Source organism: Alteromonas sp. 4NH20-0104 (assembly GCF_057547795.1).
In genome coordinates, this window is sequence record NZ_BAAJLP010000009.1 from 1 (window position 1) to 57,671 (window position 57,671).

The 57,671-nt window shown below is 51.5% G+C and carries 52 protein-coding genes (1 of these 52 running past the window's edge); 24 read left to right on the top strand and 28 right to left on the bottom strand.

Annotated features, from left to right (window positions below; all coding sequences use genetic code 11):
- The 3 genes from AC27IB_RS08210 to AC27IB_RS08220 all read left to right on the top strand — a co-directional run.
- On the top strand, positions 1–1,318 hold a 1,318-nt coding region (locus tag AC27IB_RS08210), incomplete at its 5' end, for a BNR repeat-containing protein (protein ID WP_487120180.1).
- Between the two features lie 13 nt (positions 1,319–1,331).
- Positions 1,332–2,441: a glycoside hydrolase family 88/105 protein gene (locus AC27IB_RS08215; RefSeq protein WP_487120182.1), complete on the top strand. Its 1,110-nt coding sequence runs from the start codon at positions 1,332–1,334 to the stop codon at positions 2,439–2,441.
- Between the two features lie 145 nt (positions 2,442–2,586).
- Complete coding sequence (locus AC27IB_RS08220) at positions 2,587–3,108, top strand: DUF3237 domain-containing protein (RefSeq protein WP_296049404.1); 522 nt, start codon at positions 2,587–2,589, stop codon at positions 3,106–3,108.
- 44 nt (positions 3,109–3,152) lie between these two features.
- Here the strand turns inward: AC27IB_RS08220 and AC27IB_RS08225 are convergent, their stop codons facing one another.
- Both AC27IB_RS08225 and AC27IB_RS08230 read right to left on the bottom strand, forming a co-directional pair.
- Positions 3,153–3,632, bottom strand: a complete 480-nt coding sequence (locus tag AC27IB_RS08225; protein WP_487120184.1) for a DUF6491 family protein — start codon at positions 3,630–3,632, stop codon at positions 3,153–3,155.
- Between the two features lie 94 nt (positions 3,633–3,726).
- The gene (locus tag AC27IB_RS08230) at positions 3,727–4,203 is read right to left on the bottom strand and encodes a DUF6491 family protein (protein ID WP_487120186.1); all 477 of its coding nucleotides are present in this window, start codon (positions 4,201–4,203) and stop codon (positions 3,727–3,729) included.
- A 239-nt stretch (positions 4,204–4,442) separates the two neighbouring features.
- Here AC27IB_RS08230 and AC27IB_RS08235 point away from each other — a divergent pair, with 239 nt between their 5' ends.
- A complete protein-coding gene (locus AC27IB_RS08235) occupies positions 4,443–5,669 on the top strand; it encodes a threonine/serine exporter family protein (protein ID WP_296049399.1) in 1,227 nt (408 codons plus the stop codon).
- Here AC27IB_RS08235 and AC27IB_RS08240 read toward each other — a convergent pair whose 3' ends face one another.
- Both AC27IB_RS08240 and AC27IB_RS08245 read right to left on the bottom strand, forming a co-directional pair.
- Positions 5,670–6,320, bottom strand: coding sequence for a response regulator (locus tag AC27IB_RS08240; RefSeq protein WP_487120188.1), 651 nt, complete (start codon positions 6,318–6,320; stop codon positions 5,670–5,672).
- Complete coding sequence (locus AC27IB_RS08245; RefSeq protein WP_487120190.1) at positions 6,317–7,453, bottom strand: sensor histidine kinase; 1,137 nt, start codon at positions 7,451–7,453, stop codon at positions 6,317–6,319. The genes AC27IB_RS08240 and AC27IB_RS08245 overlap by 4 nt, the downstream gene beginning before the upstream one ends.
- A 133-nt stretch (positions 7,454–7,586) precedes the next feature.
- Between AC27IB_RS08245 and AC27IB_RS08250 the strand changes: the two genes are divergently transcribed.
- A complete protein-coding gene (locus AC27IB_RS08250) occupies positions 7,587–8,348 on the top strand; it encodes a hypothetical protein (RefSeq protein ID WP_487120192.1) in 762 nt (253 codons plus the stop codon).
- Here AC27IB_RS08250 and eutC read toward each other — a convergent pair.
- Positions 8,331–9,158 carry an ethanolamine ammonia-lyase subunit EutC gene (eutC, locus tag AC27IB_RS08255; RefSeq protein WP_487120194.1) on the bottom strand — a complete coding sequence of 276 codons (828 nt, stop codon included), beginning with the start codon at positions 9,156–9,158 and terminating at the stop codon, positions 8,331–8,333. The genes AC27IB_RS08250 and eutC overlap by 18 nt on opposite strands.
- Positions 9,155–10,555 carry an ethanolamine ammonia-lyase subunit EutB gene (locus tag AC27IB_RS08260; RefSeq protein ID WP_487120196.1) on the bottom strand — a complete coding sequence of 467 codons (1,401 nt, stop codon included), beginning with the start codon at positions 10,553–10,555 and terminating at the stop codon, positions 9,155–9,157. Before AC27IB_RS08260 ends, eutC begins: the two co-directional genes overlap by 4 nt.
- Before the next feature lie 160 nt (positions 10,556–10,715).
- Between AC27IB_RS08260 and AC27IB_RS08265 the strand changes: the two genes are divergently transcribed.
- Positions 10,716–11,138 carry a copper resistance protein NlpE N-terminal domain-containing protein gene (locus AC27IB_RS08265; RefSeq protein ID WP_487120198.1) on the top strand — a complete coding sequence of 141 codons (423 nt, stop codon included), beginning with the start codon at positions 10,716–10,718 and terminating at the stop codon, positions 11,136–11,138.
- 259 nt (positions 11,139–11,397) lie between these two features.
- On the opposite strand, the gene AC27IB_RS08270 is transcribed toward AC27IB_RS08265, so the two are convergent.
- The 6 genes from AC27IB_RS08270 to AC27IB_RS08295 all read right to left on the bottom strand — a co-directional run bounded on the left by AC27IB_RS08270 (position 11,398) and on the right by AC27IB_RS08295 (position 16,791).
- The gene (locus AC27IB_RS08270) at positions 11,398–12,342 is read right to left on the bottom strand and encodes a transposase (RefSeq protein ID WP_487120200.1); all 945 of its coding nucleotides are present in this window, start codon (positions 12,340–12,342) and stop codon (positions 11,398–11,400) included.
- 136 nt (positions 12,343–12,478) lie between these two features.
- Entirely contained in the window at positions 12,479–13,669 is a 1,191-nt protein-coding gene (locus AC27IB_RS08275) for an amino acid aminotransferase (protein WP_487120202.1), read from the bottom strand.
- Positions 13,670–13,728: 59 nt separating this feature from the next.
- Entirely contained in the window at positions 13,729–14,349 is a 621-nt protein-coding gene (locus AC27IB_RS08280; protein ID WP_296048996.1) for a YitT family protein, read from the bottom strand.
- Between the two features lie 122 nt (positions 14,350–14,471).
- On the bottom strand, positions 14,472–14,927 hold the full coding sequence (locus AC27IB_RS08285; RefSeq protein WP_296048994.1) for an Lrp/AsnC family transcriptional regulator: 456 nt from the start codon (positions 14,925–14,927) through the stop codon (positions 14,472–14,474).
- A 43-nt stretch (positions 14,928–14,970) separates the two neighbouring features.
- A complete protein-coding gene (locus tag AC27IB_RS08290) occupies positions 14,971–16,086 on the bottom strand; it encodes a hypothetical protein (RefSeq protein ID WP_296048992.1) in 1,116 nt (371 codons plus the stop codon).
- A gap of 60 nt (positions 16,087–16,146) precedes the next feature.
- The gene (locus AC27IB_RS08295; protein ID WP_487120205.1) at positions 16,147–16,791 is read right to left on the bottom strand and encodes a hypothetical protein; all 645 of its coding nucleotides are present in this window, start codon (positions 16,789–16,791) and stop codon (positions 16,147–16,149) included.
- 89 nt (positions 16,792–16,880) lie between these two features.
- Here AC27IB_RS08295 and AC27IB_RS08300 point away from each other — a divergent pair, with 89 nt between their 5' ends.
- The gene (locus AC27IB_RS08300) at positions 16,881–17,528 is read left to right on the top strand and encodes a sulfotransferase family 2 domain-containing protein (RefSeq protein ID WP_487120398.1); all 648 of its coding nucleotides are present in this window, start codon (positions 16,881–16,883) and stop codon (positions 17,526–17,528) included.
- On the opposite strand, the gene AC27IB_RS08305 is transcribed toward AC27IB_RS08300, so the two are convergent.
- From AC27IB_RS08305 to AC27IB_RS08320, 4 genes are all read right to left on the bottom strand, one after another.
- A complete protein-coding gene (locus AC27IB_RS08305) occupies positions 17,525–20,230 on the bottom strand; it encodes a cation-translocating P-type ATPase (RefSeq protein WP_487120207.1) in 2,706 nt (901 codons plus the stop codon). The two genes, AC27IB_RS08300 and AC27IB_RS08305, sit on opposite strands and share 4 nt — an antisense overlap.
- A 190-nt stretch (positions 20,231–20,420) precedes the next feature.
- Positions 20,421–20,867 carry a cupin domain-containing protein gene (locus tag AC27IB_RS08310; protein WP_296048983.1) on the bottom strand — a complete coding sequence of 149 codons (447 nt, stop codon included), beginning with the start codon at positions 20,865–20,867 and terminating at the stop codon, positions 20,421–20,423.
- Positions 20,868–20,971: 104 nt separating this feature from the next.
- Positions 20,972–21,658: a hypothetical protein gene (locus AC27IB_RS08315; RefSeq protein ID WP_487120209.1), complete on the bottom strand. Its 687-nt coding sequence runs from the start codon at positions 21,656–21,658 to the stop codon at positions 20,972–20,974.
- A gap of 174 nt (positions 21,659–21,832) precedes the next feature.
- Entirely contained in the window at positions 21,833–22,387 is a 555-nt protein-coding gene (locus AC27IB_RS08320; RefSeq protein ID WP_487120211.1) for a recombinase family protein, read from the bottom strand.
- A gap of 170 nt (positions 22,388–22,557) precedes the next feature.
- On the opposite strand from AC27IB_RS08320, the gene AC27IB_RS08325 reads away from it, so the two are divergent.
- Positions 22,558–23,256: a response regulator transcription factor gene (locus AC27IB_RS08325; RefSeq protein WP_296048979.1), complete on the top strand. Its 699-nt coding sequence runs from the start codon at positions 22,558–22,560 to the stop codon at positions 23,254–23,256.
- The gene (locus tag AC27IB_RS08330; RefSeq protein ID WP_487120214.1) at positions 23,246–24,445 is read left to right on the top strand and encodes a histidine kinase dimerization/phospho-acceptor domain-containing protein; all 1,200 of its coding nucleotides are present in this window, start codon (positions 23,246–23,248) and stop codon (positions 24,443–24,445) included. The genes AC27IB_RS08325 and AC27IB_RS08330 overlap by 11 nt, the downstream gene beginning before the upstream one ends.
- On the opposite strand, the gene AC27IB_RS08335 is transcribed toward AC27IB_RS08330, so the two are convergent.
- The 6 genes from AC27IB_RS08335 to AC27IB_RS08360 all read right to left on the bottom strand — a co-directional run bounded on the left by AC27IB_RS08335 (position 24,434) and on the right by AC27IB_RS08360 (position 32,569).
- Positions 24,434–25,081: a hypothetical protein gene (locus tag AC27IB_RS08335; protein ID WP_487120216.1), complete on the bottom strand. Its 648-nt coding sequence runs from the start codon at positions 25,079–25,081 to the stop codon at positions 24,434–24,436. The two genes, AC27IB_RS08330 and AC27IB_RS08335, sit on opposite strands and share 12 nt — an antisense overlap.
- Before the next feature lie 102 nt (positions 25,082–25,183).
- A complete protein-coding gene (locus AC27IB_RS08340; protein ID WP_296048974.1) occupies positions 25,184–26,329 on the bottom strand; it encodes an alpha-hydroxy acid oxidase in 1,146 nt (381 codons plus the stop codon).
- A gap of 202 nt (positions 26,330–26,531) precedes the next feature.
- A complete protein-coding gene (rhaI, locus tag AC27IB_RS08345) occupies positions 26,532–27,827 on the bottom strand; it encodes an L-rhamnose catabolism isomerase (RefSeq protein WP_487120218.1) in 1,296 nt (431 codons plus the stop codon).
- 12 nt (positions 27,828–27,839) lie between these two features.
- The gene (locus AC27IB_RS08350; protein WP_296048971.1) at positions 27,840–30,032 is read right to left on the bottom strand and encodes a bifunctional rhamnulose-1-phosphate aldolase/short-chain dehydrogenase; all 2,193 of its coding nucleotides are present in this window, start codon (positions 30,030–30,032) and stop codon (positions 27,840–27,842) included.
- Between the two features lie 239 nt (positions 30,033–30,271).
- On the bottom strand, positions 30,272–31,057 hold the full coding sequence (locus tag AC27IB_RS08355) for a DeoR/GlpR family DNA-binding transcription regulator (RefSeq protein WP_296048969.1): 786 nt from the start codon (positions 31,055–31,057) through the stop codon (positions 30,272–30,274).
- 108 nt (positions 31,058–31,165) lie between these two features.
- Positions 31,166–32,569, bottom strand: coding sequence for an FGGY-family carbohydrate kinase (locus tag AC27IB_RS08360; protein ID WP_487120221.1), 1,404 nt, complete (start codon positions 32,567–32,569; stop codon positions 31,166–31,168).
- A 312-nt stretch (positions 32,570–32,881) separates the two neighbouring features.
- Here AC27IB_RS08360 and AC27IB_RS08365 point away from each other — a divergent pair, with 312 nt between their 5' ends.
- Positions 32,882–33,637: an NYN domain-containing protein gene (locus AC27IB_RS08365; protein WP_487120223.1), complete on the top strand. Its 756-nt coding sequence runs from the start codon at positions 32,882–32,884 to the stop codon at positions 33,635–33,637.
- Positions 33,638–33,658: 21 nt separating this feature from the next.
- On the opposite strand, the gene AC27IB_RS08370 is transcribed toward AC27IB_RS08365, so the two are convergent.
- The 3 genes from AC27IB_RS08370 to AC27IB_RS08380 are packed head-to-tail and all read right to left on the bottom strand — an operon-like array spanning position 33,659 to position 36,500.
- The gene (locus AC27IB_RS08370) at positions 33,659–34,681 is read right to left on the bottom strand and encodes an amidohydrolase family protein (protein ID WP_487120225.1); all 1,023 of its coding nucleotides are present in this window, start codon (positions 34,679–34,681) and stop codon (positions 33,659–33,661) included.
- 35 nt (positions 34,682–34,716) lie between these two features.
- Positions 34,717–35,799 carry a 4-oxalomesaconate tautomerase gene (locus tag AC27IB_RS08375; protein WP_487120227.1) on the bottom strand — a complete coding sequence of 361 codons (1,083 nt, stop codon included), beginning with the start codon at positions 35,797–35,799 and terminating at the stop codon, positions 34,717–34,719.
- Positions 35,796–36,500, bottom strand: coding sequence for a 4-carboxy-4-hydroxy-2-oxoadipate aldolase/oxaloacetate decarboxylase (locus AC27IB_RS08380; protein ID WP_487120229.1), 705 nt, complete (start codon positions 36,498–36,500; stop codon positions 35,796–35,798). Before AC27IB_RS08380 ends, AC27IB_RS08375 begins: the two co-directional genes overlap by 4 nt.
- A gap of 129 nt (positions 36,501–36,629) precedes the next feature.
- Between AC27IB_RS08380 and AC27IB_RS08385 the strand changes: the two genes are divergently transcribed.
- Complete coding sequence (locus AC27IB_RS08385) at positions 36,630–37,817, top strand: LysR family transcriptional regulator (RefSeq protein ID WP_487120231.1); 1,188 nt, start codon at positions 36,630–36,632, stop codon at positions 37,815–37,817.
- Here the strand turns inward: AC27IB_RS08385 and AC27IB_RS08390 are convergent.
- Positions 37,814–39,142 carry a family 1 glycosylhydrolase gene (locus AC27IB_RS08390; protein WP_296053736.1) on the bottom strand — a complete coding sequence of 443 codons (1,329 nt, stop codon included), beginning with the start codon at positions 39,140–39,142 and terminating at the stop codon, positions 37,814–37,816. The two genes, AC27IB_RS08385 and AC27IB_RS08390, sit on opposite strands and share 4 nt — an antisense overlap.
- A gap of 123 nt (positions 39,143–39,265) precedes the next feature.
- On the opposite strand from AC27IB_RS08390, the gene AC27IB_RS08395 reads away from it, so the two are divergent.
- The 8 genes from AC27IB_RS08395 to AC27IB_RS08430 all read left to right on the top strand — a co-directional run bounded on the left by AC27IB_RS08395 (position 39,266) and on the right by AC27IB_RS08430 (position 46,802).
- Entirely contained in the window at positions 39,266–40,165 is a 900-nt protein-coding gene (locus AC27IB_RS08395; protein ID WP_487120233.1) for a LysR family transcriptional regulator, read from the top strand.
- A gap of 92 nt (positions 40,166–40,257) precedes the next feature.
- The gene (locus AC27IB_RS08400) at positions 40,258–41,505 is read left to right on the top strand and encodes an amidohydrolase family protein (protein WP_487120235.1); all 1,248 of its coding nucleotides are present in this window, start codon (positions 40,258–40,260) and stop codon (positions 41,503–41,505) included.
- Positions 41,506–41,515: 10 nt separating this feature from the next.
- Positions 41,516–43,093: a bifunctional 3-(3-hydroxy-phenyl)propionate/3-hydroxycinnamic acid hydroxylase MhpA gene (gene mhpA, locus AC27IB_RS08405; RefSeq protein WP_487120237.1), complete on the top strand. Its 1,578-nt coding sequence runs from the start codon at positions 41,516–41,518 to the stop codon at positions 43,091–43,093.
- Positions 43,084–43,515 (top strand): GlcG/HbpS family heme-binding protein, encoded by a 432-nt coding sequence (locus AC27IB_RS08410; RefSeq protein WP_487120239.1) that lies wholly within the window; start codon positions 43,084–43,086, stop codon positions 43,513–43,515. The genes mhpA and AC27IB_RS08410 overlap by 10 nt, the downstream gene beginning before the upstream one ends.
- On the top strand, positions 43,512–44,399 hold the full coding sequence (locus tag AC27IB_RS08415) for a VOC family protein (protein WP_487120241.1): 888 nt from the start codon (positions 43,512–43,514) through the stop codon (positions 44,397–44,399). The genes AC27IB_RS08410 and AC27IB_RS08415 overlap by 4 nt, the downstream gene beginning before the upstream one ends.
- Before the next feature lie 18 nt (positions 44,400–44,417).
- On the top strand, positions 44,418–45,245 hold the full coding sequence (locus AC27IB_RS08420; RefSeq protein WP_487120243.1) for a fumarylacetoacetate hydrolase family protein: 828 nt from the start codon (positions 44,418–44,420) through the stop codon (positions 45,243–45,245).
- A gap of 1 nt (position 45,246) precedes the next feature.
- Entirely contained in the window at positions 45,247–46,116 is an 870-nt protein-coding gene (locus tag AC27IB_RS08425) for an alpha/beta hydrolase (protein WP_487120245.1), read from the top strand.
- A gap of 167 nt (positions 46,117–46,283) precedes the next feature.
- Positions 46,284–46,802 carry a hypothetical protein gene (locus AC27IB_RS08430; RefSeq protein ID WP_487120247.1) on the top strand — a complete coding sequence of 173 codons (519 nt, stop codon included), beginning with the start codon at positions 46,284–46,286 and terminating at the stop codon, positions 46,800–46,802.
- 32 nt (positions 46,803–46,834) lie between these two features.
- Here AC27IB_RS08430 and AC27IB_RS08435 read toward each other — a convergent pair whose 3' ends face one another.
- Both AC27IB_RS08435 and AC27IB_RS08440 read right to left on the bottom strand, forming a co-directional pair.
- Positions 46,835–47,455: a glutathione S-transferase family protein gene (locus AC27IB_RS08435; RefSeq protein ID WP_487120249.1), complete on the bottom strand. Its 621-nt coding sequence runs from the start codon at positions 47,453–47,455 to the stop codon at positions 46,835–46,837.
- A gap of 80 nt (positions 47,456–47,535) precedes the next feature.
- The gene (locus tag AC27IB_RS08440) at positions 47,536–50,160 is read right to left on the bottom strand and encodes a TonB-dependent receptor plug domain-containing protein (protein WP_487120251.1); all 2,625 of its coding nucleotides are present in this window, start codon (positions 50,158–50,160) and stop codon (positions 47,536–47,538) included.
- Positions 50,161–50,592: 432 nt separating this feature from the next.
- On the opposite strand from AC27IB_RS08440, the gene AC27IB_RS08445 reads away from it, so the two are divergent.
- From AC27IB_RS08445 to AC27IB_RS08465, 5 genes are all read left to right on the top strand, one after another.
- Entirely contained in the window at positions 50,593–53,658 is a 3,066-nt protein-coding gene (locus tag AC27IB_RS08445; protein WP_487120253.1) for a TonB-dependent receptor, read from the top strand.
- Between the two features lie 62 nt (positions 53,659–53,720).
- Positions 53,721–54,494, top strand: coding sequence for a SapC family protein (locus tag AC27IB_RS08450; protein WP_487120255.1), 774 nt, complete (start codon positions 53,721–53,723; stop codon positions 54,492–54,494).
- Entirely contained in the window at positions 54,487–55,521 is a 1,035-nt protein-coding gene (locus tag AC27IB_RS08455) for a cupin-like domain-containing protein (RefSeq protein WP_487120257.1), read from the top strand. Before AC27IB_RS08450 ends, AC27IB_RS08455 begins: the two co-directional genes overlap by 8 nt.
- A gap of 7 nt (positions 55,522–55,528) precedes the next feature.
- The gene (locus tag AC27IB_RS08460) at positions 55,529–57,028 is read left to right on the top strand and encodes a tryptophan halogenase family protein (RefSeq protein WP_487120259.1); all 1,500 of its coding nucleotides are present in this window, start codon (positions 55,529–55,531) and stop codon (positions 57,026–57,028) included.
- Positions 57,029–57,078: 50 nt separating this feature from the next.
- Positions 57,079–57,671 carry the 5' portion of an aldo/keto reductase gene (locus tag AC27IB_RS08465; protein WP_487120261.1) on the top strand. 403 nt of this gene lie beyond the right edge of the window, so 593 of the gene's 996 nt are visible here — the first part of the coding sequence; its start codon is at positions 57,079–57,081; its stop codon lies beyond the right edge, outside the window.

Here is a 57,671-nt window from a genome sequence, read left to right on the forward strand (position 1 = left end):
TGCGTGTACCCCGGTAACGGATAATGCCCACCCGCTATCTGCACGGCTAATCCCTCTTGCTCAGGATGCTTTTTCAGGCAGTTCGGTAAATGTTCTCTCCGGTGTGAAGCAAACTCTGTATACCCGCAACGGTTTGCAATACGCAGCGTTTTATAACGCAAACGCTAAACTGGTAGTGGCTAAACGGGCAGTCAACAGTGACCAGTGGCAAATTGTGGAAACATCTTTCAGTGGCAATGTGAACGACGCCCATAACCACATCAGCCTGGTGGTGGACGACGAGGATTACCTGCATATCGCCTGGGACCACCACAATACGCCGCTCAAATACGCCAGATCGGTTGCACCGGGCAGCCTGCAGCTCGCCAAAGCCCGCATGTTAAGCCAGCCCGGTGCGGAGGCCGCAGCACTGGAGCACAGCGTCACCTACCCGCAGTTTTACGCCCTGGCCAACGGCGACCTGCTGTTTGCCTACCGGGATGGCGGCTCCGGGCGCGGTAATCTGGTGCTTAACCGATACAACGGCAAGAGCAAGCAATGGCAGCGTCTGCATAACTCATTGATCGACGGCGAAGGCCAACGCAGCGCCTACTGGGATATGGCCGTGGATGCAAACGGCGTGTTGCATCTGGCCTGGATTTGGCGCGAAACACCGGACGTTGCCACCAATCATGATTTGTCCTACGCCCAATCCACCGACAATGGCGCCACCTGGCAACGTCTTAATGGCCAGCCTTACACGCTGCCGATTACGCTGGCCACCGGTGAGGTCGTTAAAGCCGTACCGCAGCAGCACAAGCTGATGAACCCACCGGTTGTGACCGCCGATGCCCAAAGCCAGCCATTTATCGCCAGTTACTGGGCGGATACGCCGACGGATACTCCCCGCTATCACGTGGTATTTAGTGATGATACTCAGGGTAAAGGCAGCCCGGATTGGCACGAAATGAAAGCCCCCAAAGTGGCTGAAAATTTTGCCCTGAGCGGCCATGGCACTAAACGCCCGCCGATTTCCCGCGCGGTGTTGCTGGTAGAATCAACCAGCCACGCCCGCCAGGTGCATTTGATTTACCGTGATGACTATCAGCACGGCAATGTGATTGCGCTTTCCAGCCCCCTGAAAAAGCCCGCCTGGCACTCTCAGGTGTTGCTAGATCAGGCAGTAGGCGCCTGGGAGCCCAGCCTGGATATTGCCGCCTGGCACGATCAGCAACAAGCCCATTTGCTATTACAAGCGGTCGCCCAGAACGATGGCAACGACCACCAAAGCCTGGCCACCGCCCCCAGTCATATTGGCGTGCTGGTTTGGCAGCCATAAACCAGGAACCGTTATGAAATTACTCACTACTCTCGCCGCCACGTGGTTACTGATTGTCAGCGTGCCGGGCTGGGCTAAACTGCCTGAACCAGACCAAATAGTAAATCAGATGCAGCGGGTTGCCGACTGGCAAATCGCCCATTTTCACGATGATATGGAACGCGAAAACGAATGGGAAAATCGCTTTAATGCCTGGACTTACGGCGCGCTGTATATCGGTATGGAAAAATGGGCGCAGATGGCTACGTCCGACAAATACTATCAATTCTTACTGGAGGCGGCCGCCAACAACAACTGGGATTTAGGGCCGGGCAAATACCACGCCGACGATCAGGCTGTGGGGCAAGTCTACCTGTCGCTCTACGATAAGTTTCAGCAACCGCATATGCTGGCCAAAGTCCTTGAGCGCACCGAGTGGATCATGAACAATCCCAGTCAGCAGCCCATGCGTTTAAACCACTATAAATACACCGAGCGCTGGACCTGGTGTGATGCCCTGTTTATGGCGCCGCCAGTGTGGGCAAAGCTTGCCAGCATTACCGGTAATGACCGGTTCACAAATGAAATGTTTGCCGAATACGTAGCCACCGTAAATCACCTGTACGATAAAGAAGAAAAGCTGTTCTATCGCGACGAACACTTTATCGATAAACGCGATCAGGGCCATAAGATTTTCTGGGCACGAGGCAACGGCTGGGTATTCGGCGGCCTCACGCTTATTTTGCAGGAATCACCCGAAGGCCCGCAAAAGGCTTATTTCAGCAAGCTCTACCGCGACATGGCGGCTAACCTGATTACCTTACAAACAGCAAAGGGCCACTGGGCCATGAGCTTAAAAGCGGCCGAGCTTTACCCTACTCCGGAAACCTCAGGCACCGCATTTTTCACCTACGGCTTAGCCTGGGGCGTAAATAATGGTTATCTCGATAAAGCCACATACCTACCGGCCATCGAGCTTGGCTGGCAGAGCCTGACCAGCCATATAACCGACGACGGTATGCTGGGTTACGTGCAACCGGTAGGCGCAGGCCCGGGCGAAGCCTGGCCGGATAAAACCGAAGTTTACGGCGTCGGTGCTTTTCTGGCTGCCGGCAGCGAGCTTTACAAACTCACCGCAAATTGACCAAAACTGGCAGGCAATCATGCAGAAACTGACAAAATATCTCACCAGGGCTAAATGACTCAATGTGTTCTGGTCAGCCTATCCAGGAAGCATTACTATCAAACTGAATTTACACTTAGTTAACATTAACCTTGAGTAGCCAGCTATGCGTATTTTGCTAATTTTGCTTTCCCTGCTATCTGCCATTCCCACCATGGCAGACGAACTGGCCAAACCGGAACTAGAATTTATCTTTAAAGCCTTCGTTACCCTGGATGAACCCCACGAACTGGGCAAGACCACATACGGCAAGCGCCGCATTATTGGCATTAACGGGGGAACCTTTAAAGGCCCCGACATGCAGGGTGTTGTGCTTGATGGCGGCGCAGACTGGCAAACCGTCAGGGCTGACGGCACTGCCGATTTGGTAGCAAAATACAGTTTAAAAACCGATGATGGCTATGTGATTTACATTCAGAACTCCGGCATTCGTACAGCCTCGCCACAAGTGCTGGCCAGGCTGGCAAAAGGTGAGGCGGTTCCCTCTTCGGAGTATTACATGCGCACCGCTGCCACGCTGGAAGTCAGCGAAGACAGTCCTTATGCGTGGTTAAATAAGAGTGTGATCATTTCTACCGGCCGGCGTAATGCCGACAGCGTGGAGTTGGATTTTTATCGGGTCAAATAAGTCTCGGGGCGATAAATCGTCGCCCCGTAGTATTTATCAGGTATTTACTGGCTGTCAGCCGCGTCTTCGCCTTCAAGCTGCTGTTCTTTTAGCTCAAGCTCTTTAACTTCGGCTTTAATTTGTTCGCGCAGCTGGTCGTGTTGCTCTCTGCTTAGCGGGTAAATTTTGTTGATATAGCATTTAAACGGCAGCGAATCAGGCGTGTAGATAAAGTCGGTGCCCTCGCTGAGGGAATTACCAAAGCGGCGGTGCAGCAATATACCGGGCGCAAAGGCTATTTCATTACACCGGGGCACCAGCTTCACCAGATAATGACGCCTTGGTGAACTGCGCAATATCAGATACTCATCACTGAGTTCGGTGTAGCTGTCCAGCCTAAAGGCACTGATAGTATGGTCGCGTTCAAGGGATTCATCGGCCACAAACTGCTCCACCAGCGTGACCATTTCACTGTTGGTTAAGCGCGGTGTTGCACACCCGGCCAATATAAGCACAGACATTGCTAACAACCAATATCGTTTCATATTACATTTTCTCCCCCTGACAATGTTAGTCACCAGGTTATGACAAACAATCCGCGCAATAATTCCCAGGTTCGGGCTACCATAACTCTTGGTATTAACTTTTTACCTTATTAGTTAGCAACTGTTCCTGAACGTCGCGCTCGCTGTAGACCTTGTGCCTTAGCGACACAACTTGCTCGTAATCCAGCGGATAGATTTTCGAGATATAACACTTTACAGGGACAGTCGCATCAATGTACACAAAATCACTCCCTGCCTGTAAACTGTTGCCAAATTCCCGGCGCAGCGCCAACGCCTGATTCTGCTCCTCCATCAACTCATCGCATCGGTCAGTCGTTGCCACTTCTATCAGAAAATGCCGCGACGGTGAGGCCCTCATGGTAAGGTAATTTTTGTTGATATACCGATAACTGTCGATGTTGTAAGCACTCACACTGGCTTCGTTCTGGAGGGCCTGGTCAGCAATAAATTGCTCGACCATCGACTCCATTGCCATGTGATCAACAGACTCTACAGCAGAACAACCGCCCAATAGGGCTAACACAGCACAACTCATTAATGCTTTTTTCATAGCTTCTCCATAGCTGAATAATAAAAACAGTTTTTCACCTTAACAAAGCAGGCTACACGCATTAACCAACTCATTTTTAATTTATAGCGTAGCACAGTTGTATGAATTGAAACTGAACAACGTATGCTCTTTGTAAACCAGGATTACTTAGAAACCAACAGCTTATACTGCTATTATTGATTACATTGCGGTAGTCACCAGCGCACCACACTTAAAGAGACCGGATAGAGAGACAGCCATTGGACACCAGAGAGTTTATTCAAATACGCCGGTTTATTCTAAAACTGGGTAAAATGCTGCACAAATACGGCACACCTGCGTTTCGCCTGGAAGCCTATTTAACCGAGGTCGCCCGCTATCTGGGGGTGTATGCTTCGTTTATCTCTACGCCAACGTCGTTATCGGTGGTGATCTGGAGTGACCGTCACGAAGAAGAATACAGTCATAACGCACGCCTTGAGCCCGGCGAACTGGATTTAAACTCTTTGTCGCTTACTGATGAGCTGGCCAATCTGCTGCTATCCGGCCAGGTAACCCTGCAGGAAGCCGACCAGCGCTTAACCGAAATAGAAGCCATGCCGAGCCCGTACGGTAAACTTATTACCGGCTGTTCATTTGGCCTTTCCACTGGCGCCTTCGGCATGCTAATGGGCGCGAGCTTATCGGAAATTTTCTGGTCCGGACTGTTTGGCTTTGTGGTGTATTTCTGGGTACTTTGGTCGGAGCGTTCCAAGCGTGTAGCGCTTATGCTAGAGCCCGTTATTGCTTATGTGGTCGCGTTTCTGGCCTGCGTGGCGAGCCGCTTTTTCGACCCCGGCATTAACATTCCCATTATCATCCTATCATCAGTAATTATTTTTGTACCGGGGCTGGCGCTGACCATGGGGCTTGCCGAGCTCTCTTCGCGCAATATGGTGTCGGGCACAGCGCGTATCATGGATGCCATGATGCAGCTGTTTAAACTGTATTTTGGTGCATTTCTGGGTGTAGCGACCGGTTTTAGTTTATTTGGCGAAAATACCTATGCACCGGCTGAATCCCTGCCCTATTGGTCGACCTGGCTAGCCGTGGTATTGCTGGGGTTTGGCCTGGTGGCTATCTTTCGCACCCGGGCGAAACATATTCCCTGGGCACTGGCCGCCGCGCTAATTGGCTATAGCGCCACAGCGCTAAGCTCGGATTTCCTGCCGCAGAATGTCGGTAGCTTTGTGGGAGCATTTACACTGGGGATTTTTGCCAACGCCTTTACCCGCATTGCCAATCAACCTGCGACTATTGTGGCCATGCACGGCCTGATTGTGCTGGTACCGGGCTCTAAAACCTATATCGGGCTGAATTCGTTCGTCTCGGGTCAGGATTTTGTGAATGCCGAGCACATTGGCCAGGACGTGTTTCTGATTTTTATGTCGCTGGTTGCCGGACTCATTTTTGCTAATGTGGTGTTCCCCACTAAAAAAGCGCTCTGATTAACCAATTATGCCCAGTTCAACGGCGCGCAGCACTGCGCGGGTGCGATCGCGGGCATCTAGCTTGGCTAGTATCGTCGACACCTGATTTTTCACCGTGCCTTCCGACTTAAACAGCGCCCCGGCGATTTCTTTATTGCTGCACCCGGAGGCCATTAACCGCAGGATTTCCTTTTCCTTGGCCGACAGCGGTTCAATCGGTGCCGGGCCGTCGGGCGTGGTATTTAAGCCCTGCAGACTGTTGATAAGGGTATTGGTAATGGCCGGCTGAATCAGCGACTCGCCGTTATGCACCGCCTCTATACCGTCAACCAGGGTTTCCAGCGACACGTCTTTTAGCAGGTAGCCTTTGGCACCGGCGCTGAGTGCGCCCATTAAACTCTCGTGGTCGTCAAAGGTGGTGAGCATAATGGTGGGCAACAAGGCCCCATCCTGTTTTAAAGCGTTTAGGAGTTCGATGCCGGTCATGCGTGGCATGCGAATATCCAGCAGCATCACGTCCGCCTTGCCGGCGTTGGCTTGCAGCCACTCGTGGGCGTCAACACCATCGTTGGCCTGCCCCACCACTTCCACTTTATCGGATAGCGAGAGCAGGCTACACAGGCCTTGCCGCAATAACTGCTGATCGTCTACAACTAATACGCGAATCATCCGGGCTCCGGTATCATCAACAGGGTATGAAAGCCCCGGGGGCTTGCATTGAACTCAGCACTGCCGTTGAGTTCGGCAACACGCTCCTTAATACCAGTTAAGCCGTTACCTGGCTGAAACTCACCGGCGGTGCCGTTGTCAGTAATTTCAGTAACCAATTGCTTTGCCCTGCGAGTGATATCAATGTGCAACTCACTGGCTTTACCATGGCGTATGCTGTTGGTCAGGCTTTCCTGCACACATCGTAGTATCGTGGTGGCCTGCAACAAACTTAGTTCACTTAAATCACCCTTACAATCAATGGTCACCGATATCTTATCCTGCAAAGGAGCAATCAGTTCGTTCAGCGCCTGCTGCAAATCCAGCGAGCCGAACTCGCGCATATCCGACACCGCTTCCCGCACATCAGACAGTAGCAGTCTGGCAATGCTTAAGCACTGGTCAATAGGCGGGCGCTGCTCTGGAGCAACGGTGCGTGAGGCCACCTGCAGATGTAACGAAAGCGCGGTAAGGTGATGGCCAACCAGATCGTGAATGTCACGGGCGATTCGGGTACGCTCATCCTTTCGACTGGCCTGCTGCATCAGATCCTGCAGAGCCCTTAGCTCGCGGTTTACCTGCTCGGCCTGCTCCTGGGCTATCTCAGCCTGCTTACGGCTTTCCATCATCATTAGTGAGAATAAATTGAAGGTCCAGAACAGGGTTGCGGTTAACCACAGTCCATTGGTTTGCTCCCACACCTGAGCAAACACAATCCACGGGATTGCCGACCATAAAGGCGATAACCACAGCGTTCGTCGATAAGGTATAAAGTACGGTAATTGCCCGGACCAGATAACCAGTAAAATGGCATTGAACTCAAACGGGCTGGTCACGAATGATCCCAGTACCAAAAAGTACTCAATAACCAGCAGAATAACTCTGACCGAAGTATCGTGGCGGTAGGGCTCATCGCGGGTGACAAACAGGAATGTCAGGGCAAACAGCACAAATATCGCCAGCGTAGCGAATAGGTTTACCGGCCCAAGACGACTGGACCCGCTCATTAGCCAGACATTTGCCACCGCCACTACGGCGATTGTGATGATTGCCGCCAGCAGCTCAGCTTCAATTTTTGGGAAGTATTTTTTCATAACTGCCAGTATTGGCGAATCGCCGGACAATTGGAATAGGCCAAAAGTCATCTTTTCGATTGTGACTTTTGCCACTACGGCCAACCAAGCTGTAACGGTAGTCTGCTTAACACAAGGTTAAGGAGATTTCGTTATGCACTATGTTCAACAAGGCTTACTGTACTTACATATATTTACCGGGGGTTTAGGGCTCCTGTTATTCTGGATCCCCATTTTTGGTCGCAAAGGCGGCTTTAACCACCGCCGGTTTGGCGTGTACTTTCGTCGCACTATGCTGACCTCGGTGATAAGCGGGGTCATACTGGCGCTGTTCTGGATTTTCGTGCCTACCATGGGTCATCCTGAGCTGCTGGATAACCCCAGGGCGATCCCTTATTTTCAGCGATTTGGTGCCTTTTTAGTTCACCTCGGACTGGTAATGTATACCTCCGTAATGGGTGGGCAATGGGCTCTTGAAGCTAAGAATAACCGCGACTCGCTGCGCACTCCGGCTCGTGTTGCACCAGCTGTTTTACTGGTTTTCACCAGCATAGGTTCAGGCTACATGGGGATTAGGTACGAGCAAGTATTAATGATGGTGTTTGCGCCGCTCGGCCTGATGATTGCCTGGGGTCAGCTACGTTTTATTTTTGCTAAAGAAGTCGAGCCAAAAGCCTGGCTGGTAGAACACCTTTCCGGCTACTTAGGTACCGGCATTGGCGCTTATACTGCCTTCTTTGCCTTTGGCGGGCGCACGCTGTTTAGTGATATTGGTGCCTGGCAGTATGCTTTTTGGATTTTGCCCGGCGTAATTGGCAATATCGCCGTGGTATTACTGGCCCGTAAATACCGCGGAAACAGCAAACCTCAGGTAAAAATCCCGCCACTGCCGGCGCAGTCAGGTACCGCGCAGTAAAAAAACGCCTTGCTCCGACTTATCAGTGAGCACATTATCCTCGGAGCGGTCTTTCAAGCCCACGCCCGTCAGCTGTTTAGCCCGGGCGTTTTCCATTAAATACAAACAACGTGTGGCGGCTTTTGCCGGGGCCAGCCCCTCTGGCCTCACGTTTGAAATGCAATTGCGTTTGGCATCATCACAACCCCGCTTTGGCTGCCAGGTAAGATAAACTCCCAGACTGTCCGGCGAACTTAAGCCCGGCCGCTCACCTATCAGCACCACCACCATTTGCGCATTGAGCGCCTGGGCAATATCGTCACCGATGGCGACCCTGCCCTGTTCAACCACCGTAACTGGTGCCAGGGTCCATCCTGGCTGGCTGGTTTCCAGCTGAGCCAGTAAAGCCGTTAAAAACGGTACGCTTTGCTGCATTACCGCAGTGGCGGAGAGCCCATCGGCAATCACAATAGCCAGATCGAATGATTCTTTTTCACGGAGCCCCTGCAAAGAGTAAGTACTTGCTTCACTTAGCTTTCGGCCTAGATCAGGACGCTGTAAATACACCAGGCGGTCCTCCGCCTCGCTTTTCACGCTTTGAAGTATTAAGGGTTGTTGCTGATAGCTCAGCGCTGCCAGTTGCTCACTTAAGAGTTCACCGTTTAACGGGCTGTGTACCGCATCAATGGCCTGGGCATGCGCGAGCTGAAATTTAAGTAATTCACTGGTGGGCAGGCTGGTCCCGGCCCGGCCAAGCCCGATACGTGCTGCGGTTAGCTCGCGTAACTGTTGCCAGGTATCGGTGTGCAGATGCTGCTCCTGATCACTCATGACTTACCTCCGTTATATGGCAGCGTCGCGGCAAACCGACCCGGTAATTTATCGGCCAATAGCTGATTGCCGCTGTCGGTGAAGATCTTCTGCTGTTTCAGCCAGGCATCAAATTCCGGCGCCGGGCGCGCGCCGAAAAGCTGGCGAATATACAGTGCGTCATGAAACGAGGTGGTCTGGTAGTTCAGCATGATATCGTCGGAGCCCGGGATACCCATAATAAACTGGCAATGGGCGCTGGCAAGTAAGGTGAGCAGGTTATCCATGTCATTCTGGTCGGCCTGGGCATGGTTGGTGTAGCAGATATCACAGCCCATGGGTAAACCTAACAGCTTGCCACAAAAGTGGTCCTCTAAACCTGCCCGAATAATCTGTTTGCCATCAAACAGGTATTCTGGCCCGATAAAGCCCACCACGGTATTGATAAGCAGCGGGTCGAGTACTCTGGCCAGGCCATAAGCCCGGGCCTCGCAGGTTTGCTGGTCGACCCCGTGATGACCATTGGCCGATAACGCGCTGCCCTGGCCGGTTTCAAAATACATTACATTGTCGCCTACCGTCCCCCGCTTAAGTGATAACGCAGCTTCGCGGGCTTCCTGCAGAATTGCCAGAGAGACGCCAAAACTACTATTAGTCACTTCGGTGCCGCCGATAGACTGAAACACTAAATCGACCGGCGCGCCGCGCTCGATGGCTTCAATGGTGTTGGTAACATGGGTCAGCACGCAGGACTGGGTGGGAATGTCGTACTTATTGATCAGTTCATCGAGCATGTTGAGCAGTTTTATGGTTTGCGCCACATTGTCGGTTGCCGGGTTAATGCCAATCACTGCATCACCACTGCCGTACATCAGGCCATCAAAGATGGATGCCGCGATACCGTTTAAGTCATCAGTGGGGTGATTCGGTTGTAAGCGGGTAGAAAAGTGGCCGGGCACGCCAATGGTGTTGCGAAACGCGGTGATCACCTCGCATTTTCTGGCCACCAGGATCAGATCCTGATTACGCATAATTTTGCTCACCGCGGCTACCATCTCCGGGGTCAGGCCCAGACACACATCCTGCAACACAGTGGCATCGGTGGACTCAAGCAATAGCCAGTTGCGTAACTCACCCACGGTTAAACTGGCCACCGGGGCAAACGCTTCGCTGTCATGGGTATCGATGATCAGTCGGGTGACTTCATCTTGTTCGTAGGGGATAACGGTTTCGTTTAAAAAGGTGCTCAGGGGAAGTTCGGCAAGGGCCATTTGCGCTACCACGCGCTCCTCTGCCGTAGCTGCAGCCACACCGGCCAGTTGGTCGCCGGAGCGCAGCGGTGAGGCTTTTGCCATCAGTTGTGAAAGGTCTTTAAACTGGTAGCTAAGGTGACCAAGTTGAAAGCGATATCCTGCCATAGCACCTCTCCCTGTGAGTAAGCTTAAATTCATCATGCCCGCGCGGCGTTGCATTTGCAATTGCCACCAGGCGGCAAAATTTTACAGACCGGTAGCACATCGTGCGCAATTGCTGTTTAATTAATACTCAACACATGGATTCAACGATCAGGAAGTCACAATGAAATATCTATTATCAGTACTAATGCTGGCAGCTTGCCTAAACTTTAACTTAACCGGACAGGCACTCGCAGACGAACATCAGACTAACAATCTGGATTCTGCCTTATTTGGCTATTGGTACGGTGAAAGTATTCCCATCCCCATTGGCGGCAAAATGGTTAACAGCCGGTTTACCTACCTTTTTTTAGAAAACGGCCAGATGCATATGGGCCCGGAAGCAGCAGTAGAAAAGGCGCTGAAGGATAAGCAAGCCACCAACTCAGATAGCGAGGTTAGGACAGGCACTTGGACCGTTAAAGACGATGTTTTGCTGGTTAAATGGGACAATGGCGCCAACACAAAACGCCGTTACCGGATAAACGGTAACGCCATGGAGATGCTTAACGCGAAGGGGAAAGTGATTACCGCTTACCAGCGCTAATAGCTTTTTTGACAAGGAGGGCTTTTTGACATGGACAGGCACTCTTTAAATACTCAAGGCTATGTAGCTTCAGCTCTATGAATCAGGCAGTTGTTTCTGCGTTTTTTTATGTTTCAGAGGGGGAAACTAAAGTATTTGGTCTTTCAAATGCGTAGAGGGCGTTGAATGTCCGCCAGTCACTTTTCGCTAAATGTCTGGCGATATGGAATGAAATGATGTTGATGAATTAATTAAGTTTAACTAAATAGGCCAGAAAGCTCTAAGCGCAGTCTGCATATTTCCGGCGTTGCCTGATAAATTTTTCAAAGCTTATCGATGATTTAAATGTCGTCTCGATGCCGGTTACCATCTCGTTCCAATCATTGTTCGCGAGTCCAACCCGGGTCAGAATGGGTGAAGCTGAATCATCGATTTTACCTTTCTTGTTGGGTTGTAAATGGCGACCTGACAGTTCCACCAGTTCAATATAGTCCTGTAGTTTAAAAGGCAAACCGTCAGGCATTGTGTTACATGGGTTCCCTACAAACGGAAGTAATTGAGCAGGTTGCCGATTGGATTTGGCCGCATTGATGCGTTTTTGAATACTTGTGTGGTTGGATTCTTCAGGGGTATTAGCCAAACAGGCACGTACTGGATTTAAGTCAACATACGCCATACAAGCAGCTAAAGATGCTTCATCCAGGAGCGCCTGTAACTTAAACCGCCCCTCCCAGAAATGACCTGTACATTCATCTTCTTTATTGGCTCGACGAGCGATGTATTCATTCAGCAACCGCATAAACCAGCTGATATCGTACAGTCGTTTACGGTAAACTTCAGCCAGGTTATTTACCGTTTCAACTTCTGCTTTAGACAACGTAGTCGATTCTGCGTCGTCAATATAGCGTTGAGACAACAGCATGCCTTTGTAAAGCCGATGCCACCGCCTGATGATATCTTTAACACTTAACGAATCGGCTTTTTGTTTATTGATGCGTAAGACCACATGGGTGTGGTTGCTCATCACCGCATAGGCGCACACATCAACACAAAACACCTCTGCTAAAAACAGTAACCTGTCTTCTACCCATTGCCGGCGATGCTCGTAGCTTTTGCCTGTCTGATTATCTTCACCACATAAATACGCTCGTCGAACACAGCGGGAAACGCAATGGTAGTAAGGGGTATCTGACAGGTTGATAAGACTTTTACGAGGTCTGGGCACAATGTTTCACTTATCTAGAAAAGTAGTGTGTTCATTGTGCTGACATTAAGAAAAAATCCAACTGGACCTGAGTCTAGCGAGTGACTGTCTATATGTAAAAATGGGGCTTTACGTTATAGCAAAGCCCTGTTGCTTTTTAGCAAACTGCAGCAAACGCCTTTGCGGTGGCGTCGATATTGCGGGTGTTCAGGCCGGCTACACACATGCGGCCGCTGGCAATCAGATAAACGCCAAAATCGTCTTTCAGGCGTTTAATTTGCTCCGGACTGAAGCCGGTGTAACTGAACATTCCCACCTGCGCGGCAAGATAGCTGAAATCCACATCCGGGCGCAGCTCGCCAAGCTTGGCTACAAGTTGCTGACGCATGGAGTACATGCGCTCGCGCATGGCTTCCAGCTCGGTTTTCCATTCATCGGTCAATGCATCGCTCGCCAGGACGTGGTTAACCAGGCGCGCGCCGAACGACGGTGGCGTAGAGTAGTTAGTCCGCACGGTAAACTTAAGCTGGCCCTGAATAGTTTCGGCGGTTTCCGGTGATTCACACACCACATACAACGCCCCTACACGCTCACTGTAAAGTGAGAAGATTTTCGAGAATGACTGAGCTAACAAGAACGGCTGACCTGACTCCGCCATCAGTTTAATAGCCTGAGTATCTTCGTTTAAACCAAACCCAAAACCCTGATAAGCCATATCGAAAAAGGCCAGCAGGTTACGTTGTTTAACCACGTCCACAACCTGTTGCCACTGCTCGTTGGTTAAGTCGATACCCGTTGGGTTATGGCAGCACGGGTGTAGCAGTACAATGGCTTTTTCCGGCAATTGATTTAAATCTTCCAGCATTCCGCTGAAATCGAGCATTTTGGTTTGCGGGTTGTAATAGCGATAGGTATTTACCTTCACGCCCGCGCCTTTAAAGATAGAGTGATGGTTTTCCCAGGTCGGGTCACTCACCCATAGCTCTGAGTCGGGAAAATAGCGCTTGAGTAAATCAGCGCCTACTTTCAGCGCGCCTGAACCGCCCAGGCTCTGGGTTGAGGCTAAGTGACTGTCCACTAATGGTAGTGCATCACCAAAGGCCAGCGATTTTACTGCTACGCGATAGTCCGGTAAGCCGTCCATCGGCAGGTAAACGGGCGATGCCGGTGGGTTATCTGCTGCCCAGACTTTGGCCTTATCAACACTGCTAAAGTTTGGCACTTTGCCGTCTTCATCAAAATAAAACCCGATGGTGAGATTCACTTTGTCCTCACGGGGATCTTTCATGAATTGTTCAACCAGCGAGAAAATCGGGTCGCCGGCATAGGCATCAACATGTTCAAACATAATAATTCCTTAGAGTGACTGTCTCTTGGGAGCAGCTTTTTATTAATCTATTGGCCAGTTTAAGCTAAATAACGGTCTTTACGGTGGTTAAATGCAATCAGAATATTCAGCACCACTGCGCCCAATACAGAAGCGATCAGTGCCGGAATGCTCACTACAAAAAAGGCCGCACACACCACCAGCACATCTACCCCCATTTGCAGGTACCCGGCACGGAAGCCGGTTTTATCCTGAATGTAGAGCGCCAGAATGGTTACGCCACCCAGGCTGGCACCATGGCGGAACAATACCACAAAGCCGGTGCCCATGAGCAGATTGCCAAACAGGGTTGAGTAAAATAAATCCAGCTCACCAAACTGAATAAACGCCGGATGAATATGGGTAAACAGCGACACCAGCGACACGGTAGCAAAAGTCTTAAGCGTAAAGACCACGCCCATTTTCTTTAGCGCCAGAATATAAAACGGAATATTCACTAAAAAGAAGGCTACGCCAAAGGTCATCGGCGACAGGTAATCAATCAAAAACGCCATCCCTGCGGTACTGCCGGTTAGCGCGCCAACCTCACGCAGTAAAATAGCCCCGAAAGAGACTAAAATGGTACCGGTGACCAAAGCCAGAACATCTTCTACCCAACTGTGCCGAATCGACTTCGGCTGACTGATTGCTGCTTCGCTCATGACTATACCCACGGAGTGACTAAAAATTAAACCGTGAGAAATATAGCACATTAAAAATCATACTGTGCACATATTTTAACTATTTTGCGCAATCTGTGCGTTAAATAGTTATTTTTGCGGCATCACAACCAAACGCCATCTTCTTTAAGGCGTTCCAGCACCACCGCGGTGCGGATATGCCCCACCGTTTTGTGTGCAGCTAAGTCGCTGATCAGCGCCGATAAGTCACTCAGCTCAGCCACCGCCACTTTCAGAATAAAGTCGGCGTTGCCGGTAGTTTTATACATGTCCAGAATAGCCGGGGTGTGTTGCACCAGTTCATAAAAAGCGCTAACGGCCTCAGGTGAGGCTTCAGCCAGGGTAATTTCCAGTACCGAAGAAATATCCAGATTCAACGCCGCAGGCGAGATCCGCGCGCTGTATCCAATAATGTACTTCTGCTGCTCCAAATGAATACGGCGGCGTGAGATTTGCGAGGCAGACAGGCCCACCAACTCGCCCAACTCCTGATTGGTCAGGCGGCCGTTCTGGCGCAGGAGCTTTAGGATCTGTTTATCGTAATCATCAATATCATGCATGATGTGTGCAAATTTCCTTGCAGTATGAATTTATTGTGCAAGCTTAGCGCGAATGTGCAATGAGATCATGCAATGATTCAATCGCTGGCAGTTGATGCTCAGGCTGATAGAACAAGCGATTCAGACGGCCCAGAAAATTAACCTTGCGATTAGGATCCTGCGGTTTAACCCGGCGTTCACTACTGGTTTGCAGAAATTCCTGCGGGCGCAAATTCAGCTCGCGAATTTCATCGGTAGTAATGCCCTGCCCATAAACCGTGCTCAGAATGCGCTCCGTTTTGCTTTCCATAATCGGCATAATGTCATTGGCGTAAAGTTCGCTAATGGGTTCTCCAATAGCTTCCAGCGAATGATTAATCGCCGCCCATAATTCATCGTGAGTATAGTGTGCATCGCCTGGTGCATAGTAACCCATGACTTCCCACTCAAATTCGGCATTACTGGCCGCTATGGAGCTTTCCACCTCAGGCGAAAACGACAGGTCCGGCCGAGCGCCAATGTTGTATGCATCTACCGACAGGCCAATACAAATCACCAGGTCACCCATCACCGCAGGGTTTCGGTAGAGCGCTTCAAAGGCTGCCCGTTTTACGCCCATCCAGCCGTAAATCATCGGCTTTTGCTGGGCGAAATGGCGCACTTCATGGGGCAGATCTTCACCGTACTTTTCCACCAGCAGCGGCATAGGATCGGCCTCTAACTGGCTTTCCGGTACCCAGACCTCGTATTCCAGACGGTTGTCGGCTTTACCCCGGCTTTTGATGCCATAGGAAAGGTTAACCGGGCGACAAATACTGCGGTCTTCATCCACCCGATGAAAATACTCCGAGCGTAAGCGCTTAATAAAGGGCGCATCCAATCCCGCCAGTGCGGCTGTGGGGTAACGGTAACCACAATCACTTTGCTCAACCAGGGTCAAACCCGGAACGCGCTCGGTTAAGGCGTGCTTTAATCCTTTGAACAACTGGTAGTCAGGCAAAATAATGCTGCGCTCGGGTTCGATGGTAAATCGTTCACCGGTTTCGCTGATAAACTTGGGGGTTTTGCTGAATTCATAATTGCCAAGACCTGACTGCTCGATGGCAAGGTCTCGCAAGCGGGCAATTTCCAAAAACAACGCTTCATGGTTGCGAATATGTTTTAACAGCGGTCGTTCCATCTACTCACTTCTGGATTAATTAAGGCCTGTTAGCCAGTCTGCCAGAAATAACGGGAGAGGTTAAGCACTTAAGTAACGGCCGGAATTGACGCTGCACACGCCACAGCACTGCCATTCAGTAAGCAGTTCAATACAACCGCTAATCGCCACATCCTGCCGACAGGGTTGGGCAAGCATTTTAATTCTGGCTTTGGGCAAACGGCACATCAGTTCAAGCGTTTTGCCGGTATCCGCCGATTCTGTGATCACACCAGACGTATAGCCATAAAGCACACGCATAAGGCCAGCGCGTAGCCGCAGACCTCCGCCCGGGCTCGACTTACTCCAGCTAGCGTGATGCATCAACCCGGCAACATTGCCGCGTAGGCCCGACAGCAAATTGGCCATGGAGGCGGCCTGAATAAATTGATCGTCCACCGCCAGGACAATTTCACCGGGATGGCTTTGCATGTAGCGTTTTAACTCGGGTACCGCCAACCACACACTGCTGGCTCGCAGGGTTTTAACCGATAAATGCGGGTGCGCCGGTAAACGGTGGGGGTGGTGGTCTTGCGTGTTGAGTAGCAGTAACTCCACATGCACGCCACTCATCAATAGCCCTTCAATCAGCTGACTGGTGAGTTCAGCGTCTTCGCAACCGTCACAGTCAGAATACGACGCAAAGACAGCAAGTCGTTCCAGTGAATGTTCTACAGAAAAATACATGCTGACCTCAATATGTCATATTCGCCCCGTATGTTGGTATTAAAGCACAAAGCCTCGCACAATTCATTAACATTTAAATAACATTTATACTGCTTTCCCACAAACATCAGTTTCTTTTTGTCCATATTGCAAAAACCGGCGGCACCAGTGTGCGCGACGTACTGTCACGCTATCGCTGGGACGCCCGCTATGGTATGCCGCAATTTATTGTGAATAAACTAAGTCAGCTCTGCGGGCACAAACTGGGTTGCCGCTTTCCACGCCACAGTAAGGTGATTGCCGCCAAAGAAATGTTACCGGCGGAATATTTCGCCGGGCTGTACAAATTCGCTTTTGTACGTAATCCGTGGGATTTACAGGTGAGTTCCTATCACCATATCAAACGTGAACGCCCCCATCTGGTGGCAGGCTTTGATGACTTTGACAGTTTTATGCGATACAAGCTTAACCCTGATCGCCCCTATCAGTATCACATCGATACGTCCATACAGTTACAATCAGATTACCTTACCGATTTGCATGGCAACCTGTGTATGGATTTTATAGCCAAGTACGAAAACCTGCAGGACGATTTCAATACCCTTTGTGAGCAGCTAAACCTGCCGGCCACCACCCTGCCTCATAAACGCAAAGCCACCGACAGAGAGAGCTACCATGGCTATTACTCAGATGATTTAGCTGAATTAGTGGCACAGCATTTTCAAAAAGACATTCAAATGCTGGGCTACCGCTTTTAACGGTTACGCTGGTGAAGGGTAAGCCTCACCACCTTTTCAATCTCCAGAAATATCAGCAACGCGAAACCAGTGAGCACAATCACCAGGTTGTCGATTAACGTTGGTGAATGCGTACCGAACACGCTTTGCAATACCGGAATGTAGGAGATAGCCAACTGGGCAACCACCACCACACCGACTGCCGACCACACCACTTTTGTGCCTTTCACCCCGGCTAAGGAAATTGAACGCAGGTTCATGGTGCGTACGAAAAACAGGTAAAAAATCTCCAGTCCCACCAACATGTTCATCGCCAGCGTCCGGGCATATTCCACATCGTGTCCGGCTGCAATTGCATACTGGTAGATACCAAATACCGCAATGAAGAACAGTGTGCCCACCAGCATAATCTGCCACACCAAAGCAGGCTGAATAAGTGCCTGTCCACGCGGGCGTGGTGGTTTTTTCATGGTCGCCGCGTCGGTGGGTTCAAAGGCTAACGCCATGCCCAGCGTGACCGCCGTGATCATATTGACCCACAAAATCTGCACCGGCGTAATGGGGTACGGCAACCCCGCCAGTAGCGCAACAATAATGGTCAGCGCTTCACCGGCGTTGGTAGGCAGCGTCCAGCTCACCACTTTTTTAATGTTGGCATACACAGTGCGGCCCTGCTCTACCGCCGCCGCGATAGAGGCAAAATTATCATCGGCCAGCACCACTTCGGCCGCTTCCTTGGCCGCTTCACTGCCTTTCAGACCCATGGCCACCCCAGCGTCGGCACGTTTAAGCGACGGCGCATCATTTACCCCGTCACCGGTCATTGATACGGTGAGTCCTAATGACTGCAGCGCCATTACCAGGCGCAGTTTGTGTTCAGGCGTAGTGCGGGCAAATACGTCAGTATGCTGCACCGCCTCTTTAAGTTGCTCATCACTGAGGGCATCGAGTTGAGAACCGGTGAGCACCTTATCGGTATGCGTTAAGCCCAGCTGTTTGCCAATCGCCTGAGCGGTTACTGCATGGTCACCGGTGATCATTTTGACCTGAATTTTCGCTTTCAGGCAGGTTTGCACGGCGCTAATAGCTTCTTGTCTGGGCGGATCAATAAGTCCTACCAGCCCCAGCAAACACAGCGATTCCTGCAGGTCATCGGCACTCAGCACAGTATGGTCTGCTCGCACGTCGCGGGCGGCTACCGCCAGCACCCGCTGACCTTTTCTGGCCAGCGCCTCAGCTTTGTCCAGCCACGCGGCCAGGTCGACAGGCTGCGCTTCACCCTGGGCCGTTTGTTGCTCCCGGCATAATTTTAACACCAACTCCGGCGCGCCTTTCACCAGTATGGTGCCATGCCCGTTGTGGTCGTGATTGAGGGTTGCCATATACTGAGTGGTTGAATCGAAAGGCAGTACATCTGTACGGCGCCACTGCGCTTTAAAGTCAGCCCCTTCATCAAACGTCGCTTTACTGGCGAAACTCACCAGCGCGGCTTCCATGGGATCGCCCTCGAAACTCCAGTTATCATCACGATGGTGAATTTCGGCGTCGTTACACAGTGCGCAGGCCCTGGCCACCGCCTGCAACAGCGGCTGCTCGGCCGTATGTACCGGTTTATCGTTAGACAATACGTCGCCAATAGGGGCATACCCCTCGCCATCCACGTCATAATCGTTCGCGACGGTCTGAACGCTGACCACCATCATTTCGTTACGGGTAAAGGTCCCGGTTTTATCCGAACAGATAACAGACACAGACCCCAGGGTTTCAATGGCCGGTAACACCCGCACAATGGCGCTGCGTTTAGCCATTGCCTGCACGCCAACCGCCAGGGTAATGGTCAGCACCGCAGGCAGACCTTCCGGAATTGCCGCCACTGATAATCCCACCACAGCGAGAAATAGTTCGGTAAAAGGCTGATTGAGTACCAGGGTGCCAACCAGTAGTAAAATAACGGCAACAGTCAGGATAAAGCCGGTGATCCACTTGGCCAGCACGTCCATTTGTTCTACCAGCGGCGTGGTAAGCTTCTGCACGCCGGATAACAACCCACCAATCCGGCCAATTTCAGTGTTAGCGCCTGTAGCAACCACAACCCCCTTAGCCTGCCCGGCTGTAACGTTGGTGCCGCTGAACGCCATGCATTGTCGGTCACCCAGCGCTGCGCCCTCTTCGACAGCATTGGTGCCCTTTTCTACCGGCAGAGACTCACCGGTGAGCAAACTTTCCTGAATAGCCAGGCTGTGGCTGCTGAGCAAGCGAATATCGGCAGGTACTTTATCACCCGCTTCCAGCAGTACTACGTCACCGGGCACCAGTTCCTCACCCGCCACCGTCCGACGCTTACCATTGCGGATCACCGCCGCTTTTAAGGCCAGCATCTGACGAATAGAATCCATCGCTTTTTCTGCTTTACCTTCCTGCATAACCCCAATGATGGCGTTAACAATAACCACCGCAAAAATCACCGCGGTATCGATCCAGTGTTGCAAAAAGGCGGTAAGGATACCGGCTACCATCAGCACAATAACCAACAGGTTAGCAAATTGCTTTAAGAATCTTGTCAGCCCGCTGGCCTGAGGGGCTTCGGGTAACTTGTTAGGGCCACAGGTCGATAGTCGCTGGCTCACCTGTTCCTGGCTCAGGCCGTCAGGACTTGCTTCAAGCTGGGTAATCGCCTCGTCGGAGGAAAGGGCGTGCCATTTGGATTGCTGTACATCGGTCATGATTACTCCCGTATACGTAAGTCTCAGGCAGTACGAAGCAGGGGCGAAATTTCAGGTTCACGACGCCTGCATGCCATCTAATAGTATAGATACCGTACAAAGATTACGTGCAGAAGACACTGATTTGCATCAAAGAGGAGACTAAGGCGTGCACTTACCTCCTGTAATAACAACCTTAGTTTCAGTCGGTTCAGATATGCAGCGTTGCACCATGCTGAGAAAATATTGTGCGGACTTTATCCAGTTCATCCGGTGAAGTCTGTTTCAGAAAGGTACTCAGCGATCGGAACAACTCTAGCGCCTGACTCCCGGCAGCGGTGAACTCAATCATCTTTACCCCTTCCGCGCACGATTGAAAGGCATGAACCTGATTTTCCGGAATGTAAACCATGGCGCCGGCGCCGCAGTGATAGCCATCTTCATTCAACATGAAATCCACGGCCCCGCTTATCACATAAAAAGTTTCAGACCAGGGATGGCTGTGGGGAGGCGGGCCAAACCCTGAACCGGTACTTTCCTGTACCGTCACCGATTGTTCATCGCCGTTGCGATGATCGCTCATAACGTTTATCAGGCCGCCGAGCAGCTCGATAGTTTCAAGTGGTGCAGTGTCCTGCAGAACAATTGCCCTGTGCATAGCATTACCTCTTTTCACCCACTTGCGGCATAAGGCTGAATGAGCTTGCCGCTGACTAATGGTAAAGACCTGAGTGCGATGACCTGACTAGCGGGGCACCAGACTTAAGTCATAACACGGAAGCGTCGATAACCAATCACGAAAAACGCTAACAGTAACAACGAGCTGACAGCCGGCGCATTCACCTGATTGGCTACTGCCACCACCAACACCGGTAAGACTTCAATGAAGAACCCGGCACTATCAAACTGAATCAAAGGGCTGCCCATTAAGGTGGCCACTTCGCTGCTGCTTAAATCTGTACCGCCATTTAAAAACGCATCCATCAGATTTTCATTGCCACTGTTATGGCCTAAGCCCAGGTTGTGACCCAGCTCATGAGCAAGCAATTCGGCATTAAACAGACTATCGGCATAGGCAGACTCAACCACAAAGTCATTCCCCGGCGTTTCGCCACAGCCCACATAAAAAATAAAGTTGTTCCCGCACCAGGTGATATCGTCGAGAAACCAGAAATTCACTGTCGTTGCGCTGCCGTAATGGGCCGACGTCAGGGTATCCCACTTAATTGCGGAGTCCAGTGTAAGCAAGCCAGGGGCAACGTGCTCAATGGCCGTGCTCAGCCTAATATCAACCGGTGTATTCAAAAAGCTGGCCTGGGAATAAATAGCATCCATTCCTGCTTCATCGATGGTGATGTAAGCAGCCTGAGTGATGCCGCTCCAGCCCAATAAAAAAAGTATAAAATACCGTCGCAGTGTCTGTTTTAGTGAAGTGGTATTTAGCAACATGTCCGGTCCTTCTGATAGAGGAGATGATTAACGAATTCCAGACTACTCACCACTCAGGTTCAGGAATAATGGTGCGGTGCACCCAATAAACGCTAAGTATAGTGAATAAATTTAAAAACGAGATGAATGGTTAAAAATAGCTCGCCACAAGGGTCTCTGTGGGCGCACAAGAGCTCAGGTTTTCTGCCGTTGGGCAGCAAGATACTTGTAAAGGGTGGATTCACCAATATTGAGCTGTTGGGCAACGTCTTTTTTCTTCATGCCTTTGGCAATCAACTTATTGGCTTTGTTTATAATGGTCGAGGGCAGGGCTTTACGGCCTTTATACTTGCCTTTAGCTCTGGCCCTGGCAATGCCTATTGCCTGCCTGTCGGTAAGCAGATCCTTATCCATTTGGGCCGCGCTGGCAATCAGCGCATAAATATTCAGTGCCGGACCAGCCGATGATTCCAGGTTATCAACTATCAGCATAACACCTTGCTGTTCAAGCTCTGCACAAGTGGCTGCCACGGCTCGAATGCTGCGGCCCAGCCTGGACACATCATGAATAATCAGCCGATCGCCACGCTTTAGCCGCTTTAATAGTCGGCTGAGCTTGGGTTTTGCGCCAGGATCAACATTCGGTTCGCGCACAACAATATCATAGGGATATTTATTGATTAACGCCTGAGCCTGCTCATCAATATCCTGCTTTTCGGTACTACTGCCAACGTATAAATAGGTGGTCACGCGCGGTTTCTGATTCCAATGGTTATGATCAAAATGATAGTAAAATCAGCATTGAATACAAGCGTTAAAACATCCGACCTGACAATTAGTCGATTTTCACCCTGCCTTGACCGTTGCCACACTACGCTTTGCATCACATACTAGAGCAACAGACTCAAAGGACCCGGACTGTGGCAAAATCAATTTCCGTTTTATTAATCGAGGATAACCTGGCTATTGCCCGACAGATTGTTGATTTTCTGGAAGGACATACCTGGCAGGTCGATTTTGCAGCCACCGGCAAACAAGGTGTCCAACAGGCGTTGAGCGGTCGGTTTGATGTCATTATCCTCGATTTAAACCTGCCTGACATAGACGGCCTGGAAGTGTGTAAACGGGTAAAGTCAGAAGCCGCCACAGTGGTACCAATCCTTATGCTGACCGCACGTGATGCGTTTACCGATAAAGCCAAAGGGTTTGGCCAGGGCGCCGACGATTACCTCACCAAGCCTTTCGATTTACGCGAACTGGCCCTGCGCTGTGAAGCCTTAGCGCGGCGCCCACAATTACATACCGACACCCAGGTCGCTGAGGGTAACCTGACCATGGATACCCGGGCCATGACCGTTAACTGGCAGGCCACTGCCATCCCGGTGACCGGCATAGGTTTTAAAATACTGCATAAATTACTCTGCGATTACCCTTACCCGGTGAGCCGCTCAGACCTGATAAGCCATATCTGGGCCGACGATCCGCCCGAGAGCAATGCGCTTAAATCGCACATGTACACATTACGCAAAGCCCTGGAGCAAGCCAGTGGTAAAGCATTACTGCACACCATCAGCAATGTGGGCTATCAGCTTAAGGGACTGGATGATAATGAAGTGTAAGGGCATCCAGGCGCAGCTGTTTATTGCCTTTGGTACGCTGGTGCTGATTATCGGGTTATTTTATACCCGCCTGAGTATGCTGTTTATCGAAGTCACCCAGGATATTGTTGCCTCTCATTTACTGGCTATGGAGATCACGCAGCTTGAAAGCCGCTGGGCCGACCATAATCAGCTAAGTGCCCTGTCCCCCTCTTCAACAGCGTTCAGCATTATTGAAACGGAAAGCGACCTGCCAGGCCCGCTCACACCCAGCACCTACGGCGACCACGTGTTTACCGTTGCTAATCGGGAAGCCGTTTATTACCAACCGTTTTTACAGCCGGATATCCCGGCCCGAGGCGTAATGGTAAAGGCCAGTGAGCTCATGCCACTGGCTGACTTTGCCACCATTTACCGTGTTTTTCTGCTCAGCGTGTCGGCCGCGGCGCTGATCCTTGCCATTCTCAGCACCTGGTTTCTGGCCTCACGGCTGGCCAAGCCCATACAGCGCCTTTCCGCTTCTATTCAACAGCAGTCTCCCGACACGCCTTGCCAGATTAGCGGCGAAAACCGTCAGGACGAAATAGGCGAACTGGCCCAGTCGTTCAGGAATACTTATTCTGAATTGCAGGAAGCCTGGCAACGGGAGCGGGATTTTACCCGCGATGTCAGCCATGAACTGCGCACCCCCATTACGCTGCTCAAAAACACCCTGGCGATTAATCAGAACCTGATTAGCGACCCATCTGAGCGGCACCTGATTGAACAGGCTACCAATACACTGCAACAAACCGTAGAAGTCCTGCTGGCGCTGGCTCGTAAAGAAAATCTGCAATTTAGCGAGGTTAAATTACTGCCTGTTCTCGAAAAGCAACTGCTGGCCCTTTACCAGATTTACCCCGACCAGGACTTTAATGCAGACATTGAATTGCCGGCTAACTTCACTCTGCCGGGCAATACCTACCTAATCACATTATTGTGCCAGAACCTGATTAACAATGGCTTTTATCACGGTGGTGGCGGTATGCGGATCTATTTGCAACAAACCCGGCTGGTGTTTGAAAACCCGCTCACAGATGCGCCCGCGCGGCCCTATTATCAGGGCTTAGGTCATGGCCAGTATTTGGTGCAGCGCATTGCGTCGGTGATGCACTGGCAAGTTAGTATTGAGCAATCTGCCACGCATTATCGTGTGTTGCTAAGCTGGTAAAACAGGTACTTTCTGCTTTATCAGTAAGCCTCCAAGCCAGCAAAACCAGCCGATTTGTAACAACCCAAACACACCGCCCGCAGCGGCCAGTGGCGGGTACAGGGTTAACATACCAATCACGCCCGTTAAGGCGCCCGCCCCACTCAGCACCCGCGGTACACTGCGCTGGAAATGTAAACTACCATTAATCACCAGCATCCAGATGCCGCCAATCCATTCCACGCCGTCGCCAAGGCCGGTTTGAATAGCCAGGATTGCCGGCCAGGTTTCATCGATTTGGGCGGGTGACAACTGGGTGAGGTATTCAATAGTGAGTACTGAAATAAAGCCGATGGCAAACACATAGGCGGCCCAGACATAACCAATAAGCGCGCCCATCAGTTGCCACTGACCGGTTTCTTCACCAGCAGGGCGGTAGAGGCTGCGATTGAGCAACAGCAGCGCCATGCCAAACACCACAAAAATAATAAAGTACCAGCTCTGGATCAGGCGGGGTTGGGAGAGGATTGCCTGAAGTCGCTGTTCGCCATCAATATTAATGTCCGGCATGATAAACAGGATCATGGTAAAACCGATGATATAACACAGCGCACAGACTACTGCGGCAAGACCGCCAAGCTGCAAGCGAGTTTTCATTCAGGCTCCGTCCGAAAGTAATATGGAAAGCATCAGCTTACCATTTTACCCGCCCTGCCAATACTCGCCGGCGACCTGTTCAGGTGCTTAATTTGTAACAGTTTATCTAAAGCGAACGTGATTGCGATTAAGCTCACTGATGGTGCTGCAGCCCATCAGGCGCATATCCCGCTCAATTTCCGCCACCATAAGCTGCATAGCCCGTTCTACACCCGGTTGACCGGCTGCAGCCAGGGCATAAAGATAGTAGCGACCCAGGCCAACGGCTTTTGCTCCCAGCGCCAGTGCTTTGAGTACGTGAGTACCGCGCTGCACGCCACTATCGAAAATCACATCAATGTTGTCGCCAACGGCATCGACTATTTCGGCCAGATGATCAAATGAGCTGCGTGAACCGTCCAACTGGCGGCCACCGTGGTTGGAAATAACGATGCCCGTACAGCCAATATCCACCGCACGGCGCGCATCATCGGCGCTCATGATCCCTTTTAAGCAGAACTGGCCATCCCAGAATTTAACCATCTCTTCCACGTCTTTCCAGTTCATGGAAGGATCGAGCATATTGGTAAAGTAATCGCCGATAGAGCTGCTGCCACCGCCCATATCAATGTGCGCCTCTAGCTGCGGCAACGAGAACTTCTCGTGGGTAACGTAGTTAATGCCCCAGGCCGGCTTGGTCGCAAACTGCCATAAGCCGGCCAGGTTGAGCTTAAACGGAATGGAAAAACCGGTTCTGAGATCCCGTTCACGGTTGCCACCGGTAATGGAGTCCACGGTTAGCATCATAACTTCAATATTGGATTCTTTGGCCCGTTCCATCATGGCCCGGTTTAAGCCTCTGTCTTTATGAAAATAGAACTGATAAACCTGAGGGGTATCATACTGCCTGGCAATCTCTTCCATACTGACCGTACCCAGTGACGACACGCCAAACATTGTGCCGAACTTTTCCGCAGCGGCGGCAACGGCACGTTCTCCCTGATGATGGAACAGGCGCTGCAAGGCGGTGGGTGATAAATACACCGGCAGATCGAGCTTCTGACCCATCACTTCCACACTCAGGTCAACGTCCTTCACACCGGTTAACACCCGGGGGATCAGATCACATTCTCTGAACGCCGCGCTGTTGCGCCGTAGTGTGGTTTCGTCGTCGGCACCGCCATCGATATAGTTGAATATGGGGCCAGGCAGTCGCTTTTTGGCGAGCTTTCTGAAATCGTGAAAATTAAAACATTGGTTCAATCGCATTAACGGATCCCCTTTTCAAATAACGCGAAGGTGCTGACTTTGGTTGTTGCGGATACGAACAGTTTAAAGGATACCGGAAAATTTTACGCGTGCGGCAGTATGCGCCTAATGTCGCAGTGAAACCGTTGAATAACCGCAGAAAAAGAGCCTGACTGCCGCGCCGTTGGGTTAACATGACAGTCAAGCTGGCTTGGAAAACCGGTTACACAATACCCGAGCCGGTAGCATTGGGATCCCGTGGGCGCAGCGCAGCCATTTTGCTGCGATAACCACTGCTGCGATACACTGCCAGCGGGTTGATTGCGGCGCCTTTACGGTAACGGGCCATCGCCAGTATTGGCGACACATCAAGGTTGAAGGCGTTCTTTAGTTCCAGTGACGCCATTAGCGCGTCATTTTCTTCCTGATAGCCGTAGAGTGCCTCACGATTAACCAGTAATGCTTTGATATAAGAACGTTGCACTTCAATAGCGGAGTTAATCAGGCTTTCGGCCGGATCGGTAACGTTGTGTGACTGGTCGAGCATATAAGCCGGATTAAATTCCTGCTCCTGACGGTACTCGGCATCCACCAGCTCATTGAAAATAAGGAACTGCTGATACGGATGTAGCGAGCCACTGTCGAGATCATCGTCGCCGTATTTGCTGTCGTTAAAATGAAAGCCACCTAACTTCTTAAACTGAATAAGACGCGACACAATCATCTCGATGTTGGTGTTCGGTGCATGATGGCCAAGATCGACCAGCGACTTACACTTAGGCCCCAGTTGCATAGCGGCCAGAATGTTTGAGCCCCAGTCCTGGATAATGGTGGAGTAAAATGCCGGCTCAAACATTTTATGTTCGATGTGCATTTCCCAGTCGTCCGGTAGCCCTTTGTAGATCTGCTCCATGCTGGCCAGATAGCGTTCAAAGGCACGTTGAAAATGCTGCTGCCCGGGATGATTTGAGCCATCGCCTACCCACACTGTGAGGCTTTTCGCACCAAGCTGCTGGCCGTAACCAATACAGTCAAGATTATGCTGAATAGCCAGTTCACGGGCGGCTTTGCTGGTGTTACTTAAACTGCCGTATTTATAAGAATGCGCCTGACCCGGCTGATCCTGAAAGGTATTGGAGTTAACCGACACCCACTTGATGCCATACGCGTCGGCAGTTTGTTTGAGCTCGCTAAAGTCATCCACTTTGTCCCACGGAAAATGCGGTGACACGCTGTCGGTACAACCGGAAAGTTCGTTGATTACGGCACAATCTTCCAGCTTCTCATAGATGTTACGCGGTTCGCCCGTGCCAGGAAAACGTGCAAAACGGGTACCGCCGGTGCCAGTGCCCCAGGAAGGCACCGCAATCTGAAACGCTGCCGCTGAACGGGTGATAGTGTCGATATCAATGTTCTGCCGGGCCAGCTTTTCGCCCAGCGCGGCGTAGTCTGTTTCAAGCTCGGTGAGTAATTGCTGATTTTCGTTGTTAATCAGTGCTTCGTCGATTCGTCTTAACATAGTCGTTAACTCCTAGCGCAAGAAGGCTTCGTGCAGACCACCGTCTACACTGATCACCTGCCCGGTGGTTTTACTTAACTGCCCCGAAATCAGCAGGTAGGCTGCTTCGGCCTGATCGTCCGGCGTAATGGGTTGCTTAGTGAGAGTCCGCTGGGCATAAAACTCAGCGAGTTTGTTACGTAATGCTTCGGTAGACTCATCATTGCTAAACGCAATGCTGTATTTGGTCAGCGAGGAAATGACTCTGTCGCGGGGGAACATGTTGCTGCCCTGCACTACCGTTGCTGGTGCCAGCGCATTAACGTTGATCAGCGGAGACAGCGTAACGGCCAGTTCGCGAACCAGATGGTTGGCGGCGGCTTTACTGGTATCGTAGGCCAGAGAACCTTTTTTCGAGACTGCACCGTTAACACTGGTGGTAAGCACCATAGCGCCTTTAAGGCCCTGGCGTTGCCAGATCTTCTGCGCTTCAGAGGCCACTACATAACCGCCTTTAACATTCACGCCAAAGCTCAGGTCGAAGATTTGGTCGTTCTTGGCCATATCCGCCCCTTCGGCTACAAACACCCCAGCGGTAACAATCACTTTATCGATGCCACCGTAAGCAAGCAGCACCTTTGAGAATAGGGCTTCAACGGTGTCCCGTTGAGTAATATCAACCTGCAGTGCGATAGCCGGACCACAGGCGGAGATGCCAGAGCCTGCTACGCCAATGCCCTGACCATAAATCTCAGTTAGCTCGGCGGCTGTGCTTTCTGCACTGCTATAATTTAAGTCTGCGCACACGACATGGGCGCCTTCCCTGGCCACGCGATGGGCCGTCGCTTTGCCAATACCATCACCGGCACCAATGACCACTACAACGTCTCGCGCCAGCGACTTTTCAGCCGGCATACGCTGTAACTTGGCTTCTTCAAGTGCCCAGTATTCAATATCAAAGGCTTCCTGTACTGGCAGCGCGGTATATTCTGAGATGGCCTCAGCGCCACGCATTACCTCAATGGCACAGTTGTAAAACTCTGCCGTTACCCGCGATTCACTTTTGTTTTTCCCCCAGGCAATCATGCCAATACCAGGTATAAGAATGACCGTTGGGCTGGGGTCGCGCATGGCCGGAGAATCGTCGTGTTTGCAGCTTTCATAATACGCAATGTAGTCTTCGCGATACTGCTGCAGGCCCGCTTTAAACTTGTCGATTAACTGGTCGAAATCGTCGTGCTGTGGGTCGAAGTCGACCAACAACGGCTTAATTTTGGTGCGCAGGAAATGATCCGGACAGGAGGTGCCCAGCGCGGCCAGTCTTGGCGCATCCGCACTGTTGACAAAACGTAAGGTGGCTTCGTCGGTTTGTACCGTAGCGATAAATTTAACTTTGGTGGAAATCATGCCCCGGGCAACCGGCAGAAATTCCGTTAACAAGCGTGTACGACTGCTCTCATCGAGCGGCGCGTATTTCTGACCACCAAAGGTCATGTCACCTTTATCGTGTTGTTCGATATAGCGGGCGGCCGTTTCAATCACCCATAACGAGGTTTCATAACAGCTTTTACTCTCGCCTGCCCAGTTAGTATGGCCGTGCTGGCCGAGCAGAATACCCACAATATCCGGGTTCTCAGCGTAAGTGTCTTCACACAGTCTGGCCGCTTCCCAGCCAGGACGCATCCACGGGACATAAGCCAGTTTGCCGCCCCAAATTGTGTCGGTCAGGGCTTTTTGATCTTTACACGATGCCACCGAAATCACCGCATTGGGATGCAGGTGATCAACGTGCTTTTCGTTAATCATGGAATGCAGAGGCGTATCAATCGATGAGGCACGCGGATTCAGGCAAAAGTTGCAGTGCTTAAACATGCCCACCATGCGATCTTCACCGGCAGACTTATAGCCTTTATCCGGATAGGCCTGATAAACCTCATCCAGCGCCTGCAGCTTAGCTTCATACAGTGACGAGAAGTTTTCTTTTGTGGAAGTACGCAAATCGCCGCCGGAACCTTTTACCCACAACACTTCAACCTGCTCGCCGGTGAGTGGGTCAGCTTCCATTAACTTTGCCGAGGTGTTGCCTCCCCCGGTATTTGTGATGCGCTGATCCTCGCCCAGCTTATTTGAACGGTAGACCAGATTATCGACGGGACTTAGCTCGTCGGCGATGTGATCTTCCCATAAATACTTTACGTGCTGATATTCATCCGGCTGATACGGCATAACAGTGTCCTGTGAAATCAAAAAATCGAATTTGGCTTTATATTGCATTTAAGCATCAATATAAAAATCAATATACATCCATACCAATCTATGTCAATCAAATTCAATCATAAAGTAACAAATTAGTTACATTAATTTTAAGTATAGGGGCAATAAAAGAGAGTAGAGGGAACAGACAGGCATAAAAAAGCCGGCAAAGCCGGCTCTGTTAGCATGTGAATAAGGGACGCCAAAAGGGTTTAGCCGCAGGCTTCGACCACCACAACTTTAACATCGTGCTCGCGAATTTTATCCAGCGCCTTTGGATCGGCATTGCTGTCGGTAATAATAGTGTCCACAGCATCGAGCCCACAGAAAATCAGGTTACCCTTAATGCCTATTTTACTGCTATCAACCAGGACAATCAGTTTGTCAGCACGCTTTCTGAGTTTTTGTTCGGCCAGTATTAATAGTGGATCGGTTTCCATAACGCCGAACTCACTGACCCCGGGCGAGCCCATAAACATCTTACTGCCACGATAGTTTTGCGTGGTATCGTTTTCAAAAGAACTGAGAATAATACTCTGCTTACGGTACACCTCGCCGCCAGGCAAGGTGACCTGATTCTGGCTGTTTTCCAGCAGTTCATGGGCCAGAACAAAGGAATTAGTGAGAATGTTCATCCGCCTTTCGGCCAGAAATTCTGACATCATAAAGGTTGAAGAGCCGCCGTTAATTATAATAGCTTCACCGTCTTCACAAAGTTCGGTAGCGGCTTTGGCAATCATGCGCTTGGTGTCGGTATTACGCTCTCTGTCGACTAAAAAGGCATTACCGGAAATCTTGATATTGGAAACAGCGCGATCGTCCAGCACCTGAGCTCCGCCGCGGATTTTCTTGATTTTTCTGGCATCCGCCAGCTTATTTAAATCACGGCGAATGGTGGCTTCAGAAGAATCCAGCTGGCTACACAGGTCTCTCACACTGACAAAAGTACTTTCATCCAGAATGTCCAGAATCAGCTGATGGCGCTGCTTTTCAAGCATTATACTGCCCTTGTATTCGTTATTGTTCAGGGAGTTAATATAGTCACCTATTTGATCACAATCAATCATCACGGCCAAATTATGATTGATTGTGATGATTCTTTACGACTAGTGCTGAACCGCTTTGGTGGCAATAGCGTGATACCACTGCGCCCTATACTGCGCCAACTGACTAAAAGTAGCCGGTGAACAAGGTACCAAGTCGGTAACCTGTTGCTGCCTGTGGTTAAAGTGCATTAGCGCCGCGGCGCCCATCACTGTACCAGTGTTATCGGACGACAGCATAACCGACTGATGCGGCCGCAGCTGAGCAACCAGTTGGCACAATACCGGGTTCTTCAAGAATGCCCCCTCAATATAAACCGGCCCGTTGGCATTCAGATCATTGAGGCGCTGATCGATCATTAGTGCGCAATACAGAGTGGCAATAGCCTGGGGGGACGGCGGCTTTGCCGGGCACAGTAAAGCCGGTTCAGCATGCCCAAAGGGACCATTGCCGTGACTGAAGTCAGGGGTGACCATCCAGTGCTCATCAATAGCCTGTTGAATAGCAGCAGGCTCGGCATGCATGCTGATATCTCCTCCCAGCAACTGACAAATGGTTTCATACTCGCGCCCGCCCATAAACCGCGCACAGTTTACCGGCCGACCCAATACATCCACATTGGCCAGCGTGTCCCGGGCCGCTTTCAGGTTATTTACCGGCCGGTTCGTTTGCATAATAATGGTCCAGGTTCCCGAGGAAATGACATTCAGCGTCTGATTACTGTCATTATCGGCTGGCAGATACCGCAGTAGGCTGGCATTACTATCGTGGATCCCGGCAAAAATTCTACAGGTCTCTGATAGCCCCGTTTGCTGCGCTACCGGCTTACTCACACAGCCCAGTTCATCCCAGGCATTTTTTAGCGGCGCAAAGTACCTGCGCCAATTGCAGTGGTCTGCCAGAGCAGAATAGTCCTGCTGCTGCGGTTGCCATAAGTCGGTATGGCAACCTAAAGATGTGACTTCACTGGCCGGTTCGCCGCCCAGCCGCCATGCCCAGTACTGCGGGTACATGAAAATATGGGTAGCGCTGGCAAACTCCTTCGCAAAGGTCTGCTCCAGCCAGAACAGTTGACGCCCCAGATTAAGCCCTGCGGGAAGTTGCGGTGACAGCGTTTCAGAAAAGTCGGGGCGAACACGGGCATAGCTTTCTTCACACTCTTCCACGCCAGCGAACTCATAGTCGACTACCGGAAGGACCAGCGCTTTATTCCGGTCTGTTGCATTGCCATCTATCAATGCGGCAGTCGCGCCATGGGTGGTAACAACCACAGCCGCTATATCGGATGTGCGAGGATAAGCACTCAACGTGGAACAAAGCCAATGCCAGATCCCATCGGTGTCGGCATGGGGATAAAGCCCCTCCCGCGGTGCATTTTTGTTGGTAAAACAGGCCTGTTGCTGACCGTTTTCAAGCACCAGCAGCTTAATATGCGTTTTACCAATATCCAGAACGGCGCTCAGCATTAAGACTCCCAACGGACAAAGCCGATACAACTACACAAGCAAAGACAGCCCGAACAGACTACCTTCTGTTAACAATACTGAAACAAATTACACAAAAAATCACTTTCAATCAATATCAATCACAAAGAAAGGCAGATTTAACATTTAGAAATGTTGGCGACGTGACACAACTCATTCTTAGTTATGTAAAAGCGTGCCTCTGTTTCCCGGGTGATACGGTAGCGCTTACCTGAAGCTGCTATAGTTAATCTAAGGCGAGTTGTATTCACAAATACAGGGCTTACCTAACCAGCCCTGGTTCAAAGGAAGAACATGCGAGATAAAGAAAAGATAGCCATTTTCATTGATGCCGATAATGCCCCCGCAGTAAAGATTGATACGGTTTTATCAGAACTCGCCAAGCATGGTGTGGTGAATATCAGAAAAGCCTACGGAAACTGGAAAAATCAGAACTTAAAAACGTGGGAAGAGCTGCTTCACGAATACGCCATACAGCCTGTACAGCAATTTGATTTAACCAAAGGCAAAAACGCCACAGACATAGCACTGGTGATCGATGTCATGGATGTCCTCTATACAAAAGACGTTGATGTTATTTGTTTAGTCTCATCAGACTGTGATTTTACTCCCCTGGTAACCCGATGCCTCGCAGAAGGAAAATTTGTAGTCGGTTTTGGTGAGCGTAAAGCACCAAAGCCTTTCGTTAACAGCTGTTCCCGATTTCTTTATCTAGACAAAGAAAGTGATCCGGATGCTGAAGCTACGGTTCAAACACAACATCAAAAATTAAAAAGTGATACCAAATTAATGAATCTGCTCAGGCAGGCCGTTGATGCGGTAAGCGAGGAAAACGGCTGGGCACAGTTGGGTCTCATCGGCAATCACATCTCCAATCATACTTCATTCGATCAACGAAATTACGGCTTCAAAAAACTCAGTGACTTGTTCATGGCCATTGATTTATTCGAACACAAAAAATCCAAAAGCGGCTTACTTTGGATTCGTGACAAAAAGAAAGCGAAAGAGTCTTCAAAATTAATAAAGGGCGGGCACACCATTGGGTCCTGACGGTGTGCCCGGGGCTAACAATCAGCCAATGCCAAGTTCTTTTAACTTTTTATCCAGGCCCGGATACACACGGCGCGCATTACCGGAATACACTTGTTTACGTTGCTCGTCGCTGAGGTCGAGCGCGTCGATATAGCGTTTGGTGTCGTCAAAGTAGTAGCCGGTTTCCGGGTCGATGCCGCGTACCGCTCCAATCATTTCTGAGCCGAACAGGATATTATCGAGATCAATAACTTCAAATAGCAGGTTGATGCCCGGCTGGTGATAAACACAGGTATCGAAGAACACGTTTTTCATCATGTGTTCACGCAGTGGTGGTTGGTTGAGCATATCGGCGAGGCCGCGGTAACGCCCCCAGTGGTATGGCACCGCACCACCACCGTGAGGGATTATAAAGCGCAGCTCCGGAAAATCCTTGAACAGGTTCCCCTGAAGCAACTGCATAAAGGCCGTGGTATCGGCATTCATATAGTGTGCGCCCGTGGCATGGAAATTCTCGTTACATGAGCCCGACACATGGACCATAGCCGGGACATCCAGCTCTACCATCTTTTCATAGAAGGGATACCAGCTTTTGTCAGTCAATGGTTTGGATGTCCAGTGACCGCCGGAAGGGTCCGGGTTAAGGTTACAGCCCACAAAGCCCAGTTCGTTAACGCACCGCTCCAGTTCTGCGACGGAGTTTTTAATCGGTACGCCCGGTGACTGGGGTAACTGACACACGCCAATAAAGTGCTGAGGGTACAGATCAACCACCCTTTTGATCAGGTCGTTGCAGGCGCTTGTCCATTGCTTTGAAACTGCTTCATTGCCAACATGGTGAGCCATGGCTGACGCCCGGGGTGAGAAAATGGTCATATCGGAACCACGTTCAATTAACAAACGCAGTTGGTTTTTTTCAATGCTTTCCTGAATCTGCTCATCACTAATATGAGGCACTTCGGGTAGCGCCTTACCATCCTGATAAGCTTTTAACTGCGCGTCGCGGAACAACTGAAGGGGTTCCGGCGCCGTAGTGTAATGGCCATGGCAATCAATAATCATAAGTGGTGCCTTTTTCTGTACTAATAAAATTAATCTCAGGCGAATGCTGCATCAGGGATCATGACTTCTCCCCGCATCAACAAACGCGCGGTGCGAAGCAGTGCTGCGCGTCGAATGTGTAACGTCGTCACCGACTCAGCCCCTTCCACCTCCATGGCTACAGTGAACTGCCCGGTGGGGTGCTCGATATTCAGTGCGCTGTAGTCATTATTGTTGCCAAGGTAGCGATTACCCACCGCCCCGTTAATAACACAGGCCGTGGCAACGCTGACCGAGCCTAATACGCCAATAGCATCGTGTACGCGATGGGGGATAAACGACCGCGTATTCAGTAAGCCCCCCTTCACCGGTGACGACACCAGAGTCATTTTCGGTACGGTTTTACCACTAACATCACCCAGGTTCATTTTCTCGCCAGCCTGCAACCGGATGGCTTCCACCTTGTCTTTCAGTGCGCTATTGGCTTCCAGTTGTTGCGGGGTTTCATTACCCTGTATAGCGAAGTCCTGTGCTTCCATCATCACTACCGGCATACCGTTGTCTATACAGGTTACCGTGATCCCTTCAAAGGTATCGGTAACGTTGCCGGTGGGCAGTAAAGCGCCGCAACTTGACCCGGCGATATCCAGAAAATCAATCAATACCGGCGCTGCCCCACCGGGAACACCGTCGATTTCAGCATCCCCCTCGTATACGGACTTACCTTCTCTTACCTGTACCTGTGCAACCGCCAGGGCGCCGGTATTAACCATGTGAATCCGCACATCTGTAACGCCCTCTGTGGCCATCACTAATCCTTCATCAATGGCAAACGGACCTACGCCGGCCAGAATATTGCCGCAATTCTGCGCATCACTGATCACGGCCTTATCAACCACCACCTGTAAGAATAAATAGTCCACATCGGCGTCATCACGGGTCGACGGGCTGACAATAGCCACTTTGCTGGTAAGCGGGTGAGCACCGCCTACGCCGTCAATCTGACGGCTGTCGGGCGAGCCCATGGCGGCCAGCAAAACCTTATCGCGAGCAGCGCTGTCTGCAGGCAGATCCTTGGCCTGGAAGTAAAGCCCTTTGGACGTACCGCCACGCATCAAACTGCAGGGGATGGCTTTCACGCTTTTTTACCGCCGTTATGGTCTTCATAGGTCACGTAACGCAGGCCTTTTTCAGCCAGGCGTTCGCGCATGTTGTAGATATCCAGGCCGAGTTCGCCATTGGCTAGCCGAACCCGCTTTGACTCTTCGTTAGCGACTCGTTTGAGTACTTTTTCATGTACCTCATCGGCTTCCTCGCGGGCAACCACCACGACACCGTCTTCATCGGCAACCACCATATCACCGGGATTAACCAGCGCACCGGCACAAACTACCGGCACATTCACACTGGCGATGGTCTCTTTAACCGTACCCTGTGAATAAATAGCTTTCGACCATACCGGAAAGCCCATGTCCTCGAGAGTGGCGGTATCTCTTACGCCACCGGCAATCACCAGGCCCTGCACACCACGAGCCTTAAGGGAGGTCGCCAGCAAATCGCCAAAAAAGCCATCAATGCACGGACTGGTTGGTACCACCACCAGCACGTCGCCGGCCTGACACTGCTCAACTGCCACATGAATCATCCAGTTATCGCCCGGCGCCACCTGACAGGTAACGGCAGGCCCGGCAATTTTGGCCGGCTTGTAAATGGGCGTCATGTATTCTGCCATCAGCCCTTTACGGCCCTGCGCTTCATGGACTGTCGCGGCTTCGGCACCGGCATAATTTTCAATTGTTTGCTTTGATGGGCGGGGACACCCGGTAACACATACCGCCATAACTGCCTCAGTGAGTTTCATTTTCGATTAAGCTGAGTATGCGCCTGGTCACGCTTAAATTCCGTTTAGAAAGATGTAAAAGTCCATTAGGATTTTCTATAATGACAAAAAACACTAAAGAGACATGCTGTGCAATTTAATATTCGACATCTGTTCTGCGCTCTTGAAATTCGCAAGCATGCTAACCTCTCCGAGGCAGCCAGACACGTTCATCTGACCCAGTCAGCACTGACGCAAAGTATTCGAAAACTGGAAAAGTCTATTGGTGTGGCGTTATTTACCCGCGCCACTACCGGAATGTTTGTCACCCCGGAAGGCGACTTATTTCTGCGCCGTTTCGAACGCGGGTTCGCGTTCATTGAATACTTTGCCAATACCTTATTTAATGCCGATCGCACCGCCCGGCTTATCTTCTTACGGGGCATTGGCGCGCGCCAGCTGGCAGCCTTAATTCAGGTGGTTGAACATCAAAGCTACACGGCAGCATCCCGGGTGATGGGGTTAACCCAGCCTACCCTGCACCGCACCATAAAAGAGCTGGAAACCTTGTGCGGGCAAAGTTTGTTTAACCGCTCTCCGACCGGCGTAGAGGCCACCTGGCGGGCACGTCAATTAAGCCGTCTGGCCGGCCTCTACTTTGCCGAACTGCAACAGGGACTGGATGAACTGCAGGAACTGGCCGGTTCTGGTCACGGCTCACTTAAGATTGGCAGTTTGCCCTTAACCCGAACCCGTATTATTCCCAACGCGGTTCTCAGGCTCACCGAACTGGCGCCGCAAGCGCATATCAGTATTGTAGATGGCCCCTATGAAGAACAGTTGCACGCCCTGTTGCACGGGCAGATTGATATTCTGGTTGGCGCACTGCGCTTCCCGCCGCTGAGTGACGAAATCACGCAGCATCATCTGTTCGATGACAATTTATCCCTGGTATTTCGCCACGGCCACCCGCTGGCAACGCGAACGGCACTCAGTCATACCGATTGGTCATCACTGAAATGGATAGTGCCAAAAACCGGCACACCAGCCCGAGCCATTTTCGAAGAATTGTTCGCCACCATGAATCTACCGGTACCCGGTGACATTATTGAATGCAGTTCACTGGTTGCCACCCGGGGCTTGCTGATTAACAGTGATCGGGCGGCCTTGCTGCCAGCCCGACAGGTAGAGGTAGATGTGCAGGCCGGCCTGCTGGCCGTGAGCCCGCTTAAACTTGGCGATCCGGCCAGACAGATTGGTTACACCCTGCGTAAGGGCTGGACGCCAACGCGACTGCAGGCCAGCTTGTTGACTATTCTGGAGCAGTCTACCGGTTAAACCTGGTTGCGCTTAATGATCCGCGAGTACGCCTTAGCGCTGGGCTTTTGCTTGCGCTCGAAAGTGTTTAAATCCACGGTGTGTAAACCGAAGTGTTCGTTGTAACCACTGATCCATTCAAAATTGTCCAGCAGTGTCCAGTGAATGTAACCTTTTACCGGCACCCCATTGGCAATGGTTTGTTGCAGATGACGCAAAGACTCGGTAATAAACCACTCACGCTGCTGGTCGTTTTCGGTACCAATACCATGTTCGGTAACGATAATCGGTTTTTGCGTGGTACGGTACGTATACTCCACGCAATTAGCCAGTGACGTAGGCTCTACCCAGCGGCCGGCATGGTTGCGCTGAGCGTCCTCCGGCACCGGCAGTTTCCCCTCACTGGTCAACACTGTGCGTTCGTAATTCTGTACCCCGATAAAGTCGGTTTCATCGATTGCCAGCCAGGCACCATAGTTATAATCACGCATTTGGTCACGGGCTTTATCGGCGGCATCCGAACCATCAGAAATCTCATCGAGCATGGCCAGAGTGAACCCTACATCCAGCGCAGAACGCTCGCTCTTAATGGCTTTACGCGCCAGCTTATGGCCTTCAATGAGCAGTGGATTCATCTTATCCAGATCTTCCAAGCGGGCCGCGTTCAAACAACTCACGTACTCACTGTTGATGGCTTTCGCCGCTGCATCCAGCATTTTGCTCTGCAAATCCCACACAAAGGGCGGCAAGCCAATCACTTTCAGCAAGCGCAGCAGATTTGGCTCATTAAACGTTACCGCATAGCCAATACCATCGGCCAGTTCAGCGGCGGCGTGCCGACAGTAATCGGCAAAGAGTTGCGGTGCCTGCGGATTCGTCCAGCCGCCCATAGCAGCAAACCACTGAGGACTCGTAAAGTGATTAAACGACACCATGGGGATCATATTCCGCTGGTGACAACCTTCAATAATGCGCTTGTAGTGGTCCAGCATTGCCTGGGAGTAAAACCCGGCTTGCGGCTGGATCCGCGCCCACTCAATGGAAAACCGGTAGCTACTGGAGCCCAGCGCTTTGCACAAATCGAGGTCGGTTTCCCATAACTCAAAGCTGTTACAGGCATCCCCTGAGGGCTCACTAAAAAGCGTGGGTTTAACATTTTCCAGTAACCAGGTATCCGAATTGACATTGTTGCCTTCTACCTGATGGCCCGCACTCGCGGCCCCCCAAATGAAATCTTCCGGAAACTTACCTGCGCCGCTGCTTTGGGCACGGGCTGTCGAAATGGGCAGGCTCATACTGGCTGTTGCAGCCGAGGCAAGCGCCATAAACTGTCGACGATTAATCATGGTTCACCTTCGAATGTATGTATTTATTCTTTAAAGGGTTGTAAAAATATAGTAAATGACGCCACAATTAAAATGATAATTTTTGTAGTACCTATAGATAATTTCTATACATAGAGAGCGCTCATGAGAATCGATCCCCGTACCCTTCGCTTATTTCTTGCTGTCTGCCGGGAAGGCACCATAAGCGGAGCAGCGCGCGCTGAGCACCTGTCACAGCCTTCCGTTTCGGTGGCCATCAATCAGTTAGAGCGCGTATTGCAAACCAGTTTATTTAGTCGTAATCGTCAGGGCATAGAATTGACCCAGGCCGGTATTGCGCTGGAAATGAAAGCCCGCGCCATAGAAAGTTTGCTGGTCAGTGCTCAGGAAGAAATCAGCCTGTTGGCGCAGGATATTGGCGGGCCTCTGACGATTGGCGGTACGCCCGGTGCACTGTCAACGGTAATGGGGCAGGTCATCGACGGCTTTTCGGCTGTACACCCACGATTTAAGCTACGCATTCTTGAGCGACCGGATACGGTAACCCAGGATATGCTGCGCAGTTACGAACTCGATCTTGGCATCGTTACCAGCGGCATGCGTGAACCCAGTGATGATTTTCATGAGCAACCCATTTTTACCGATCCGTTTTCCGTTATCGTCAGTGGCTCCAATAGCTCAATGGGCGACACTGTCCACCTTGGTAAGCTAAAAGACAGTCGTTGGGTGTTGCCCGATGCCGTAGGCGGATTCCGCAAGCAAATCGACGCCTTGTTTATTAACAGCGAAGCTAAACTGCCCGCTAACGTTATTTTGTCGGACTCCATTCTGACCACCAAAGCCATCATCAAAAACTCCGATTACATCACGATTCTGCCTAATCAATTGGTACAGACAGAAGTGCAGGCTGGCACCCTGCGAGCTATCGGTATTGAGGGAATCGATTTTCAGCGCAAGGTCGGCTTATTGTGGATGGCCAATCGTCAGCTAACGCCTATTGCTCAGGCTTTTGTGGATTATGTGGGCAACTTCACTAATCCATAGTTTTTACCTATGGTTAACAAAAAAATAAATATTTGATCAAATACTGCCAGCAGCCAAAATAGCATGAGCCCAGACGTGAAAAGGGATACCTAATGCGGACAATTATAAATAACGCCAACATCTTTGACGGCAGCGGTTCAGCGCTGTTTGCAGGCTCTGTTGCAGTAGAAGACAACCGAATTATAGAAATAAGTGCTCAGCCTTTAAGCGGTCAGCCCGGTGATGTGGTTATCAACGCCGATGGGCGTGTGCTAATGCCTGGCATGACCGAAGCGCATGCTCACCTGACCTGGCCAACGTCGGTAGAGAAATTTGTGCCCGGCATGTCGTTACCGCCGGAAGAGCTGGCGCTGACGGCAGCCCGCAACGCCAGAATTTTACTCGACCATGGTTTTACCAGCGCTTATTCAGCCGGAGCGCTCAGCAAAAAGCTGGAAATGTCGTTAAACGACCATTTAACCAGTGGCGGTTTGCCTGGCCCACGGTTAATTCCGTCGTCAGTAGAGCGTGAACCGCCTACTGAATCCGACAACAAACTGGATCCCGGCCACGTAGAGCAACATGCTCATGGCCCCGAGGGGGTAAAACAGTTTGTTAAAGAGTGCGCAGACCTGGGTGCAAAAGCAATTAAGTTTTTGATCTCCGGAGAAAATGCCCTCAAACCCGGTGCCTCGCACGAGCTGCTTTATAGCAACGAAGAACTCATGGCAGCCGGTGAGCAGGCTCGCGAGAGTAACGTATGGCTAACCGGCCATGCTCATGCTGCTGAAGCGGTAAAACAAGGCGTTAAAGCCGGATTCAGAGTGCTTTATCACTGCACGTACGCCGACCAGGAAGCGATTGATTTATTAATCGCCCATAAAGACAACCTGTTTGTAGCGCCTACCATCGGTATTGTACAAGCCACGCTGGATGCCACACCGCCTCCGCATATGGACATGACCTACATGAAGGAAGATGCCGCTGAGGTGCTGGCCCACCAGATTGCGCTGGTAGCAAAATTAAAAGCAGGCGGCGTTAAATTGTTGCCGGGTGGCGATTATGGCTTCCCGTTCAACCCCAATGGTCGCAATGCACGGGATCTGGAATTGTGGGTTCGACATTTTGGTTACACCCCGGCCGAAGCCCTTCATGCCGCCACTGAGCTGGGTGGTCAGATAATGGATAGGAGCGATGAGCTGGGTCTGGTGAAGGAAGGTTATCTGGCCGACCTGTTGCTGATCGATGGCGACCCCACTCAGGATATTACACTGATGCAGGATAAACACCGCATCAAGCTGATTATGCAGGATGGCAAGTGCCACAAGCTGCCTATCGATTTACTGCAATCCCCTAGTTAGGAACAACCCTATGTACGATATTGCAATTATCGGCTGCGGACCGGTAGGGGCTCTTGCGGCCAATTTTCTGGGTAAAGAAGGTTTAAACGTGCTGATTATTGAGCGTGAAGCCAATCCTTACCCGCTGCCAAGAGCCGTCCATCTGGATCATGAAATGGTCCGTCTTTTTCAGTCTCTGGGTCTGCATGACACCATTTTAAAAGACATGCGTGATACCGAAGGTCATCTGCACGTTGGTGCCGATCATGGCGTCCTCCGTTATATGGGGACCTCGGGTAAGCCCCGCCCGTTTGGCTGGTCGAATGACTATTTCTTTTATCAGCCTGAACTTGAAGCACATTTACGTGACGCCCTGGACCGTTTCGACAATGTCACGCTGAAGCTCGGTACCGAGCTTAATGATATCCGTAACCTCACCGACCATGTGGCTTTGGATGTAACCAGCAACGGCAGCCAACAAACGTTGCAGGCCCGTTATGTGATAGCCTGTGATGGTGCCCGCAGCGTTGTTCGCAAACGTCTGGGTATTGCGCTTGATGATCTCAACTTTGAAGAACCCTGGCTGGTAGTAGATGCCGAAGTAGACGGCCCGGTGTCGTTCCCTCCTATCGCCAACTTACCCGATGACTGCAACATTCAGCAGCTGTCAGTGATGATGTGCGACCCTAATCGTCCCGCCACAGTGGTACCCGGACGAGGCAATCACCGCCGCTGGGAGCTCATGCTGTTACCCGGCGAAGACGATACGCGCATGATGCAACCAGACAAAGTGGCCGAACTGCTGCATCCATGGTTGAAAGACGTGCCCCACAACATAGTCCGCGCAGCGACCTATCGGTTTCACGGTTTAGTGGCAACCCAATGGCAACAGGACAGGATCTTTCTGGCCGGTGATGCCGCGCATCAAACCCCGCCGTTCTTCGGCCAGGGTATGTGTCATGGATTTCGGGATATTGCTAATCTGAGCTGGAAGCTGACCATGGTACTGCGTGGCCTTGCCTCACCGGCCTTGCTAACCACCTATCAACCCGAACGAGATCCGCATGTCAGAGCAGTAATCTCGGCCGCCGTTAGCGCTGGTCGTTATATTTGTATGCTCGACAAAGAGCAGGCCGCCAATCGAGATATTAGCATCCGCGAAAAGGTCAAACGCAACGAACTACCGACCACGGCAGCCGATCTGATACCGCCAATCACACAGGGGATTATCGCCGCTCAGACGCCGTCGGCCGGCGCCCGGTTTATCCAACCCAGAGTGTCGGCAGCGGGTGAAACACGCCTGCTCGATGACATGACGCAGTCGTCCTGGCGATTGATAGGCTCAAAGCAAGTACTCACAAACAGTGCTAAAACCCTGCTCAGTGAACTGTCGAAAGAACTCGACATTCAGTTTTATAACACCGCGCAATGGCAATGTACTGCACTGGATGAGTGGCTGGCCAAAACAGGAGCCGACGCGGTATTACTGCGACCAGATCACTATGTATTTGGTACCTGTACTGGCGACGCAAGTGCCTTACTTGCTGACCTGGCCGGACAGCTATTTGCCAGCGATGCAATCAATCGGGAGTCAGTCTCATGTCACTAACACTGGAACAAGCAGAAATTATCGCTCAGGCAACGCTCGCCTATGCACGCCAAAACCAGGTCGCGCCGCTGGCCGTGAGTATTTTAGACAGCGGCGGTCAGATGGTGCTTTTTAAGCGTGAAGACGGCGCCAGCCTGTACCGGGGAGATATCGCCACCGCCAAAGCCAAAGGTGCATTAGGCATGGGTTTCAATACCCGCGGCATTGCCGAGAAAGCCAAAAACAACCCGGTATTCTTTGCCAGCCTGACCGCCATAAGCGGTGTTGAACTAGCGTTATCGCCCGGCGGTAATCTTATCAAAACGCCGCAGGGTAAATTGCTCGGCGCAGTGGGGATCAGCGGAGATACCGGTGATACCGATGAACAATGTGCCTGCGCTGGCATTGAAGCACTACAACCATTCTGGGAGTCTCAGCCATGAAATTAAGAAGTATTGAACTGGTATTACCCAATGCCAGCGAGGCCGCCTCATTCCTAACCGATATCTGGGGTACCCGGCTCGCAGGCACACGCAATCAAACCCACTATATTCGCGGCTCAGGGACTTTCCCCTATCTGGTCGCGCTGCAGGAGGGCGAAACAGCCAGTGTCAGCAGTGTTACCTACGTTTGTAGCGAGGCTGAGCTTGCGGACCTGCGTAGCAGTATCAGCGCGCGCGGGCTCAACGCGACCAATGTAGTGTCTGAGGATTTAGGCGGTGGTGCAGGCATCATCGTGGAACTGCCCGAAGGGGAATTGTTTCGCTTTTTAACTGGCGCTGAAGAAGTGGAAGCCATCGACGACCCTGACCTGCCAGTAAAACTCACTCACGTGGTGTGTAACGCAGAAGACGCCGAGGCAACCGGACACCTGGTCGAGGAAGTGCTTAACTTTAAAGTGTCAGACCGCACCAAAGGCATGGTATTTGTACGTTGTAATGCCTCGCATCACAGTACCGCTTTTGCCCGTGCTGGCTTCAGCTCACTTAATCATATTGCCTTTGAAATGCAGGATACCGATGCCGTAATGCGCGGTGTCGGGCGCTTGCGCGACCATGCGTTTACACCGGCCTGGGGGCCTGGCCGCCACGGACCCGGTGACAACGTGTTTGCCTATTTTATTGCGCCATTTGGCGCGGTGGTGGAATTCTCAACCGCGGTTGAACTGGTGCCGGAAGACTATAAAACCGGAGCACCTGAAGACTGGACCTGGCCGGAGAACCGCATTGATCAATGGGGTTTATCAGATAAAGATTTCGACGGTTTACGCGAAGCGGAAGCCCGTTTTCGGTTCAAGCGCAGCTGGACACCGCAGTCCATTGCTTAACTAAACAGGATATCAATTATGAAATATGTCAGTTTTAACCGGCCCGATGGCAGCGCCGGCTTTGGTCGCCTGGCAGGCGATACCATTTACGATCTATCCGCTGCCGCGCCAGATTTGAAAAGCGCCCTGACCAAGGGCGACCTGGCGCAGTTACCCGACGGTCAGGCCCTGCCTTTAGAGTCTGTCACACTGGCACCGGTCGTGCCTAATCCCACCAAGGTATTCTGTGTGGGTCACAACTACGAAACCCATCGCCAGGAAACCGGCCGCGCAGCAACGGATCATCCGTCGATATTTGTGCGCTTTGCCGACTCGCTCTCAGCCCACCAGCAGCCCATTATCATGCCAAAAGTCTCCACCGATCTGGACTTCGAAGGCGAACTCGCGGTTATTATTGGTAAAGGCGGACGTTATATTGCTGAACAGGATGCAATAAGCCATGTGGCAGGTTATGCCTGTTTTAATGACGCCTCGGTGCGTGACTGGCAATGGCATACCCGGCAATTTACCCCAGGTAAAAACTTTCCAACCACGGGTCCGTTTGGTCCCAGTATGATTACGCCCGACGAAGCGGGTGACCTCACAGAAGTGATGGTAACTACCCGTTTAAACGATACCGTTGTACAGCAGCAGCCCATTGGCGATATGATTTTCCCCATCGCCACCATTATTGCCTATATTTCCAGCTTCACGCCGTTGCAACCCGGCGATGTTATTGCCAGTGGCACGCCCGGAGGGGTTGGCGCCAAACGCACGCCGCCATTGTGGATGAAGCCTGGGGATACCATTGAGGTGGATATTGGTCCGGTAGGGACTTTACGAAATACTATCGAAGCGGAGTCTTAATATGAGTCAGTCACCAGCAATTCGCCAGGCCATGCAACGCCTTGGCCGGGCGATGGGTCCGGATGTGCTGGACAAGGTCCATGCCTTATTTGCGGATGAGCAACTGCGCCTGGCAGACCGCCAGCCTCCGCTGGTGACCGATGTAAGTTATGGCCCCCATGAACGCCATCGCCTCGATATTTATCGCCCGCCGCATGCCACACAGCACAGTAAATTACCGGTGCTGGTGTTTGTTCACGGTGGCGGTTTTTTAAAAGGCGATAAAGGCGACAATCACTGGTATAACGCCAGTGTCGGACGCTTTGCCGCGCAACAGGGTTTTATTGGCGTGGTGATTAATTACCGTCTGGCGCCGGCGTCTACCTGGCCGGCCGGCGGTGAAGACGTAGGCCAGTGTGTGAGCTGGCTTGCCGCACATATTGCAGAATACGGCGGCGATGCCGATAATATTGTGCTAGCCGGCACCTCAGCCGGTGCGGTGCATGTAGCAACTTACTGGCAACTAAACCCGCAGAGCGCCGCAGTTAAAGGGCTGATATTCTTGTCGGGGTTATACGGTGTGACGCCGCTCGATGAACGTGATGAGCTTTATTATGGCGACCCGGCCCTGTATGCCAGTCGCATGCCACTGCCAGCACTGATTGATTGCCGGTTACCCCTGTTTATGGCCTGCAGCGAATTCGATCCTCCGCGTTTTCAGCAGGAGTGGCTGGGACTGATGCAAAAGCGGTTTTCAGCGACTCAGCAGCTCGACCAGGGAATGCTGGTGGCCGGACACAATCATTACTCCATTGCCGGCCATATTGGTACCAGCGATACCCGCCTGGCGGATGAAATGGTGGCCTTTATCAACGACTGCACACGCCGCTAAACCCCATTACCAGCGACCTGAATTTCCTCTGCATTCCAGCGGCCCTACGGGGCCTTTGTATGTATTAATTTTATCAATACCCTATTCAAAATAAACGATTTGTTAGTCGCGTCCCTGCCGGTTAAATTTACATTAATTAAACCATTTTAAAACAAGGTTATTACACCATGGCAGGCGACACTTCTCTATCAGCTTATATTACCCGGGAAACTCTGACAGGCGGGACTATCAACGCGCTGTTCAGCCTGTTGTTTGTGTTTATTGTGTTTTCAGGACAGTCAACGGTATCCATGACAGGGAGCGCCGGCTTGCTAGTAGACAGCCTGCCTCAGGGGTTGGCTATTGGCTTACTGGGCAGTTTTTTCCCATCATTCCTGACTCGCAACCGGCTTCGCAAGGGCGACATTAAAACCCGGTTGCAACCGGCTCCCTCACCATTACCCCAGCACCCCTTTTTACGCGCCTTACTTTTTGCTCTGCTTGGCGCGTCGTTAACCTCGCTGTTATTCGGTTTGTTATACCTGGTGGGAGGAGTAGCGCAACTGAGTTTTACCCTTGCCGCCATCATTAAGGTGGTATGGGGCGGCCTGCTTGGCGCTGTAGTTGCCAACATCGCCCTGCGCCTGGCGCTACGCGATTACAGCTCGCAGCAAACAGGCTGCGAGCCATCGGCTCAGGTCCGTTAAGTTTGACGAAGGTTTTTGCGATACCGCGCCATTTACATATTCTTTTCGCGTTCCAGCGCTTGTTGAACGGCAGGCAGCGTGAGACTTGCCTGCTGGTGACGCTGGATTGCGCCGAAAGGGGTAAAATCAAACTCGCAGCGCGACAATCGTCCGATCACCCAAAACCAGTATCCATCGATGGCTGACCACTCGTTACCATACCACCAGCGCTGACTTTCAAGGCGCACGTTAACCAGTTCAAAGAGTCGGGAAAGCTCCGCCCCGGCTTTGCTTTTAATGGTTTCCAGAGCTGTTTGGTCGGCTATCAGTTCGGGTTTACAGAACCTTGTCACCAGCGGGTGCACGCCCGCTGCGACAAAGCATAAATCAGCCACAATTTCCGCCTGAGAAAGGTTTTCAGGCAGTAACCGTGCAGCCGGATACTGTGTATTTAAGGCTGTCAGGATGGCTGGCGTTTCGGTAATCACCTGCCCGTTTAAGCGCAAAGCAGGTACCTTGCCCTTGGGATTGATACTCAGATAAGCAGGCTGTTTATGCATCCCCTCACTGAGAACTACCGGGGCTATGTGGTAGTCGGCACGGGCAGTTTCCAGAGCGATCATAGTGACCTGCGAACAGGCACCGGGAGAGGCGAATAGGGTAATAGCGGTCATTGGCAGATCCCAATAAAAAGGCACCCATGAGTATGAAGTGGACTCACGAGTGCCAAAAAGTGCAGGAGACGTTCAGGACGTTAGAAGCTGGTCCTGAACCCTACAGACATAAAGCGGCCCATACTCTTATAAGCAACCCCTTCTTCGATAACGCGGAATGGTGGGTCTTCATCCAGCACGTTGTCGATGTTGAAGGTTACCTGAGTATCCATGCTGATGTCATAGCTGGCAAAGAGGTTGAAGGTAGTGAATGAATCAATATCTTCCTCCCCTACTTCAGCACCACCGCGGTGCATTAGCGTACCTGATACATACAAATCATCATGACGCAGTCCAACTGTGGCAACAGAATTAAAGGCCGAAATCGGTGCATTAAAATCGCCTCGTTTTAAGGTGTCCTGGAAACCGGCACCTTTGACGTTTTCTTTATCGCGATTGAGCATATAGGTGCCCGACACATTCACGTCAAGCTCACCCCAGGCAACGTCGGTAAAGTACTGCAGCGAGTAGTCCAGACCATTTACCTCGTAGGCGCCCATGTTATTTTTGCGCTGATCAGACACAACGTATGGTGTGCCGAAGATTCCGAACATGGCTTCCAGGCTCGGGAAACCTGCCGTCGGAAAATCACCAAACTTGGCAATCACTTCATCCGCCGATGCCGGGCTTAGAATATAGAAATCCTCGTTTACCGCTTCATCGTAGTATTGCGGGCCAAAAAAGAAACCTGCGTTCTGGTCCAGTCGATCTTCATACTCAACGCTCCAGTAGGTCAGCGACACCTGCAGCGAATCGTTAAGATACCAGTCGGCCCCTAATGACATGGTTTCGGCGCTCTCTGGTTTTATGCCTTCACTGGCGCCTTCCAGTAAGAAAGTGGGCATAAAGAAATCCGGCACAAACGGGCTGCCTGAGGCACGGAATGGGCTGAACGGCAGGAACAGCTGGTACTGCAGCGGCGCGGCTAAGTCGGCCAGAGCCGGCGCATGGAACGACGTTCCCCAGGTACCGCGAACGGTCAAATCAACGTGTGGATTCCAGGTAACCGCAATTTTCGGATTGGAGCTGCTGCCAACATCGTTATAGTCATCGTAGCGGCCGGAGATCGACACATCCAGATGTTGTACCAGCGGCATGGCGTTATCATCGGATACCAGTGGAATATACAACTCACCAAAGACAGACTTCACCTTTCTGTCGATATCACTGTTTGTCGACGTTGAAGGCATTGCTGCCGTGCCAATATCAATGATTTGTTCAAAGCTTTCTTCGCGGTATTCAGTTCCCACAGCAACCCGCATCAAACCACCCGCGATTTCAAACAGTTCACCATTAGCGATTAACTTAACTTCAGCCAGCGACTGATCCGTAGAATTAAACTGTCGCCAGTCAGCAATTTGCGCCAGCACCGAAGCCGGTGTTTGCGACACATCATAGGGGTTTAACGCCGTATCGGTGCTCGTTGATGCCAACGCTGCCGCCTGTGCTTCAGAGTTTATCATTCCATCGTTGTAGGTAGAGCTACTTTCACCATAGTTGAGGGTTGCCTTTAGCTTCCAGCTGTCTGACAAGGTGAATTTAAGCGTCGGGGTTACCTGCCACTGTTCGTAAACAGAGCCATTTTTACCTGCCGCACCAAACACGTCTGCGTAGCTAAACGCTACTTCATTCTGCGTTTCGCCGTCGACCGATACAAAGTATGGGTTTGCAGAGGTAACCGTGGTGGAAGCCCTGACATCGGTAGGGTCGTAATCGGTAGCTTCCCGGCGTGAATAGTAGGCCATTAAGTCCAGCTCGGTGTTATCCCCTATTTCCTGGATCAGACTGGTAAATATCGAGTAACGCTCTTCTTCCGGATAATAAGATTGCTCGTCGAAACTGGAACAGTAGTTAGGGGCCGATGCATCCACTCCGGGCAAGCCATATAGCTGGTTATCGGCCAGGATATTACCGGGGTTACAGGCGCTTGAGCGATAGTCCGCACCGCCATCTGCGGTCAGGTCTTCTTTGATGTAGTCGAGATCTTTACCAAACATGGCACTGCGATCGCCGTAGGAAAACGCCGTCACCAGACTGCCGCCAGACCAGCTGTGACCAAAGCCACCGGAAACGTCTACGCGGTCGTAATCACCGTGGCCCATGCCGTACTGTACGCTGATCTCGCCGCCATCCAGATTGCGCTTAGGGATAAAGTTAATCACCCCGGCTACCGCGTCTGAACCATAAATCGACGAGCCACCGTCAGGAATCACTTCTACACGCTCCAGCAGACTGGCCGGGATCATTGACGAGTCGACCCAGTTCATCGGGCCAACCGGTACTAAACGATTACCATTTAGCATAACCAGCGTTGCCATACCACTTAGCCCGCCAATACCGCGAATTTGCGGCGGCTCAAAAGGAATCGATGCGGTAAGGGTATTTTCCGGCACGCTGTTAAACGATTGCATTTGCGGGATCCGGCGCAGCACGTCGGTGGCTGAAGTCACGCCCTGTTCAATAATTTTTTCTTCACTTAGGCCAATAACATTAGACCCAACCGGATTGACCCCTTCAATTAAGGTACCGGTGACTGAAATAACTTCAACCGTTTGTTCTTCTTGTGATTGCTGTTCTTGGGCCAATGCAGTGTGCGTGACTGCACAACCCAGGCCGGCACAAATTGCCAAAGCCAGTTTTTTTACCTGAATGTGTTTTGTACTCATATTCTTGTCCTTCAATGCAGCAAGTTGAGATGCACTTACAGATTGCAAGATTTTACAATTTGGCAACAAATGTAAAATATTGAATTTTTAATAATCCATAGCTCCAAACTATAGATTCCCGTCAGGCCTTTAAAATAAAGGGTTTACACCAGCCTCCCCGGTTCTTCTCAACATCCTGAAATTGTTAACTTTCACTCCCAGGCAGAGGGACAGATGCTTAAATAAGCAGAATTCATTAAAGGATGACAACGCGATTAATAGGTACTGCGTTGTGAAAAAAAATAATAGCAGCTGTACACCACCTCGTTACCATTCATTAACAGTTTGTTTACGCTTGCGTCCTGTAATGACGCCTTCGCTTTGACCGGCACAGCTAAAAAGCATCGCAAGGAAGTCGTAAGCAAGTGATTAAGGAAAATTAACGGGGCACACATGAAAACGAAATTTCCGTACAAAAAAACGATCCTCACGCAAAGCATATCGTTGCTGCTCGGCACCAGCGTAATGTTACCGGCCATGGCACAGCAGACACCGGATGATGACCTGGTTGAAGTGATTGAAGTCACGGGCCTGAAATCCAGTCTTACTGAGGCAGCATCCATCAAACAAAACTCGGTGGGGGTGGTCGACGCTATTTCCGCCGAGGATATCGGTAAATTTCCGGATACCAACCTGGCTGAGTCGTTACAGCGTATTACCGGGGTATCCATCAGCCGTTCAAACGGTGAAGGTAATGAAGTTACCGTACGCGGCTTTGGCGGTGAAAATAACATGATCACCCTCAATGGCCGTATGATGCCAGCCGCGCAAACCTATGGCGGCGGCAGTGGTGCCGACGGGACGACCCGTGGTGGCGGTACCCGCGCCTTTAACTTTGGAAACCTGGCGTCAGACGGTGTTCGCGCCGTAGAGGTTTATAAAACCAGCAAGGCCAACATAGCCACCGGCGGAATTGGTGCCACCATCAATATCATTACCGCACGCCCGTTGGATAACCCGGGCTTTAGCGCCACCGTTGGCGCCAAAGCGGTGCACGACACCACCAACCGCGCCGGTGACGACATTACCCCGGAACTTTCCGGCCTGATGAACTGGACCAACGAACAGGCCACCTTTGGGGTAAATGTGGCGGCGGTTGTGCAACAGCGTGATTCTGGTTATGCCGGTGCTACGGTGAACGACTGGAACATTGGTACCTGGGGCGATCCCAACGACCCGGATACGCTGTTCAACAATGCCGACATGTCGATTTACCAGAACACGCCGGATGCCGGGCAACTGTACGCCCGCCCGAATGATTTACGCTATGCCTTTTCCGACACCCAACGGGATCGCACCAACGCGCAAATCACCATGCAATACGCGCCCACCGACAATATGACCGCAACGCTGGACTACGTGTTTGCCGAAAACGAAATTACCGAGCATCGTGGCGAAATTACTAACTGGGTACAAAACGGCTCTAACGTCACCAGCGTTATCTTTGATGATGGCCCGGTGGCCACGCCCATCTACATTGCAGAGAACTATAACGGCACCGTGGATGAAGGTTACGAACAACAGTACCGTGAACAAACCAATACCCTGAACTCACTCGGGTTTAACGTGGTTTATCACGTAAGCGACGCACTGTCGCTGAACTTCGACGTGCACAACTCGAAAATGGAAAGTTTACCCAGCGGCCCCAGCGACAACCTGGCCACAGGTGAAATTGCTGTAGGCATAGGCGCGCCGTCGGTGGCCTCCCGCGAGTGGTGGTACGACAGCGAATTACCCAGCTACCGCAACGTGTACGACGATGCCTTACGGGGTAACAACAATGGTACCGTTGATGCCGGCGATGTGGGCTCATCCATTTTGCGTTTCCGCCACGCCTCACAGGTTACCGAAATTACCCAGTTTAAGTTTGACGGTACCTATTACATGGACAACGGCAAGTTCCAGTTTGGTGCCGAAGGCCGTGCTATGGAAATGAATGCCCGCCAGACCGCCGGTGACAATATGACACTGGGTAACTGGGGTATTGCCAACCCGGGGGAATTCTCCGATGGCCTGTTGGAACAAATAGACGTGGGTAATCTCTTTGATGATTATGATATTGGCGAAAGCCAGGGCATTGGCTTTATTGCCGACCCGGTAGCGCTGGCGCGGGAAGGGATTGCCCTGTATCCGTCAGATGCTAACTTCTTTGGCGTCAGCAGCGTGTTTTCCAATAACGATACCGTTAAGGAAGACACCATGGCGGCTTACTTCCAGGTGCACATTGAAGCCGAGTGGAATGACATGCCCATTAACGTGCTGGCGGGTATGCGCTACGAAACCACCGATGTGGAATCCACCTCACTGGTTACGCCGCCAAGCTACCTGATTTGGGAAAATAACAACGACTTCTCGCTGTATACCGATCCGTCAACGTCGGCGCAGCCACTGTCTGTAGAAGCCGATTACGACAATCTGCTACCCAGCCTCGATTTTGACATCATGCTGACCGACGACATTAAAGGCCGTTTCTCCTACAGCAAAACCATCGCCCGTGCCGGCTATGGATCACTGCGGGTTTCGCCCAGCGGCTTTGGTTTGACCGGCTCAACCATCAATGGTGCCAGAGCAACGGCGTCATCATCCAACCCGGGCTTATTGCCATTGGAGTCGGATAACTTCGACCTGTCATTTGAGTGGTACTACGATGAAAGCAGCTATGCGTCTTTTGGTTTCTTTGAAAAACGGGTAGCCAATTTCATTGGTACCGGCCAGCAGGACAGAACCTTCTTTGGTATCCAGGATCAAACCTCAGGTCCGCGTGCTATCGCCGCTGCTGAAGCGCTTCGCGATCGTGGTTTTGCGGTAGACGATACGTCGCTGTTTGCGATGATGGTATTGCTTGAACAACCTGAAGCCTTCCCCAACGGAGCCGACGACTACACCGGTTCAGCCGAGCAAATTCTGCAGTTAGGTGAAACTCCCGGATGGGACCTGATCCCGCAACAGGGCGATCCGGACCTGGTATTCCGTACCTCTTACCCACAAAACAACAAGGAAGCGAAACTGTACGGCGCCGAACTCGCCGTGCAGCATTTCTTTGGTGAGACCGGCTTTGGTGTGCAGGCTAACTACACCATTGTGCGTGGTGACATTGGTTTCGATAATACCGGTAACCCGAATGTTTCTCAGTTTGCCCTCACCGGCCTGAGTGACACCGCTAACCTCGTATTACTTTACGAGAACTACGGCTGGACGGCGCGTTTCGCCCTCAACTGGCGAGATGAATTCCTTAACCGGGCTAACTACAAAGGGTCTAACAACCCGGCCTATATTGAGGATTATTATCAGATTGATGCTAATGTCAGCTATGCCGTCAACGACAACCTTACCGTCTTCGTGGAAGGGATTAACATCACCGGCGAAAACAGCCGCGAACATGGCCGAACCGCTAACCAGCTGTGGTATCTCGAAGACCTTGGCGCGCGCTACCAGTTAGGCGCCCGGTACACTTTCTGATAACAGCTAAAAGTAACCCAAGGCCACTTCGGTGGCCTTATTGCGTTTACAAAAGGTAAGTAATGAACAATAACAACTATACCCTGCTCGACAATGTCACCCATAAAGACTTGCGTGTCATCCCCCACTATTGCGCCGACTTTGGCGACAATGTCGCCTCAGTACCGGTATTTGCCACCGAACTGGCCAACGTCATCAAACACTACCCGGTACTTTTCTATCCCACCGATAAAACCGCAAGCCATTTTACTATGGTGGCGTTGCTCGGCCTTGAAGCCGGCGAAAACCTGTTTCTCAATGAAACATTGCCAGCAACCTATCAGGCTTTAAGGCAACAGTCAGGCTGGGCGGCTGATTATGTGCCGGCGACGGTCGCCCGGGGCCCTTTCGCCATTGGATTGCACGAAAATGGCAGCCAGGTGATGGTCCACGTGGATGCCAGTCACCCCAAACTCTCCACCGAGCAAGGTAAGCCACTGTTTTTACCCAAGGGCGGTAATTCCGACTTTTTGAATCGCATCGCTTCAATCCTGGGGGTGATTCATAACGGGGTGCAGGTGACCAACGACATGGTGAGTATGTGGCACTCTATGGGCTTACTGGAACCAATGAGCGTTGATATTGAGCTGGCCGACGGCACTAAGCACACCCTCGGTGGCCACTTTGCGGTGAATGACGAAAAAGTCTCGGCATTGACTCAAGCCGATTTACACACGTTACATCAGCACGGTTATTTGCAGGGGTTGTATCTGGCAATGACCTCACTCAATAACATTCAGACGCTGATTGATCTGAAAAATATCCGTCAGCATCACGAGCAGCAGGCCTATGCCTGACAGCCTGCCTGCCATCAGCACAACGGTTAAGGAACTGGCTCCTGGCAAAGCGCCGGCCGCCTCTGAGCTGGCGCAGGTTGCCGAGCCCGTTGTTCTGCGCGGTATCGCCACAGACTGGGCGCTCACCCACCGGGCTAAACAGGGTCCGGCCACTGCTGCCGCCTACCTGAAACCCTTTTATAATGGCCGGCCTTCAATGATTTACCGGGCACCGGCCAGTATTAACGGCCGCTATTTTTACAGCGAAGATGCCAGCGCCTTAAATTATCAAAGTGTCCACGGCCGGGTCGATGCCTTTCTGGACGAGCTCGTCGATGACCCGCAGGAAGAATCCCTGTATATGGCCTCGGCACCGCTGGATAAATTTTTTCCGGGCCTCAAGGATACCGTCCGCTTTAACCAGCCTGCACAGTTAACCCCCTCGGCTGACCATGAGCCGCTTGTGAGTATCTGGGTAGGCAATCAATCGCTGGCGTCCTGCCATTTCGACACTATGGAAAACATTGCCTGTTGTGTGGCAGGTCGGCGCCGGGTAGTTGTTTTCCCACCTGAGCAAATAGCCAATCTGTATCCCGGCCCGGTAGAACGCACGCCAGGCGGCCAGGTGATCAGCATGGTGGATTTTCACCAGCCGGACTTTGCCCGTTACCCACGTTTTGCTGAAGCCCTTAAGCATGCGCAGATTGCCGAACTGGCGCCGGGTGACGGTATTTTTATCCCCAGTATGTGGTGGCATCAGGTAGAAGGCCTGAGCCATTTTAACGTGCTGGTGAATTACTGGTGGTCACAGGCACCATCTCTGGCCGGTTCTGGCATGCCAGCACTGTTTCATGCCATGCTTGCCATACGCGACCGGCCGGCACGTGAAAAGGCGGCTTTTAAGGCGTTATTTGATTATTACGTGTTTGGCGATACCCACTTGCCCCATGCACATTTACCCGAGTCAGGTAAAGGGCTGCTCGGTGAGATAGACGATGTTACCGCCCGGCGTTTACGCGCCATCATTATGAACCAACTGAATAAGTAGCCAGGCCATGACAACACACCCCAAACAAATAGTGATAGCCGGCGGCGGCACCGCTGGATGGATAGCCGCGGCGGCACTGGCTCGTAAAATGGGGCCTTTGGTTAACATCAGGCTGGTTGAGTCCAGCACCATTGGCACCATTGGCGTGGGAGAAGCCACCATTCCGCCCTTGCGTACGTTTCATAAGCTGCTGCAAATAGACGAGCAGGCGTTTATGCGCGCCACCGCCGCCACCTTCAAACTGGGCATTCAGTTTGAGAACTGGGGGCACATTGGTGAGCAGTATATTCATTCTTTCGGCATGACCGGCCAACAAAGCTGGCTGGCTGAATTCGTGCATTTTTACCTGAGCGCCAAAGCCCGTGGCCTGGAAGGCAATTACGGTGACTACTGTTTTGAACTGGAAGCCGCACGCCAGCATAAATTTGCCACCTCAGCACAGAGCAATATTCAGTACGCCTATCACCTGGATGCCGGCAATTACGTAGATTTCTTAAAACGCTTTTGCAGCAACCTCGGCGTTACCCATGACGATGGGATTATCAGCCAGGTTCTGCAACACGATAATGGTGACATTAAAGCGCTCAGGCTGGCCAGCGGCGAGTTGATTGAAGGCGATTTTTTTATTGATTGCACCGGCTTTAAGGGGCTGCTCATTGAGGAAACCCTGCACACCGGTTATGAAGACTGGTCGCACTGGTTACTCTGTGACAGTGCCTGTGCCGTGCAAACCACCAGCGCTGCGCCGGCTGCGCCATTTACCCGCTCTGCCGCGCATCATGCTGGCTGGCAGTGGGAAATTCCGCTGCAGCACCGAACCGGTAATGGCAATGTTTACAGCAGCGCGTTTATGGATGACAACGAAGCCAGCGAACAACTTATGCAGAACGTTAAGGGCGAGGCGATTACCACGCCCAGAACCCTGCGTTTTAAAACGGGCCGGCGTAACAAGGCCTGGCATCGCAACTGCCTGGCCCTGGGTCTGGCCAGCGGCTTTGTGGAGCCGCTGGAGTCCACCAGTATTCACCTGGTGATAATGGGCATTACGCGTTTTATGCAACTGTTTCCGCATACGGGCAATAATCAGGCACTCGTTGACGAATACAACCAGCAAACCCAGCTTGAACTGGAGCGTATTCGTGACTTTATTATTCTGCATTATCACGTGACCCAGCGCGACGACAGCCCGTTTTGGGCGCATTGTAAAAACATGACTGTCCCTGATTCTCTGCAAATGCGTATCGCCTTATTCGAAGAGCAGGCGCATGCCTTTCAAAAGCAAAACGAGCTGTTCCGGGTAGACTCCTGGGCGCAGGTCATGCTGGGCCAGGGAGTCGTACCACAACATTATCATCCGGCCGCGTTAATGTTATCCGATACACAACTCGAACAATCAATGCGCCAGCAACGTAACAGGGTTTTACAAGCGGTAGCGCAGTTGCCTGCGCATCAGGACTTTATTCAGCGCTACTGCGCTATACCGGCCAGTACCGAAGCGTTAACCTAACCTACACACAGCCCGATAAACACCTTATTGAAGCATAAACAGGAGATTCAATGTCAGTTACATCTATCCCATCACGTCCGCTGGGCGCCTCCAAGCTTGAAGTTAGTGAAGTTGGCCTGGGCTGCTGGCAGCTGGGTGGTGACTTCGGCCCCATTGACGAGCCCACGGCAAAAGCCATACTCGAACAAGCCGTTGCCGACGGCATTACGTTTTTTGATACCGCCGATGTTTATGGCGCAGGGCAGAGTGAAAGCTATGTGGGCGAAGTATTAGCGAAAATTGCCCCCGATGCGGTGATCGCCACTAAATACGGCCGCGGCGAAGGCACCTACCCGGATGGCTATTCCCTACAGGACCTGCGCGACTCAGTGAAACGCGCTCAGGACCGATTGCAACGGGATAGCCTGGACTTACTGCAACTGCACTGTATCCCTCAGCAAGTGCTCAGTGACGGCGCTATTTTTGACTGGCTCCGTGAAGTACAGCAGGAAGGCCATATTCAACACTTTGGCGCCAGTGTGGAAACCCTGCGCGAAGCGCATATTTGTTTGCAACATGATGACCTGACGTCACTGCAAATCATCTTTAACCTGATGCGCCAGCGCCCGGTCACCGAGCTGCTGGATCAGGCTGCTGCCCAACA

Bases quoted from the DNA above. Each gene is read 5' to 3' on its own strand.
- AC27IB_RS08215 (WP_487120182.1), top strand. From the start codon at position 1,332: ATGAAATTACTCACTACTCTCGCCGCCACGTGGTTACTGATTGTCAGC.
- AC27IB_RS08220 (WP_296049404.1), top strand. From the start codon at position 2,587: ATGCGTATTTTGCTAATTTTGCTTTCCCTGCTATCTGCCATTCCCACC.
- AC27IB_RS08225 (WP_487120184.1), bottom strand. From the start codon at position 3,632: ATGAAACGATATTGGTTGTTAGCAATGTCTGTGCTTATATTGGCCGGG.
- AC27IB_RS08230 (WP_487120186.1), bottom strand. From the start codon at position 4,203: ATGAAAAAAGCATTAATGAGTTGTGCTGTGTTAGCCCTATTGGGCGGT.
- AC27IB_RS08240 (WP_487120188.1), bottom strand. From the start codon at position 6,320: ATGATTCGCGTATTAGTTGTAGACGATCAGCAGTTATTGCGGCAAGGC.
- AC27IB_RS08245 (WP_487120190.1), bottom strand. From the start codon at position 7,453: ATGAAAAAATACTTCCCAAAAATTGAAGCTGAGCTGCTGGCGGCAATC.
- AC27IB_RS08250 (WP_487120192.1), top strand. From the start codon at position 7,587: ATGCACTATGTTCAACAAGGCTTACTGTACTTACATATATTTACCGGG.
- eutC (WP_487120194.1), bottom strand. From the start codon at position 9,158: ATGAGTGATCAGGAGCAGCATCTGCACACCGATACCTGGCAACAGTTA.
- AC27IB_RS08260 (WP_487120196.1), bottom strand. From the start codon at position 10,555: ATGGCAGGATATCGCTTTCAACTTGGTCACCTTAGCTACCAGTTTAAA.
- AC27IB_RS08265 (WP_487120198.1), top strand. From the start codon at position 10,716: ATGAAATATCTATTATCAGTACTAATGCTGGCAGCTTGCCTAAACTTT.
- AC27IB_RS08275 (WP_487120202.1), bottom strand. From the start codon at position 13,669: ATGTTTGAACATGTTGATGCCTATGCCGGCGACCCGATTTTCTCGCTG.
- AC27IB_RS08280 (WP_296048996.1), bottom strand. From the start codon at position 14,349: ATGAGCGAAGCAGCAATCAGTCAGCCGAAGTCGATTCGGCACAGTTGG.
- AC27IB_RS08285 (WP_296048994.1), bottom strand. From the start codon at position 14,927: ATGCATGATATTGATGATTACGATAAACAGATCCTAAAGCTCCTGCGC.
- AC27IB_RS08290 (WP_296048992.1), bottom strand. From the start codon at position 16,086: ATGGAACGACCGCTGTTAAAACATATTCGCAACCATGAAGCGTTGTTT.
- AC27IB_RS08295 (WP_487120205.1), bottom strand. From the start codon at position 16,791: ATGTATTTTTCTGTAGAACATTCACTGGAACGACTTGCTGTCTTTGCG.
- AC27IB_RS08305 (WP_487120207.1), bottom strand. From the start codon at position 20,230: ATGACCGATGTACAGCAATCCAAATGGCACGCCCTTTCCTCCGACGAG.
- AC27IB_RS08310 (WP_296048983.1), bottom strand. From the start codon at position 20,867: ATGCACAGGGCAATTGTTCTGCAGGACACTGCACCACTTGAAACTATC.
- AC27IB_RS08315 (WP_487120209.1), bottom strand. From the start codon at position 21,658: ATGTTGCTAAATACCACTTCACTAAAACAGACACTGCGACGGTATTTT.
- AC27IB_RS08330 (WP_487120214.1), top strand. From the start codon at position 23,246: ATGAAGTGTAAGGGCATCCAGGCGCAGCTGTTTATTGCCTTTGGTACG.
- AC27IB_RS08335 (WP_487120216.1), bottom strand. From the start codon at position 25,081: ATGAAAACTCGCTTGCAGCTTGGCGGTCTTGCCGCAGTAGTCTGTGCG.
- AC27IB_RS08340 (WP_296048974.1), bottom strand. From the start codon at position 26,329: ATGCGATTGAACCAATGTTTTAATTTTCACGATTTCAGAAAGCTCGCC.
- rhaI (WP_487120218.1), bottom strand. From the start codon at position 27,827: ATGTTAAGACGAATCGACGAAGCACTGATTAACAACGAAAATCAGCAA.
- AC27IB_RS08350 (WP_296048971.1), bottom strand. From the start codon at position 30,032: ATGCCGTATCAGCCGGATGAATATCAGCACGTAAAGTATTTATGGGAA.
- AC27IB_RS08355 (WP_296048969.1), bottom strand. From the start codon at position 31,057: ATGCTTGAAAAGCAGCGCCATCAGCTGATTCTGGACATTCTGGATGAA.
- AC27IB_RS08360 (WP_487120221.1), bottom strand. From the start codon at position 32,569: ATGCTGAGCGCCGTTCTGGATATTGGTAAAACGCATATTAAGCTGCTG.
- AC27IB_RS08365 (WP_487120223.1), top strand. From the start codon at position 32,882: ATGCGAGATAAAGAAAAGATAGCCATTTTCATTGATGCCGATAATGCC.
- AC27IB_RS08370 (WP_487120225.1), bottom strand. From the start codon at position 34,681: ATGATTATTGATTGCCATGGCCATTACACTACGGCGCCGGAACCCCTT.
- AC27IB_RS08380 (WP_487120229.1), bottom strand. From the start codon at position 36,500: ATGGCGGTATGTGTTACCGGGTGTCCCCGCCCATCAAAGCAAACAATT.
- AC27IB_RS08390 (WP_296053736.1), bottom strand. From the start codon at position 39,142: ATGATTAATCGTCGACAGTTTATGGCGCTTGCCTCGGCTGCAACAGCC.
- AC27IB_RS08395 (WP_487120233.1), top strand. From the start codon at position 39,266: ATGAGAATCGATCCCCGTACCCTTCGCTTATTTCTTGCTGTCTGCCGG.
- AC27IB_RS08400 (WP_487120235.1), top strand. From the start codon at position 40,258: ATGCGGACAATTATAAATAACGCCAACATCTTTGACGGCAGCGGTTCA.
- mhpA (WP_487120237.1), top strand. From the start codon at position 41,516: ATGTACGATATTGCAATTATCGGCTGCGGACCGGTAGGGGCTCTTGCG.
- AC27IB_RS08410 (WP_487120239.1), top strand. From the start codon at position 43,084: ATGTCACTAACACTGGAACAAGCAGAAATTATCGCTCAGGCAACGCTC.
- AC27IB_RS08415 (WP_487120241.1), top strand. From the start codon at position 43,512: ATGAAATTAAGAAGTATTGAACTGGTATTACCCAATGCCAGCGAGGCC.
- AC27IB_RS08420 (WP_487120243.1), top strand. From the start codon at position 44,418: ATGAAATATGTCAGTTTTAACCGGCCCGATGGCAGCGCCGGCTTTGGT.
- AC27IB_RS08425 (WP_487120245.1), top strand. From the start codon at position 45,247: ATGAGTCAGTCACCAGCAATTCGCCAGGCCATGCAACGCCTTGGCCGG.
- AC27IB_RS08430 (WP_487120247.1), top strand. From the start codon at position 46,284: ATGGCAGGCGACACTTCTCTATCAGCTTATATTACCCGGGAAACTCTG.
- AC27IB_RS08435 (WP_487120249.1), bottom strand. From the start codon at position 47,455: ATGACCGCTATTACCCTATTCGCCTCTCCCGGTGCCTGTTCGCAGGTC.
- AC27IB_RS08440 (WP_487120251.1), bottom strand. From the start codon at position 50,160: ATGAGTACAAAACACATTCAGGTAAAAAAACTGGCTTTGGCAATTTGT.
- AC27IB_RS08445 (WP_487120253.1), top strand. From the start codon at position 50,593: ATGAAAACGAAATTTCCGTACAAAAAAACGATCCTCACGCAAAGCATA.
- AC27IB_RS08450 (WP_487120255.1), top strand. From the start codon at position 53,721: ATGAACAATAACAACTATACCCTGCTCGACAATGTCACCCATAAAGAC.
- AC27IB_RS08455 (WP_487120257.1), top strand. From the start codon at position 54,487: ATGCCTGACAGCCTGCCTGCCATCAGCACAACGGTTAAGGAACTGGCT.
- AC27IB_RS08460 (WP_487120259.1), top strand. From the start codon at position 55,529: ATGACAACACACCCCAAACAAATAGTGATAGCCGGCGGCGGCACCGCT.